Source organism: Ruegeria sp. AG7, from assembly GCF_056541545.1.
On record NZ_JBQFYP010000008.1, the window covers coordinates 111,668 to 168,744 of the forward strand.

Consider the following 57,077-nt stretch of genomic DNA (forward strand, 5'->3'; position numbering starts at 1 on the left):
CCAGCGCCACCTCTACCTATGACGCCTCCTCGATCGAGGTGCTCGAAGGGCTGGAACCGGTTCGCAAACGCCCCGGCATGTATATTGGCGGCACGGATGAGCGTGCGCTGCACCATATGTTGGCCGAGATCCTTGACAACTCGATGGACGAGGCTGTGGCAGGCTATGCCAACCGGATCGAGGTCGAGCTGCATTCCGACTACGCCCTGACCGTCCGTGACAACGGGCGCGGTATCCCGATCGACCCGCATCCGAAATTTCCGGGCAAGTCCGCGTTGGAGGTGATCCTGTGTACCCTGCACGCGGGTGGCAAGTTCTCGGGCAAGGCCTATCAGACCTCGGGCGGCTTGCACGGGGTTGGTGCGTCGGTGGTGAACGCGCTGTCTGATTCGATGGTCGTGCAGGTGGCGCGGGACAAAACTCTCTATGAACAACGTTTCTCGCGCGGTATCCCGCTTGGCCCGGTCGAAAAGGTTGGCGCGGCCCCGAACCGGCGCGGCACAACGGTGACCTTCCACGCCGACCCGGACATCTTTGGCCATCACAAGTTCAAACCCGCGCGACTGTTCAAATCCATCCGCTCCAAGGCCTATCTGTTCTCGGGCGTCGAAATCCGCTGGAAAACCGCCATCGATGACGGCGAAACCCCGCTTGAGGCCTCGTTCCACTTTCCCGGCGGCCTGTCGGATTACCTGAAAGAGACAATGAACGGCTCGTCCACCTATGCCGAGCAACCCTTTGCGGGCACCGTCGATTTCAACGAGAAATTCGGCACCCCCGGCAAAGTCGAATGGGCCATCAACTGGACACCGTCGCGTGACGGGTTCATCCAGTCCTATTGTAACACCGTTCCCACCCCCGAAGGTGGCACCCATGTGGCCGGTTTCTGGGCTGCGATCCTCAAGGGGATCAAGGCCTATGGCGAGTTGATCAACAACAAGAAAGCCGCGCAGATCACCCGCGACGACCTGCTGACCGGTGGCTGCGCGCTGGTGTCGTGCTTTATTTCTGAGCCGGAATTCGTGGGCCAGACCAAAGACCGTCTGGCTACGGTCGAGGCGCAGCGGCTGGTCGAAAACGCGGTCCGCGACCATTTCGACAATTGGCTGGCGGCTGGTACGAAATCCGCCGGCGCGATCCTCGACTTCCTCATCCTGCGGTCTGAGGAACGCCTGCGCCGTCGGGCCGAGAAGGAAACACAACGCAAGTCCGCCACTAAGAAACTTCGTCTTCCCGGCAAGCTGGTGGACTGTTCCAGTTCAACACGCGACGGCACGGAATTATTCATCGTCGAGGGCGATTCTGCGGGCGGCTCCGCCAAGATGGGCCGCGACCGCAAAACGCAAGCCCTGTTGCCCCTGCGCGGCAAGATCCTGAACGTGTTGGGCGCGGCCAGCTCGAAACTGGGCACCAATGCCGAGATCAGCGATCTGACACAGGCGCTGGGTGTCGGCCTTGGCACCAAGTTCAACGTCGACGACCTGCGCTATGACAAAATCATTATCATGACCGACGCGGATGTGGACGGGGCGCATATCGCCGCGCTGCTGATGACGTTCTTCTTTACTCAGATGCGCCCGATGATTGACGCGGGCCACCTGTACCTGGCCTGCCCGCCTTTGTACCGCCTGACGCAGGGTGCTAAACGCGTCTATTGTCTGGACGAAGCCGAGCGCGACGAATGGCTGAAAAAAGGTCTGGGCGGCAAGGGCAAGATCGACGTGTCCCGCTTTAAGGGTCTGGGCGAGATGGACGCCAAGGACCTGAAAGAGACCACGATGGACCCCAAATCCCGGAAATTGATCCGGGTCACCATTGACGAGGACGAACCCGGCGAGACCGGCGATCTGGTCGAGCGTCTGATGGGCAAGAAGCCCGAACTGCGGTTCCAGTACATTCAGGAGAACGCGCGGTTTGTGGAGGAGTTGGATGTTTGATTTTGCAATTGAAAAAAATTCCCACTCCAACGTTGGAAATTGATCAACACCGTCTGCCACATTTTGCATTTGTCGATGCTGACAATATGGAAAAAAAGCTTTGAGAAGAAGTTGACAGAGTTTGACGCAGCCTGCGAACAGATTCCAAAGTTTAGCTTTGTGAAACTTTTCCAGCTATTATCTCATGACAGGGTCTACTTTTACTCCGCGACAGAAGATCCGGAGAAACTACCTGATTGGTTGAAAGAGATACAAGCGCAGCGAGGTTTTGTTCTTAAGCTTGGCGTACTTACCCAAAAAGGAAGATCCAAGAAACAAGAAGGGGTGGATGTAAAGTTGGCGATAGATGCCACAAGGTTGGCTTTCACTTCGACAATGAAAACGTGCACACTATATGGTGCTGACGGAGATTTCATTCCATTAGTTGAAGCGCTAAGCGATGCAGGATGTATTGTTAACATAGTTTCGTTTAACGACCCCTCACAAGGTAGAGTTGCACCAAGATTGCAAGCTGAAGCAGACAGCTATACGCGGATAGATGGCCCGTGGCTCTACACTACAGGTGGGTTTAGTTTGCCAGTTGCGCAATCAGGACAAATAATACATGGGCAAATGGGTGGCGAAACCATCGATATTCATGGAGAACCTGTGATTATACAGGAACGAAATGGCAGGTTTCTCGCGTTAATCAATGAGCGACACGCGCCTTCTGTTTTTGCTTGTTCTGATCGTGATCAGCTCATCTTATGGCTCAAGATGCATACAGAAAAACTACCAATTTAGTGTACTTCAACTTCATTGCTCTTAACTTGGTCTTCGAACTAAGTCCGAGAGGTGCGCGTTCAACCTGCCTTGCATCAAGCATTGACGGGGCGGAGGACACCCACACCATACGCGCCCTCAAAAAACCAAAATCTACTGCAATTCAAACATCTTCGGTTTACTAATCAGATCAAGAACCGGCTTCCCCGTGACAAGCTGGCTTGGATTTAACGATTAAGGATTTGCAATGGCCCGCCTTTATGACAGTCGAAAACGTGTTCTCGTAACCGGTGGGGCCGGATTTCTGGGCTCGCATCTGTGCGACCGGCTTCTGGATCAGGGGCATGAGGTTTTGTGCGTCGACAACCTGTTCACCGGCACCAAGCGCAATATCGACCATCTGCACAACAACCCGCGGTTCGAGTTCATGCGCCACGATGTGACCTTCCCTCTGTTCGTGGAAGTGGACGAGATCTATAACCTCGCCTGCCCCGCCTCGCCCGTGCATTACCAGCACGACCCGGTGCAGACGACCAAGACCAGCGTGCATGGCGCGATCAACATGCTGGGACTGGCGAAACGTCTGAAATGCAAGATTTTTCAAGCCTCAACGTCTGAGGTTTACGGCGACCCGACGATCCATCCGCAGACCGAAGACTATTGGGGCAACGTCAACCCGGTTGGTCCGCGCTCCTGTTACGACGAGGGCAAGCGGTGTGCTGAGACGTTGTTCTTCGACTATCACCGTCAGATGGGGCTCGAGATCAAGGTCGCCCGCATCTTCAACACTTACGGGCCCCGAATGCACCCCGCCGACGGGCGCGTCGTGTCGAATTTCATCATGCAGGCCCTGACCGGCGAAGCGATCACGATCTTTGGCGACGGCACGCAGACCCGGTCATTCTGTTACGTGGATGATCTGATCGAAGGCTTCATCCGCCTGATGGATACCGGCAAGGAGGTCACCGGCCCGGTCAATCTGGGCAATCCCAACGAGTTCTCGATGAACGAGCTGGCCAGCGAAGTGCAGGCGCTTGTTGGCGCGGAAACCCCTATCAGTTTCAAAGAGTTGCCCGAGGACGACCCGAAACAACGTCAGCCCGATATCACGCTGGCGCGGACCCTGCTGAACTGGGAACCCACAGTGCAGCTGAAGGAAGGGTTGGACGCAACGATCCGGTATTTCCGGACGCTTCAGTCAGAAGGCGCAGCCGGATAACGCGTCTCACCGTGGCTCGAGGACCGGGTCAGACCGCCGTGCCGATCAGCGCGACGCCAATGGCCATGAGGACAGCGGCACCCAGGCGTCGCATCCAGTTGCCTTCCTTCAGGAAAATGAACCCGATCAGTGCCGCAAAGATGACCGAGGTTTCCCGCAGGGCCGAAACCGCCCCCAGCGGCGCAAAGTTCTTGGCGTAAAGCACCAGACCATACGCCGTCATCGAAACCAGCCCGCCCAGAAGGCCCGTCATCCATATTCTGGCAGGCAGGTCTTTCAGGGTGGCGCGTTTCCTGACCCCGATAAACCCTGCAATGAACAGGTGCAGAAAGGCCCCCCACGCCCAATAGCTGAGCGTATTGCCGGACAGCCGCACCCCGACCCCGTCAACAACCGAATAGATCGAAATGCAGAACCCGGTGCCCAGCGCAAATCCCAGCGCGCTGCGCCCGACGCCCGAACGCAGCGCGGCCCAGCTGCTCAGCTGAATGCCAACCGCGATCAGGGCGATCCCGCCCCAGGCCTGCCAGGGCAGAACTTCGCCCACCAGCACCATCGCCCAAAGCGAGACCAGTGCCGGAACAATCCCGCGTGCAATCGGGTAAACCACACTCAGGTCGCCATGCTGGTAGGCCTTGCTCAGCATGAAGTAATAGCCGAAATGCACGACGGTCGAGAGCAGGATATAGACAAAGCTCTGCGTGTTCGGCAGGGGCAGGACCATCACCATTACCGCCGCTGGCAAGACCTGACCCAACGCGACCAGACCCAGCATCGTGGTGCGGTCCGTCGCCGTTTTCACGATGGCGTTCCATACGGCATGCAGCAACGCCGCCGACAGAATAATCAGAGTGACGAACAGGGTCATGCCCGACCTTTCCCGCAGAATACGCGCAACAAGGGTCTTGGGCCCTATTCACTTGGGCGTGGTGTCTGCCAAAACCGGGATTTTTGTCAAGCCGGATTCCAGTGGTCAAAATACCGCCACCGTTGGGAATGTGTCCGCAAGCCGTTTCCGGTCTCGTCCTGCGCCTTTGTGCCCGGTAAGAAGTTACAACTGCACGTGATCCCGGTTGCAGGACGCGCATCAGGTTCTAAGATCGGGCACATGAGTTTTGTGACAGACAACCAATTGCCCCTGCTTATCCTGTTTTTTCTGTCAGGATCGATCGGCACCGCCTTTTTGTTCCGCAAACCAGCGGGGCACCGGGCGTGGAAACTGGCCGATCTGGTCTGGGTCGTGCTGGGTGGTATCGGCGCATTGGTGGCTGTTCTGGCAGGGCTTTATACGTCGGACAGTTCGCGACTGGATCGTCAGATTGATGTGGCCTACGCGGCAACATTGGCGTTCGACCGAGATGCCGCACGGTTTCGTCTGCGTTTCTGCGACCCTGCTTACGATCCTGACACGGCAGTGCTGTGCGACAAGGTTGAATTTCTGTCGGCTTCAACTGCCAGCAACTCGGAATTGCCCCTGTTCATCGCCGTTACCAACGAAGTAGCCCCCCTGCAGGGCCTGCACTTCCTGTTCGGAAGTCAGGCCAAGGATGATATGGACGAGCTACGGGATATGACGGCCAAAGCCGATGCTTTCGATATCGACCAGTTCCTCGTATTCACGTCCCTGGACGACAAAACTCAGGTAGCCATCGACAACATGCGCCGTAAGGTGCCCGCGATTGCAGGAGATTATCAGATCCTGGCACAAAGCTATGACGACCTGATCGAGCAGGTCGGCAAGTTGAAAAACGAATGGGAATACCTGCAGGCCAACGCCCATATTCTGGTGCTGCAAATCGTGGCGCTTTGTCTTGTTAGCTTTGCGGCCCCATTTCGATTGGGAAAATCTTTGGTCGAGTTACGTACGAAGCTCAACGCCGATAGCCCCGCGCCAACACCTGTGGATCAACCCCCAGAAAATAGCGCAGAAGTGTCCACAAGTTCCGCGTGCCCCGCCGAAACCAACCTGCCTGTTCGTAGCGCTCCGCGCTCGTAAAGGCGCGCGACTCGAGTATTGCGATCCGTGGCAATACGCGCACCAGCGCCACATCTTCCATCAAGGGTTGGTCCGGATACCCGCCAGCCGCCAGATAGACATTACGCTGAACCAGCAACCCCTGATCTCCGTACGGTAAACCGAACAGCCTGCTGCGCAAATTGGCCCATCCGGCCACCCAGGCTGGCGCAAGCCCACGCGCGCGAAAAGCCAACCGAAACGCCGCTGGTGCGTTGGATGGCAGGTGGGCGCTTACGCTCTTGGCCCATCCCTCTTGCAACACGGTGTCTGCATGAAGGATCAGAAGCCAGTCTCCATCAGCATGCGCGCACCCCCGGCGCAATTGACCGCCGCGCGATGGCTCACCTCTAATGACATGCGCGCCAACATCTTCTGCTATTCTCAACGTCTGGTCAGTTGAGCCTGCATCGCTGACGATCAGGTCCCGGATCAGCCCGGAATGCACCCCTTCCATCAGGGCCTCAAGGCACGCAGGCAAGGAACCGGCGGCATTCAAGGTTGGAATCACTACAGTGACGGGTGCGGGCACGTCCGATAACCTCTGGTCTTGGCTGCGAGACTTCCTATATCACGAGGCCAAAGGCAATGACGAGGACCAAGCCATGCCCACCCGCCGCATCCTGCGCCTGACCGGCTCGGACACCGAAAACTTTTTGCAGGGCCTTGTAACCAATGACGTTCAGGGATTGGGCAATGGGCTGGTCTATGCCGCACTGCTTACACCACAGGGCAAGTATCTGGCAGATTTCTTTCTGAAACGCGATGACGTTGGGGTGCTGCTGGACGTGGCCGAGCCACTTGCAGATGAACTGATCAAGCGCCTGAGCATGTACAAACTCCGCGCGGATGTGGTGATCGAAAGCACGGATCTGCATCTGCAGCGCGGCACAGGTCCAGCACCGGACACCGCCCTGCCCGACCCCCGTCACTCGGATATGGGTTGGCGTGACTATTCGACAGCCCCAGAAGGCGATGACGGAACCGACTGGGACGCGCTGCGTGTTCGACACTGCATCCCCGAGGCGGGCGCTGAACTGACGCCAGACAGCTATATCCTCGAATCCGGGTTCGAGACGCTGAATGGTGTGGATTTCAAAAAAGGTTGCTATGTCGGTCAGGAAGTGACTGCGCGCATGAAGCACAAGACCGAGTTGCGCAAAGGCTTGCGGCGGGTCTTTGTCGAAGGATCGGTTCCGGCGGGGACTGAGATTACCGCAAACGGCAAACCCGTCGGCACCCTGTTCACGCAATCAGGCGGCCAAGGAATCGCGTATCTGCGCTTTGACCGTGCGAGTGCTGACATGCTGGCCGAAGACGTCGTGGTTCGCCTGACGGACCAAGCGTAACTTGTTGCCAAATCGGCACGGCCTTATCCGCCGTATGTTTCATAAAGTTTGAACCCGTTACCCAGCCCTGCCAATGTGTCGGCACAGGGGCAACACGGATACCCGCATGTTTCAGCTTTATTCCGCGATTTGGCGCGCCAGCGCCGGGCGGCAGATTATCCTCATCCTGTTATCCATTGCCATTGCGGCGCTTGCCGCTGTTCCGCTTGAATTTCAGCGCGATATCGTCAACCACCTTACGTCCAATGATCTTCACGTCGAAAAGCTGGTTCTGCTGGGCATCGGCATGATGATTGTCATCCTGCTGAGCCTCGCCCTGAAATGGGTTCTGGGTTTTCGCGCAGGGATATTGGGCGAAGACATGATCCGGCTGATCCGGCAACGCTTGCTCTGGCGCGCGACCGACCTTAAGGAAACGGGTGAAAACCTGCGCAAGGGCACCATGACGACCGCCATCTCGGCCGAGGCTGAGGAGCTGGGCAAGTTTGCCGGGGGCGCATTCTCGGACCCGGTGGTTCAGGTCGGAACGCTGATCAGCGTGATCGGATACATATCCTCAACGCAGCCAGGCCTTGGCCTTATCGCGTTTTCCATGATTGTACCGCAGATCATTATCGTTCTGGTGTCACAACGCAAAGTGAACACGTTCGTTGCCGAACGCGTCCGCCTGTTGCGCAGCGCCACTGACCGGCTGACCACCGAAGATATTCAGGCCGTCGAGCAGGATATCAATGCCTTGTTCGACGACATCTATGACACACGACGGCGCATGTTTCTCTGGAAGCTTTCGGCCAAGTTCCTGTTGAGCGTGATCAATGGCGCCGGAACCGTCGGTATTCTGATGTTGGGCGGTTATCTGGTGCTGCACGGCAAGACCGATGTCGGCACAGTGGTGGCCGCGACCAGCGGGCTTGGCCGGATACAGGGCCCGACCGCGTTCCTGATCGCCTTTTACAGACAAGTCAGTGCCAACCGCATCAAATACGAACTTATGTTGGAACTATTCGGCCCGGACCCCGCGCATTACCGGTACCGCAACAGTGCATAAAAAAGACCGCGCAGCGGCTGTCTGCGCGGTCTGATATTAAAAGCGACGAAACGTCACGCGCGTTCGGAATATTCCATGGTTTCGGTGTTCACGATGATCATTTCATCCTGACCGATGAACGGCGGCACCATGACTTTCACGCCATTGTCCAGAATTGCAGGCTTGAACGAGTTCGCGGCGGTCTGACCTTTTACGACCGGCTCAGTTTCGACGATCTTGCAGGTCACTTTCTGCGGCAGCGTCGCGTTCAGCGCTTCACTTTCGTAGAATTCGACAACAATCGTCATGCCATCTTGAAGGAACGGACGACGCTCGCCCAGCAAATCCGCTGGCAATTCAATCTGTTCGTATGTTTCGGCATCCATGAAGACCAGCATGCCATCGGTTTCATACAGGAACTGCTGATCCTTCTGCTCAAGGCGCACACGCTCAACCTTGTCAGCTGAGCGGAACCGTTCGTTCAGTTTTGAACCATTGCGCAGGTTGCGCAGTTCGACCTGCGCGAAAGCGCCGCCCTTGCCGGGCTTCACATGGTCAACCTTGACCGCGGCCCAAAGGCCTTCGTTATGCTCAAGCACATTGCCGGGGCGAATTTCGTTCCCATTTATCTTGGGCATTACATAAATCCTTCACAAACGGTTGATGCGTCAGTTGCGCCTCCTATATCTGGCGGGAACATACCTGACAAGACAACCAAACCTAGTGCTGCAGGTGCAGCGAGATATGCAAGTGACGCAACGCAACTATGCATATTAGCTGTATCCGAATCGCACTTTATCGGTCATAAGGACCGTCACGCCGAAAATTGCAAGAGCAAGAAAAACAAGGAAGACGAGATGAGAGATTTCGTTGACGGCACTGCCTTTAACAACGAACAAGGCAATCGTGCTCGCAAACTTTTCGCGGCCGTTGTGTTGGCCGCACTCGATGACGCCATTGCCGATGACAAGAAATATGGCAATGGTCCGGAACAAATCGCCCGTTGGGCGCGCTCGCGCGATGGACGCGAAGTGCTGTCTTGCGCGGGAATCGACCCGAACGAACGGGTTGTCAGCGGACTGATGGAGTTCGTTGGCCGTGGCGTGCGGACCTCGGTCGCGCTGTCGCGTGAAGAAAGCGAGCGTCGCAACGCCGCTCAGCAGGCTGAAGCTGCCTGATCGAAGGCTGTTTCAACTCAGAAAAAACGCGCTCTGCCATCAGAGCGCGTTTTTCTATGCGTATACCGCCACAATCCCGATCCCGGGCGTCAAGGTGAGTTCGGGGCTTCCCCTGCCCGCCCAAATCAGGTCATCTGCGCTATGACAGGTAGGAGACAATCCATGGTTCGCGCCATCATGATTCAAGGCACCGGCAGCAATGTCGGAAAATCCGTTCTGGTGGCGGGGCTTGCGCGAGCTTTTACACGGAGAGGTCTTCGGGTTGCGCCCTTCAAGCCGCAGAACATGTCGAACAATGCTGCTGTTACGGAAAACGGTGGGGAAATCGGTCGCGCACAGGCCCTTCAGGCACGGGCGGCAAGGCGGGCGACGCATACGGATATGAACCCTGTATTGCTGAAACCTGAAACAGATACCGGCGCGCAGATCATCGTTCAGGGGCAGCGCGCGGGCACCATGAAGGCCGGTGATTATCGCAAGGATAAATCCAGGCTGTTAAGCGCCGCACTGGAAAGCTTTGACCGACTGTGCAGCGATGCGGATCTGGTTCTGATCGAAGGTGCGGGCAGCCCGGCCGAAACCAACCTGCGCAAGGGTGACATCGCCAATATGGGCTTTGCCTGCGCTGCGAATATACCTGTTATACTTGTCGGCGACATTCACCGCGGCGGTGTGATCGCACAGATCGTTGGCACTCAGGCGGTTCTGGATGAGGGTGATCTTGCGCGAATTCGGGGCTTCGCAGTCAATCGGTTCAAGGGGGATGTGTCCCTTTTTGACGAAGGGCGCGAGGATATCGCCTCTCGTACAGGGTGGCCTTGTCTGGGAGTTGTGCCATGGTTTCACGACGCCTGGAAGCTTCCGGCCGAAGATATGATGGACATCCGCTCTCACACAGGCGGCACATGCAAGGTTGTTGTGCCACAGCTTGAACGGATGGCGAATTTCGACGACCTTGACCCCTTGTCTGCCGAACCCGGAGTGAGCGTCGAGATCATTCCGGCCGGACGCCCATTGCCGGGCGATGCCGATCTGATTTTGCTACCGGGCAGCAAGTCCACCATCGGAGATCTGGCCTATTTCCGCGCACAAGGCTGGGACATCGACCTGTTTGGCCATGTCCGGCGCGGCGGGCATGTTCTGGGTCTCTGTGGCGGCTTTCAAATGCTGGGCAAGACCATCTCCGACCCCGATGGCGTGGACGGTCGACCGGGTAAGGTCGAAGGGTTGGGGTTTCTGGATGTAGACACGGTCATGGGAGGACAAAAGCAAGTTGTCCTGCGTAAGGCCCATGCCTTGCCGGACCGCGAGCCGGTCACCGGATACGAAATCCACATGGGCCATACAGACGGGCCGGATTGCGCCAATGCATGGCTTGAGGTCGAACGCCGCCCCGAGGGCGCGGCCAGCGCAAACGGGCGGATCAAGGGAAGCTATCTGCACGGTATCTTTTCGTCCGACGCATTCCGGGCGCGGTATTTGTCAGCGTTAGGCGTGACCTCGGACCTGTCCTATGAAGATGGCGTCGAGCAGGCGCTGGACGATCTGGCCGATCATCTGGAGCGCCACATGGACCTTGACCTGCTGCTCAGCCTCGCGCAGCCCCCGCACCGCAGCTGACCGTTACTCCAGATCCTGAGCCGCAAGAGCGCGGGCGATCTCTCGTCTGACCATCTTGCGCACATTTCTTGTAATTCGCTCGCCCATCGTTCCTTGCAGTTCGGTGCGGACAACCTCTGCGATCAGGGTGCGCAGAGCGTCCTCGTCCATGTCGATCGTCCTGACGTTTTCGTCGGAATCAGGTTCTTCGGCATCAGCATCAGACACAACAGCCCGAGACGACCGGATGAATTCCGCCTGATAAGGTGCACCTTCGTCCTGCTGAGCCGCCTCTGGTTCATCGCCTCCAGCAGCATCAATCGACATCGCAGCGGCAAATTCTTCTTCGACATCCCATGGCAGCGCATGTGACGGTGTGCCCGAATATGCATCCTGGCTGTCACCGTCCGGTTCCCACTGGTCTTCTGTTTGTGCAATGGCCGCTTCCAACGCTTCGATCTTTGCACTCAGGCTGATTGCAGCATCATCCGACGGGGCGTGTTTCGTCTCGGCTGCTTCTGGCTTGTCCTCGTCGGCGTTCGCGGGTTGACCCGTCTGAACGATGTCACAGGTTCGCAGCAACATCGGCTTGGCGGCATCTGTAACTTCGGCTTTGGATACAACTTTAGCGGGAATCACTCCCAACTGATCTGGTGTGCTGATCCGCAAAGCATCGGTAAGCACCAGCCGCCCCGGCTTGCGTGCCTTAGTCGTTTGATCCGAGACGGATTTATCACGACTGTCTTCACTGACCAGACGTTTGACCGAAGACAGAACGTCTTCGATCCCTGCTTTCACGACATTATCAGACATTGTTCTCTACCGCTCTATCCTTGGATCAAGTGTAGCCAAACAATCCGTGCCTCACAACAAATAGTATTGGCGATCAGTCCCGGCGCAACGCTTTGAGAACACGATCCAGATCCTTGCTTTGCTTGCTGACCTGTGCAGGTGCATTCTTGACCAGGTTGTAATACAAAGTCGGATCATAGATTTGCACCGCCAGCCCAAGACGCTCGGCTGTCAGAAGGCCCTGCGCCTGCAACAACTGATAGGCAGCCCGCGACCGTTCGGTGCGCGAAGCAACTTCCGCCAGCTGTGCATCCAGCAAATCCTGCTGTGCATTCAATACATCCAGAGTTGTTCGCGCGCCCAGAGTCGCCTCTTCCCGGATGCCATCAAATGCCACCTGCGAGGCGTTAACGCGCTCGGTTGACGCCCTCAAACTGGCGCTGGCCGCCTGAAACGCCGCATACCGGTCGGTCACACCCTGCGTGATGTTCTTTTGAACGTTCAGCAGATTCGCACGCGAGGCATCCCGGCTGGCCATTGCGCGGCGCACATTTGCCGCCAACCGGCCACCTGCGTAGATGGGTTGATTGAAGTTCAGCGACACGGTCGCGTCGTTCACATAGTCACTATTGTCATAGCGCTCGGACACGCCAGCGTCGGCATTCAGGCTGACATTCGGCCCAAGGTTGGCCCGCTGTTGCTGCACGACCAGATCGAACGCCCTGACCTGATGCTGTGCCGACAGAATGGCCGGGTGGTTGCGTTGCGCCAGGTTCACAGCTTCAGCTTCGGAACGCGGCAGATTGGGCAGGCTCGGCTGGCCAGCCGTTCGCCCCGGTGCCTTTCCGACCGCGTTCACGTATTCGGCCTGGGCAATGCTCAATTCACCGCGTGCCACAGCCAGATCCGCCTGAGAGCTTGCCAGCTGCGCTTCGGACAATGCGACGTCCGTCCGGGTTACTTCGCCCACTTCGAAGCGGTCATTCGACGCCCTAAGTTCCTCTGCCGACACATCCACGTTGTTCTGGCGGATCGCCACGGTCTCTTCCTGCAACAGGACGCCCAGATAGGCATTTGCTGCGCGGATAAGAACCTGTTGTTCGATATCGATCAGGGTTTGCCGGGTCGATAGCACCGTTTCCTGCGCCGACTGCTTGCCCAGCACCGACGCGCCGCCATCATACAAAAGCTGGCTCAGCGTCAGGCCCGAAAAGAACCGCGACGGCTCGTTTGTCGTCACGACGTTATTGACCCGCGAACGGGTGTAATCCTGGCTGACCTGCACGGTCCAGTTGATGATTGGCCGCAACGCAGAAAGCGCAATGGCCACATCTTCATCCGCCGCGCGCAGCAACGCCCGGTTCTGCTCAAGCAAACCACTGGTGTTATACGCGCCGATGAACGCATCCGTTATGTTGTCTGCCCACGCTGCACGCCCTGGCATCACGCTCATGGCAAGTCCTGCGGTCACAGCAAACGCCCTGACCAGCTTACCTGTCGCCGAACCACGCATACCAAAATCCTCTCAAACGAAATTACACTGCCCTACAGGCAGTTTGCGGCCTTCTTTTCAACTAATCAAGGCGATAGAAAAATCTATCGGCGGACTATAGCGAAAATGCACACTCTGCCGAAAAACCTTCCAGAACCGGCGCATGGGCATTGAACACATCACGCCAACTGACGCGACCACCGGTTTTTCGACCGATCCGCACGGTACCCAGGTTGCCGTTGACAAACAGACACACGATCCGACCGTGGTCCTTGAGCTGATCCAACAGGGCATCGGGCACCTGCTCGACACCGCCCTGCACCATGATCGCATCATAGGGGCCGTGTTCCGCCACACCCTGTTCCAACGCGCCGACGTGGATGATGGCGTTGTGCACGTCAGCTTCGGCCAAGAGGTTTTGCGCCTCGGCTGCAAGGGTTTCGTCGCATTCAACACCCACAACCAACTCAGCCATCCGTGCGGTGACAGCCGTGGAATATCCCATTGCCGGAGCGATATCGAGGACCATCTCGTCCTTGGATATGTTCAGCACGTCCAGCATTTTAGCCAGGGTCCGCGGCTCCAGCATGCTGCGCCCTCCACCCAGATCAATCAGGCCGTCCACATAGGCCGCCTCGCGTTGAGAATCGGGTACGAAGCTTTCCCGCGGAACACTCAGCATAGCCTCAATGATCGGGAACTTGGTGACGTCAGAGGGGCGGATCTGTGTATCAACCATTGTGCGGCGCCGGGCTGCGAAGTCAGTCATTGGATATCTCGTCTCATTCCCAAAGATGTCGGGCTTGTGCCATATCCTGAACCTTCCAGCAACGCCCCTGTTGCCGCAACCTGAATCGTGATCACCTTCTTGGGCATGGACTTCGGCAAATTTCAGTCTTGCCGGCAAATTCGCACGCAATCCACTGGACGCCCCCGAGGAAAGCTGTTAAAAACCCAGTTACACCACAGCAAGTATTTGATTTTACTTGAAAAGGCGAGTTGGCGGAGTGGTGACGCAGCGGATTGCAAATCCGTGTACACCGGTTCGATTCCGGTACTCGCCTCCAACAACATCCAAATCGCTGACTTAACCCCGCAGTACACGCGTGCGACGCTCGGTATTTCAAGACGTTCAAGGCCCGCGATTCTGTCGAATTGCGGGCCAGATATGGCGTGTTTTTCGGAACACCTGCCTACCCCTGCTCGTTCAAGGGGCGAGATTTTGTCTGGTATGTGCTTTACGTTCAGGCGCGCCCTTGTGGCACAACCTCGTATCCCGGCTCCTCCGGCTCATCATCCGTCATTTCGGCAGGGAAGCCCGGGGCGGTGATATCCAGGCCGGTTGCCTCTTCCAGCCGCTTGATAATATTTGGTGAAAGCTCGCGTTCGCCATAGCGTGCGATACCATCGTTAAAGATGTTGATCATCACCGGGTTTATTTCCAGCGGCACCCCGGCGCGGTCGGCGACCTCCTGAAACAGACCGATATCCTTCTTCACCAGATCCATGGTGAAGGAAATATCGCGCGACCCGTTCAAGATGACCTGACTTTCGGTTTCGTGCACGAAGGACGTGCCGGACGAGATTTTGATCGCCTCATAGGTCGTGTTCAGATCCATCCCCGCAGCCTTTGCCGTAACCAGTGCTTCGGCGCAGGTGATCAGGTTGGCGGTGGCAAGATAATTGGTCATCACTTTCAGCACCGAGGCCGAGCCCAGTTCGCCGGTGTGCAAAACCCGACGACCCATTGTCGTCAGGAACGGCAGAATTCGTTCAAACGTTTCCCGGTCACAGCCCGCAAAGATCGAGATATTGCCTGTCGCGGCACGGTGGCACCCGCCAGAAACCGGGCAATCGACGGCCGCACCGCCGCGCGATATGACTTCGGCACCCAGGCGTTTGACTTCGGCCTCGTCGGTGGTCGACATCTCCATCCAGATCTTACCGGGGCCCACTTCGGGCAACATCTCCTGCATGACTGCGTCCGATGCTGCCGGAGACGGCAGACAGGTGATCACCGCATCGCAATCGCGCATCAACTGGGCGGGCCCCTCAGCCGCCTTTGCACCTTTGGCGACAAACTCGGCCACCAGATCCGCGTTCAGGTCATGCACAGTCAGATCAATGCCGTTGCGCAAAAGGGATCCCGAAAGCTTGCCGCCTACGTTACCCAGACCGATAAATCCCACTTTCATATGACGCATCTCCAAGTTCGTCGTTTTCCCGTCATGCGACCACATACCGAACACATTCTTCATGCCGCCGAACGACGCCTACAGGTCGCTTTTTTCTCCTTGGCTTATTTGTTGCGCGCGAACCGCTTGACAAGCGGGTCAGCGGTGCCGCATGTCCCTGTCGTTGGTGTCGGCGACAGCCGATGAAAAGGGAATGCGTCAACGGTTCATCCGCCAAACGCAGCCGCCCCCGCGACCGTGACCGGAGAGGATGCCCAATGCCACTGGCCTGTGCCGGGAAGGCGGGACATCCGACAGAGCGACCGCTCTGGCATCCGCAAGCCGGGAGACCTGCCAACACCCGAAGTTGAAACCGGGCGGGGTGTTCCGGTGTCGGGTCCATGTGCAGACGTGGTGCCCGCATGAAACCCCGTCCCCCGCGAAGAGGATTTGGGGGGATGAGAGACATGACCGAGAACGAACCGGTAGAGCTACTGGTCTGCACGACTTGCCGCCGGGGTCTGCCCGTCGAGGATGACGCTGAGCGTCCCGGCACATTGTTGCACAAGGCCCTGGAACAGGCTGTCCTGCCGGATGGTATCACTCTGAAACAGGTCGAATGCCTTTCGAACTGTGATCAGGGCTGTTCCATCGTTCTTCGGGGCGGGCCGGATCGCTGGACCTTTGTTTACGAGAATCTGAACGAAATCGATCACGTCGATGTCATCATCGATGGCGCGACTAAGTATCTGGCCACAGGCGATGGTCTGGTGAAATGGCGCGACCGTCCTGAACATTTCCGCAAAAACTGCGCCTCGCGCATTCCCCCGATTGGAGCCTGAGATCATGTCGAACCTTGAAAAACTCCCCGTCACTGTGATCACCGGCTTTCTGGGCTCGGGCAAAACCACGCTGGTGCGCCATCTGATGCAGAACCCGCAGGGCAAGCGCCTTGCGATTGTTGTTAACGAGTTTGGCGATGTGGGTGTTGATGGCGACATCCTGAAGTCCTGCGCGATTCCGGAATGCCCTGCGGAAAACATCATGGAACTGGCAAACGGCTGCATCTGCTGCACCGTGGCCGACGATTTCATCCCGACCATCGAGGCGCTGATGGCGCTGGAACCGCGCCCGGATCACATTTTGATCGAAACATCCGGCCTTGCACTGCCCAAACCGCTGCTGAAAGCGTTTGAGTGGCCTGATATCCGTTCGAAAATTACCGTTGATGGCGTTATTGCGCTGGCCGATGCCGAGGCCGTGGCCGCCGGTCGCTTTGCTCCGAACGTTGAAGCGGTGGATGCCCAACGGCTGGCTGATGACTCGATCGACCACGAAACACCCTTGTCCGAGGTGTTCGAGGATCAGATCTCGTGCGCGGATATCATCCTGCTGACCAAGCCCGATCTGGCAGGTCCCGAAGGTGTCGCGAAAGCTAAACAGATCATCGCCGCTGAGGCGCCGCGCCCGCTTCCTGTCGTCGAGGTTGCCGAGGGTGTCGTCGACGTACGCGTCGTGCTTGGCCTTGAGGCTGCCGCCGAAGATGACATGGACGCGCGCCCGTCACATCACGATGGCCATCACGATCATGAGCATGACGATTTCGAAAGCATCATCGTCGAGTTGCCGGAACAGACCGACCCGGCGGAACTGGTTGCCAGGATTGAACGTCTGGCAACTGAGCTTAATATCCTGCGCGTCAAAGGCTATGCCGCCGTCACAGGCAAACCGATGCGCCTGCTGGTTCAGGCTGTCGGCGCACGGGTTCGTCACCAATACGACCGCCCGTGGGAACCCGGTGAGGTGCGCCGCTCGCGCCTGGTCGTCATTGCCGAACATGACGACATCAAAGAGGCTGAGATCCGTGATATCCTAGTGGGTGTGACCGAGGTTGCCGAGTAAGTCATGCACGTCGTCTTTCGCGAAAGCCACGGGCTCGAGGAAACCGAGACCCCAACCGATCTGGGCCAAAGCCCGGCCGATCTGGTTGTACTGTCCTTTTCCGACAGTGACCTGGGCGCTTTCGCGGAGGGCTGGCATCGCGGCGGCGGACCTGAGGGGCGGATGCCCACGATGCGGCTGGCCAATCTTGCTGCATTGAAACACCCCCTGTCCGTCGACACCTATGTTGAACAGACACTTGAAGGCGCAAAGGGCATCCTGATCCGTCTGATCGGCGGCGTGCCCTATTGGTCTTACGGGCTGCAACAGGTTCTGGCACTGGCGCAGGCCAAAGGCATCGCGCTGGCCGTTCTACCGGCGGATGGGCGAGAAGACACTCGGTTGGATGAGTATTCGACCCTGCCCCTCTCGACCCTGCGGCGGCTGGCACATCTGTGTGATACCGGCGGAGAAGTCGCCGCGCAGGCCGCATTGGCCCAGATGGCGTTAGCAGCAGGGCTTTATGCCGGCCCGGTGATGGGCGCGAAAACCCTGCCCGAATGCGGTGCGTGGTGCCCGGAACAGGGTGTCATCCCGGTGGATTCCGCGTTCGAGAACGATGCGAAACGCATTCTCGTAACCTTCTACCGTGCTTATCTGACATCAGCAGACACAGCTCCGGTCGCGGCCCTGATCCGCAGCCTGCGCGCCCGCGGGCTCCAGGCGGTGGGTTTGTTCGCCCCGTCGCTCAAGGCCCCGGCCGCTGCCGACTGGCTCAGGGAACAGGTCGTTGCCCTGAGACCATCGGCCATCATCAACGCCACTTCATTCTCAGGTAAGGGCGCGTCTGGCACGTCGCCTTTGGACGCAGCGGATGTGCCGGTGTTTCAGGTCGCCCTCGCCACCTCGCGACGCAAGGCTTGGGCCGAGGCCGAACGCGGCCTGTCACCCGCCGACCTCGCCATGCATGTGGTATTGCCCGAAGTGGACGGGCGAATATCGGCAGGCGTTGCCTCATTTAAAGAGCCGGGCAAGCGCGATCCGCATCTGGAATACTCGCGTTTTGCGCATCGGGCCGAGCCGGACCGGATCGAGGCAATCATCGACCGGGTATCGGGCTGGCTCGCCCTGAATAACAAACCCAAGGCGGACCAGATCCCCGCGTTGGTACTGTCCACATATCCAGGCAAAGACTGGCAGATGGCCCATGCGGTCGGTCTCGACGCGTTGGCCTCAGCCGAAGCGATGCTGTCTGATCTTCACGGTGAAGGCTACGACATCACGGCTGCCGAACCGATTGCCGACACACTCTTGGACGCCCGGGTATCGTGGCCGCTTGAGGATTATCTGAGTGCACTCGCTGAATTGCCCGAGACCCTGCGCACCGATCTGCACACCGTATGGGGCGATCCCGAGCAAGACCCAATTTTCGCTCATGACGCGTTTCACTTTACGGCTTTGCGACGCGGCAAGGCACTGGTCGCACTGCAACCAGAACGCGGAACACCCGAGCTGCGCGATGACGACTATCACGACCTTTCGCGCACCCCGCGCCATAGCTATGTCGCCTTCTATTTGTGGCTGCGCAAAGGTCTTGGAGCGGATGCGCTGATCCATATCGGTGCGCATGGCACGCTGGAATGGCTGCCCGGCAAATCAGTCGCCCTATCGGCAAACTGCTGGCCCGAGGCACTGATCCGTGACCTTCCGGTGATCTACCCGTTCATCGTCAACGACCCGGGCGAGGCCGCGCAGGCCAAACGCCGGATCGGCGCGGTGACTCTGGGCCACATCCCACCTCCCATGAAAGAAAGCGGAACGCCTGACCGGATGGTGCGGCTGGAAGCCCTGCTGGACGAGTTTTCAAACGCGGACGGTCTTGACCCCAGACGCCGTAACCGGTTGCAGGAAGATATCCGGGAAGAAGCACAGGCCATTGGACTGGAGAACGATCTGGGTCTGGATCAGGCCACCAGCACCGCCGAAGCTATCACGCGCATTGACCGCTTTGTCTGCGATATCAAAGAAAGTCAGTTTGGCGACGGGCTGCACGTCTATGGGCGTGTCCCGGACGTGACCGGCAGTTTCGACCCTGCCCCATCCGCCCATGCCGAGCGCAATGCTCTGATCAATGCGCTGGCCGGTAAGAGGATCGAGGCTGGCCCGTCCGGCTCGCCCTATCGGGGCCGCCTTGACGTGCTGCCGACCGGGCGAAACCTTTACACCACCGATCCGCGATCTGTGCCCACCCGCGCAGCTTACACGCAAGGCGTGAAACTGGCCGAGGAACTGGTACGGCGGCACTTGCAGGAGGAAGGTGATTACCCGAAAGGGCTGATTGTCGATCTGTGGGGATCGGCCACCATGCGCACTGCGGGCGAAGAATTCGCCATGGCCCTGCACCTTCTGGGTGTAAAGCCGGTTTGGGACAAGGGATCCGAGCGGGTTTCGGGTATCGAAGTTTTACCCATCACCGACCTGAGCCGCCCGCGTCTGGACGTCACCCTGCGGGTTTCGGGCTTGTTTCGCGATGTGTTCCCCACATTGTCAGCCCTTTATGGTCAGGCGGTTCGGGCTTTGTCAGAGCGTGATGAAGCGACCGACTGGAACCCCTATGCCGGTCACGCCCCGGCTACGCGGGTGTTTGGCCCGGCACCCGGCAGTTACGGCCTGAACATGACCCATCTGTCCGAGACCTATACGGACGAGGCGCGCGCCCAAGCCGGGGAAGCATGGCTTGAGGCCAGCTCGTACGCGCTGGAAGGTGAACACATTGCGCAAGACAAAGCGGGAATCACGGATCGTGTCGCCAATGCCGACAGTTTTGTTCACCTCCAGGATCTGACGGAAACTGACCTGCTGCTGGCCAACGACTATGCCACGCATGAAGCCGGTTTTGCCGCCGCCAAAAAGGTCGCTGGGGGCACCGCTCAGCTTTACCATTTGGACAACACCAACCCAGATAATCCGCGCGCCCGGACTCTGCCGGAAGAAATCAGCCGCGTCGTTCATGCCCGCGCAGCCAACCCCGGCTGGATTGCGGGGATGCAGCGCCATGGTTTTCGCGGCGCCGCCGAGATTGCTGCGACGCTGGATCACATGGCCTCTTTCGCGCATCTGTCCGGCACTGTCGCTCCGCATCTGTTTGATCTCTATCACGAAGCCACATTGGGTAATGAGGCCGTTGATACCTTTCTGCAAGAGACCAACCCGAAGGCCCATCAGGCCATGCAAGACAGGTTCCGTGCATTGCTGGAAGCGGGGCTTTGGAACACGCGCCGGAATTCGATCCGGGCCGATTTGGAGGGTTTGAGATGAGTGCACCTATCGTTCAAGGCTGGTGTCCCGGCGCGCATCGTCCGATGATGTCAGGCGACGGGCTGGTCGTGCGGGTCCGTCCGCGTCTGGCGCGACTGAATGCCAGGCAGGCTATTGGCTTGTGCGAACTGGCTGAACGGTTCGGCAACGGCACCATTGACCTGACCAATCGTGCCAACCTGCAACTGCGCGGCGTGGATGAGCGCGACCACCAGCCGTTGCTTGTGGAGCTTGCGGCGCTGGACTTGCTTGATGCGGAACCCGGCATCGAAGTACGCCGCAATATTCTGGTCACTCCGCTCTATCAGGCGGGCGATTTGACCGCGCGGCTGACGCAGGAATTGATCGATCGACTGGCGGAACTGCCTGCTCTGCCCGCTAAGTTCGGTTTTGCCATAGATACAGGCCCGACGCGCCTGTTGGCCTCGGATTCCGCAGATATTCGTCTGGAACTGTGTGCCGACGGTCTGATCCTGCGCGCCGACGGCTGCAAAACCGGGCGGTGTGTGGCCGAAGGCGACGCCATCGACCACGTGATCGCGCTGGCCCGTTGGTTTGCCCAGACCTATACGGCCGAGACACGCCGCATGGCGCGGGTCGCCCACGCGCTGCCACAGGATTGGCTGGGACTTGCCCCCGGTCCTATCGGTGAAAAACTGCAACCCGGCCCCTATGAACTGGGCGCTCTCTACGGCGCGGCATTCGGCTCGCTGCCTGCGCGCAAGCTTTGTGAACTGGTTGAAGCCAGCGGCGCTTCTGCCCTGCGTGTCACCCCGTGGCGGCTGATCCTGCTGGAAGGCGGGGCGGCGATACCCTCCCCGGATTTCGTCATGGACGGAGCCGATCCGATGATGACAACCGACGCCTGCCCCGGCGCGCCGTTCTGCCCGCAAGCGCAGGTGGAAACCCGCGACATCGCCCGTGCATTGGCCCGGCGCATCCCCGGTCGTCTGCATGTCTCGGGCTGCGCCAAGGGGTGCGCCCATATGGGCCCGGCCGAGATCACAGTGGTCGGCAACAACGGGCGATTTGATCTTGTCAAACAGGGCCGCGCAGGGGATGAGCCCTGCCAACGCGGGCTCGCCCCCGAAACACTCATGACCATGGACTTCACCTGATGCCCTATACATACGAAACCGATGGCGCGGCGATCTACAAGGAAAGCTTTGCCACCATCCGGTCCGAGGCTGATCTGGCCCGCTTTGATACCGATGAAGAGCAGGTCGCCGTTCGGATGATCCACGCCGCCGGCATGGTCGGGCTGGAGGAGTTTGTACATTTCTCACCCGGATTTGTGCAGGCCGCACGCACGGCGCTGGAAAACGGCGCGGCGATCCTGTGTGACGCGCGCATGGTCAGCGAAGGTGTGACCCGCTTCCGTCTGCCTGCCGACAACCAGGTGATCTGCACCCTCCATGACGAACGCGTGCGCCCTCTGGCCACCAAGATGAGCAACACCCGTTCTGCCGCTGCGCTGGAATTCTGGCGTCCGCATCTGGAAGGTGCTCTGGTCGCCATTGGAAACGCGCCCACCGCGCTGTTTCACTTGCTGAACATGCTGGAAGACCCGGATTGCCCGCGCCCTGCTGCGATCATCGGCTGCCCCGTCGGATTTGTCGGAGCGGTGGAATCCAAAGACGCGTTGTGGCAGGCGCAACCCGTCCCCTCCTGCATTGTCAAAGGCCGTCTGGGTGGCAGCGCCATCACCGTTGCAGCCATCAACGCCATCGCAAGCCGGGCGGAATGAAAATGGGTACCATATACGGCGTGGGCCTTGGCCCCGGTGACCCTGATCTGATGAGTGTCCGGGCCGATCGCCTTCTACGCAACGCCAAACACGTGGCATTCTTTCGCAAACCGGGTCGCAGCGGTCAGGCCCGCAAAATCGTCAACGGGATGATCCCCGAAGGCGCGATTGAATTCCCGATGGAATACCCGGTGACCACCGAAATCCCGGTCACTGATCCGCGTTATAACGAGTTGCTGGCCGCGTTCTATGAAGAGTGCACAGCACACCTGAAGACGCTGTCGGAACAGGGTGAGGATGTGGTGGTACTGTGTGAGGGCGATCCGTTTTTCTACGGCTCGTTCATGCATCTTTACAATCGGTTGCGTGACGAAGCTCCGGTCGAGGTTGTACCAGCCATCACCGGTATGTCCGGTGCATGGACGGCCACCGGCGATCCGATCACCTGGGGGGATGATGTGCTGACCGTTCTGGTCGGCACCCTGCCCGAGGAGGTTCTGGCTGAACGCATGGCGAAGACAGATGCTTTGGTCGTGATGAAGATCGGGCGGAACATCGACAAGGTGAAACGCGCACTGAAAACCTCCGGGTTGTACGACCGCGCATGGATTGTCGAATACGCGCAAATGCCGAACCAGACGGTGACAAAACTGTCTGAGGCCTGCGAGAAGATCACCCCGTATTTCTCGATCATCGTTGTTCATGGTCAGGGACGCCGACCATGAGCGGCTGGGTCAAGATCGCAGGCCTTGGTCCGGGCAACGAAGCGCTGGTCACCCCCGAAGTTACAGCGGCTTTGGCCGACGCCACTGATGTGGTGGGCTATATCCCTTATGTGGCCCGCGTGGCCGACCGCCCCGGCCTGACCCTGCACGCCAGTGACAACCGGGTTGAAATCGACCGCTCGCAACACGCGCTGCAAATGGCCGCCGACGGCAGGCGGGTGGTTGTTGTGTCCTCGGGCGATCCCGGTGTGTTTGCTATGGCTGCAGCTGTGTTCGAAGCGTTGGAGAATGGCCCAACAGAATGGCGTGACATTCAGATAGATGTGCTGCCGGGGATCACCGCGATGCTGGCCGCATCTGCCCGCGCAGGCGCTCCGATGGGGCATGATTTCTGCGCCATCAACCTTAGCGACAACCTAAAGCCCTGGTCGCTGATCGAAAAACGCCTGCGCTTGGCTGCGCAGGCCGATTTCTCGATGGCATTCTACAACCCCCGCTCGAAGTCTCGCCCGGAAGGTCTTGTAAAGACGTTGGAAATCCTGCGCGAAGAATGCGAGCCCGAGCGGGTGATCCTGTTTGCGCGCGCCGTGTCACGAGCGGATGAGGCGATCCGGATTTCCACACTGGCCGAGGCCACGCCCGAGATGGCGGATATGCAGACCGTGGTAATTGTCGGCTCCTCGCGCACTCGCGTCATCGAACGCAATGGCACGCCGATCGTCTATACGCCACGCTTCACCCCGGTCGAGGATCAGGGATGAGACAGCCAGTCCAGAACCTGTGCGACAGTCGAAAGCTCGGTCCGCTTGGGAAGCACCGGGCGGTCGATCATAAGCACTGGCAGACCCAGCGCCCGCGCTGCGTCCAGCTTGGCGCGCGCGCCCGAGCCGCCCGCGTTCTTGGACACCACAAGTTGCGTCCTATGTTGCTGCATCAGTGCGCGGTCATCGGCTTCTGCAAAAGGACCCCGGGCCACGACAATCTGCGCCAGAGGCAAGGGCAAGCTGTCGGGTTCGTCCACCAGACGCAGCAGGTAGTGGTGCTGGGGCTGGGCAGCAAAGTCTTCAAGATGCATACGTCCGACAGCCAGGAACACACGCTGAGGATCACCTGCAAGCGCATCGACGGCGGCAGGGATATCGGGCACGCGGTGCCAGACATCGCCGGGTTGCGGCTTCCACGCCGCGCGGGTCAAGGCGGCCAGTGGAACCTGAGTTGTGTGACACGCCTCAATCGCGTTCCGGCTCATCTGCGCCGCAAATGGATGGGTCGCATCCACGACATGGGTGATCGCGTTTTCACGGATGTAGTGGGCCAGACCTTCCGGGCCGCCAAACCCGCCAACTCGCACCGGCAACGGCTGCGGACGCGGGGTTTCCACCCGTCCCGCATAAGAATACACAGCCGTAATCCCTTGTTCCGCAACAGCTTTGGCCAAAGCGTTGGCCTCGGTCGTGCCGCCAAGAATCAGGAGGTTGGGCATGTCTGAGTCTCCGTGGCTGACCGTTTTGGGATTGGGCGAAGATGGGCTTGATGGCCTGTCGCCTGCAAGCCGTCAAGTGCTGGACCGGGCCGAAGTGATCATGGGGCCGCCTCGTCACCTGTCGCTGCTGCCGGAAAACGAGGCTGAACGGGTCGAATGGCCGGTGCCGTTCTCGGACGGATTGCCGATCCTGAAAGGCCTGCGCGGACGGCAGACGGTGGTTCTGGCGTCAGGTGATCCGTTCTGGTTTGGCGCAGGGTCCGTCATCGCGCGTAACTTCGATGCCAAAGAGTGGACCGCCCTGCCCGGCCAGTCCACGTTTTCGCTGGCCGCCGCGCGGCTGGGCTGGCCTTTGGAAAGCACGCCGACGTTCGGCCTGCACGCTGCGCCTTTGACCCGATTGCGGCCGCATCTGGCCCCGGATCTTCATGCCATTGTGCTTTTGCGTGACGGCAAGGCGGTTGCTGAACTGGCGACATATCTGAGCGAAACCGGTTTTGCCGACAGCGCGTTGCATGTGATGCAGGCCCTCGGCGGCCCGCGGGAAAGCATCCAGACAGTGAGCCTGACCGAAGCTCTGCTGGGAACCTTCGATCATCCTGTCTGCGTCGGGTTGGAAGTGACCGGCACTGGGCAGGGACTGTCCAAGGCCTCGGGCAAGCCGGATGATCTATTTGAAACCGACGGCCAGATCACCAAACGCCCGATCCGGGCACTGACCCTGTCCGCACTGGCACCGCAGCGGGGCGAACATCTGTGGGACATTGGCGGTGGCACCGGCTCGATCAGTATTGAATGGCTGATGTGCGACCCGACCCTGACCGCCGCCAGTATCGAACCCCGCGCCGACAGGGCCGAACGCATTCGCCGCAATGCCGACGCGCTGGGGCAGGATCGGTTACAGGTTGTCCACGGCACAGCACCCGAAGCGCTGGCCGGTTTGCCACTGCCGGATGTGGTTTTCATCGGCGGTGGGCTAAGCGCCAGCCTGCTGGCGTGGCTTCGCGACGCCCTGCCCGCTGGCACCCGGATGATCGCCAACGCGGTAACTCTGGAAAGCGAAGCCCTGTTGGCGCGATGGCACCAAGACCTGGGCGGAGACCTGTTGCGGATCGAACTGGCTCATTCTGCACCCCTCGGACCGCGGCGCGGCTGGAAATCTGCCTATCCGGTTGTCCAGTGGAGCGTGACGTTATGATCGTGGCAGGCTTGGGCTTTTCATCCGACGCGACGGCAGACAGTTTGCGCGCCGCCTATGACGCGGCAGCGGCCAGCCATGATGTCCAAGCTCTGGCGACGGTCGCTGACAAAAACGGCCACTCTGCGCTGGTGGCCTTTGCGGAAAGCCTTGCTCTTCCGCTGCACTTCGTGGCGGCTGCCGATTTGGCCGGACAACGCACCCTGACATGCTCGAACCGCAGCCGTGCCGCTTATGGCACCGGCAGCGTTGCCGAAGCATCGGCCCTTGCCGCCGCCGGGTCCGGCGCGCGACTGCTTTCACCCAGACATATTTCGGACGACCGGCTGGCCACCTGCGCCATCGCCATCGGAGGACAAACATGACCGTTCATTTCATCGGCGCCGGACCGGGCGCTGCAGACCTGTTGACATTGCGTGGGCGCGACATCATCGCCTCGTGCCCCGTGTGCCTTTATGCCGGGTCGCTGGTGCCAGCGGAAATTCTGAGCCACTGCCCCAAAGACGCAAAAATCATCAACACTGCGCCCATGGATCTGGACCAGATCATGGCCGAGATCGAAGTCGCGCATAAAGCGGGTCAGGATGTGGCGCGGCTGCATTCGGGCGATTTGTCAGTCTGGTCGGCGATGGGCGAACAGATCCGCCGCCTGAAAGACTTGGGCATTCCGGTCAGTGTGACCCCTGGCGTACCATCCTTTGCCGCCGCGGCAGCGGCCCTGGGCACCGAACTGACCCTGCCGGGACTAGCGCAGTCGGTGGTTCTGACCAGAACGCCGGGGCGCGCGTCATCCATGCCCGAAGGTGAAACCCTCGTTAATTTTGCCCGTACCGGCGCGACTTTGGCCATTCATCTGTCAATCGGCAATCTGGACAAGGTTATTGCAGACCTGACCCCGGCTTATGGCCCGGACTGCCCGGTGGCCGTTGTGTATCGCGCAAGCTGGCCGGATGAACAGATCATCCGGGCAACGTTGGAAACCCTGAAAGGGTCGCTGGATGAAAGTATCTCGCGCACGGCTTTGATCATGGTCGGCCCTGCGCTGGCCGGTGAGGGTTTTGACGAAAGCTGTCTTTATTCCAGAGATTACGACCGCCGCTATCGCCCGCAAAGTGCCGACAGCCCTTGGTCAAGCTGGAGCCATGGTGATGACTAACCCTCCGGGTATTCTGATTTCAGCACCCTCTTCGGGTACTGGCAAGACGACAGTCATGCTGGGCCTTTTGCGCGCGCTGGCCGAAGATGGCCTGACCGTGCAACCCTTTAAAAGCGGGCCGGATTATATCGATCCCGCCTTTCACCGGGCAGCTGCCGGGCGGGCTTCGTTCAATTTGGACAGCTGGGCGATGGCAGATCCCCTGCTCAGTGCAATTTCTGCTCAGGCCGAAGGCGCTGACATTGTGGTGGCCGAGGGCTCGATGGGTTTGTTCGACGGTGTCGCAAAGCCTGGCGAAGTCGGGCACGGTTCGAGCGCCGAGACCGCCCTGCGCATGGGCTGGCCCGTTGTGCTTGTGCTGGATGTGGGCGGGCAGGCACAATCAGCGGCGGCAACGGCGTTGGGGTTCAGGATGTACAATCCCGATCTGCCCTTTGCCGGAGTGATCCTGAATCGATGCGCCAGCCCCCGCCACGAACGCCTGACCCGTCTGGGAATGGAGCGCGCGGGCCTGCCTGTTCTGGGCGTGCTGCCCCGCCGTGGTGATTTGACCCTGCCAGAGCGGCATCTGGGACTTATTCAGGCTGTCGAACACCCCGATCTGGAAAGCGCCATTGTAGGCTATGCCGCGTTTTTACGAGAACATGTGGACCTTGACGCAATCAAGCGGGCAGCTTCCTCAGGCCCCAGCGGACCTTCGTCAGCCGCACTGCCGCAGCCCCCGGCCCAGCGGATCGCGCTGGCCCGTGATGCCGCCTTTTCCTTTACCTATCCCCACCTTTTGCAAGGGTGGCACGATGCGGGTGCCGAGATCTTGCCTTTTTCACCCTTGGCAAACGAACCTCCGGCGGCGGATGCCGATCTGGTCTGGCTGCCCGGCGGGTATCCCGAATTGCACGCCGGAACATTGGCAGCGGCCACCACCTTTCTGAGTGGTTTGCGTAAACACGCGGAAACAAAACCGGTGCACGGAGAATGCGGCGGCTACATGGCGCTTGGTCAGGCGCTGATCGACAAGGACGGCGTGCACCATGAAATGGCTGGTTTGCTGGGCCTTGTCACATCTTATCAGAAGCGCAAGTTCAACCTTGGTTATAGAAAGGCCGCCCTTCTGGCCCCTATGCCCGGCTTTGCCAAAGGATCGGCATTGCGCGGACACGAGTTCCATTATTCCTCGATCGTGGACCAACCGGACGCCCCATTGGCACGCGTGTTTGACGCCGAAGGGGAAGAAGGCCCGCAAACCGGATCACTGCGTGGCAATGTCACTGGCACGTTCTTTCACCTGATTGCGGAGGCGTCGGCATGAGTGGCTTTGTCTCTTTCATCGGCTCTGGCCCCGGTGATCCGGAACTGCTGACGCTCAAGGCGGTGGACCGGATGCAAAAGGCCGACGCGATCTTGTTCGACGATCTCAGCAGCGGCCCGATCCTGAGCCATGCGCGCGACGATGCGGATCTGGTTGGTGTCGGAAAGCGGGCCGGTCGTCCGTCACCCAAGCAGGACCATGTCAGCCGGTTGCTGGTGGATTACGCGCAATCCGGTCAGCATGTGGTGCGCCTGAAATCCGGAGACGGCGGTATGTTTGGACGGCTTGAGGAAGAGCTTGTCGCCCTGCGCGCAGCCGGAATCGCCTATGAAATCATTCCTGGCGTCCCCTCGGCAGTGGCAGCGGCAGCGGCCGCAGGCATTCCATTGACGCGCAGGCTCACGGCCCGGCGGGTCCAGTTCGTGACCGGCCATGACGTCAGTGGTGAATTGCCCGACGACCTGAACCTGAAAGCGCTGGCTGATCCGCAGGCCACGACCGTCGTTTTCATGGGCAAGCGCACCTTTCCCCTGCTGGTCGAAGCCCTGCACACGCAAGGATTGCCGTTGGATACTCCGGCGCTTATGGCCGAATCCGTCTCAACACCCGACCAAAAACTGCAACGCGCCACGATTGGCGCGCTGGCGGAACAGCTGAAAACCGAGATCGGCAAAGCACCTGCGCTGATCCTTTACGGCCCGCTGGCGGAGTTCGACGATGATTGATTTGAGCTTGATCGGCATCGGCACCGGCAATCCGGATCATGTAACGTTTCAGGGCGCGCAGGCGATCCGGGCGGCAGATTTGATCCTGATTCCGCGCAAAGGGGAAAACAAGGCTGATCTGGCCGGGCTGCGTGAAGCGATCATCGAGCGTGTCGCCGAAACACCGCCACAGGTCGCCTATTTCGATATTCCCCAACGTCGGGCCGACGATGGTTACCTGCGCGGTGTCGATGAATGGCACGACGCCATCGCCCTGCGCTGGCAAGCGGCCATTGCCGCTCATCCAGAGGCGCAGCATGTCGCGTTGCTGATCTGGGGAGATCCGTCCCTCTATGACAGCTCATTGCGCATCGCTGCCCGGTTGAACCCGCAACCCGATACCAAGGTTATCCCCGGCATCACCGCGTTGCAGGCGCTGACCGCTGCCCATGCGATTCCGATCAATGATCTGGGCGCGCCCTACGTTGTCACAACCGGTCGTCGTATCCGGGATGAAGGCTGGCCCGATGCGGCCTCGAACGTCGCGGTGATGCTGGACGGCGAATGCTCGTTCCAAACCCTTGATTTGGCAGATTATGACATTTGGTGGGGCGCCTATGTGGGTATGAAAGAAGAGGTTCTGATCAGTGGCCCGCTGGATGAGGTTGCGCAGAACATCCTTGAGACCCGGGCGAAGGCCCGCGCCGAACATGGCTGGATCATGGATATCTACCTGTTGAAGACGCGGCAGAAATAACGAACGGGCACGTGAACACGGGTTTGTGATGACGCGGATCGGTCAGGTCTGGCACACAGGTTGCACCTCAATACAGGAGACGTAACAATGAAAGCCCTCATTCCCTTGCTCTGCCTGATCACTTTACCCGTTTGGGCACAAGACGCCCCAACCGGTTGGGCCGTGTTTCCTGCGGACAAGACCTACTCGGAACTGGTCGATGCAACCAAGGCTGCGATCAAGGACAACGGGCTGATTGTGGTGACGCAGGCTGGACCCACCAAGGCTGCTGCGGCGCGCGGAATCACCATTCCGGGCAATCTGGTTATTGGCGCGTTCAACAACGATTACGCGGTAAGGGTGCTGGAGACCTCTACCAATGCGATGATCGAAGCACCGATCCGTTTCTATGTCACCGAGAACGAGGACGGAACCGCAACCCTGTCTTACAAGACCCCCAGTTTCGTGTTTGACCCTTACATGGCGGAAGGCGGACAAGCCTTGCAGGACATTGCTGCAGAACTTGATAAAACCTTTCAATCTGTCGCTGAAGACGCAGTCAAATAGTCACACTGACGTGATCCGCCTTGCGTCTGGTGGCGTCCTCCGCAATCTGCTTCGAAACGGTTATCTCGGAGCATGACTGATGCAGGACCCCACGCCGCGCGCCGCCGATCTTCTGGCCCAACGCCTGTATGAAGCGGGGTGCCGCCACGCCTTTGGAATGCCGGGGGGTGAGGTGCTGACACTGGTGGATGCGCTTGAAAAGGCGGGCATCACCTTTCATCTGACAAAACATGAAAACTCGGCCGGATTCATGGCCGAGGCCGTGCATCACCGCGACGGCGCACCTGCGATTCTGGTCGCCACTCTGGGTCCGGGCGCGATGAACGGCATCAATGTGGTGGCCAATGCCTTGCAGGACCGTGTTCCGATGATCGTTCTGACCGGTTGCGTCGATGCGGACGAGGCGCTGACCTATACTCATCAGGTTATGGACCACAGCCAGGTTTACCGTTCCATCACCAAGGGCACGTTCACACTGACGGCCAAGGGCGCGGATATCGTCGCAGACAAGGCGGTGTCGCTTGCCACACAGCCGCGACCGGGCCCGGTCCATATCGATGTTCCGATCTCGGTCGCCGATACGCCAGTGACGGGTGTGAAACGCCGCCGTCTGGCCAAGGTCGCGCCTGTCAGTCCCAATGGTGAATGCCTTGAAAAAGCCCGGCGCTGGGTGGCTGAGGCCGAGCGCCCAATCGCCATTATTGGTCTCGATGTCCTCTATGACGACTCGCGCAGTGTGGTGCAGGCGTTTTTGGAACATTTCGGAATTCCATTTGTGACCACCTACAAGGCCAAGGGTGTTGTTCCCGAAGATCACCCATTGTGTTTGGGCGGCGCTGGCCTGTCGCCTTTGGCAGACAAGCACCTTGTCCCATTGGTCGAACAAGCCGATCTGGTGCTGTGTCTGGGGTATGACCCGATCGAAATGCGCCCCGGCTGGCGCGAAATCTGGGACCCCGAAGAAAAGCGCGTCATCGACATATCAGCGGTGATCAATGACCACTACATGCATCAGGCGGGTCTTAATCTGGTGGCCGACACGGGCGAGACGCTTGAGGCCATTGCCAAGGGAAACCCCGCCCGCACGACATGGCCGGGTGGTGAGCCCGCGCAGGTCAAAACCGCACTGGCATTGGCCTTTCCCACCGATGAGGACTGGGGACCCGCCGCTGTCATCGCCGAAACGCGCACGACCCTGCCCCCCGAAACACTCGCAACCGCTGACAGCGGCGCGCATCGCATTCTGCTGAGCCAGATGTGGGAATGCAGCGAAGAACGTGGGCTGATCCAATCCTCGGCGCTCTGCACCATGGGCTGTGCTGTCCCAATGGCCATTGGTCTGAAACTGGCCGAGCCCGACCGCCCGGTGATCAGCTTTTCGGGTGATGCCGGGTTTCTGATGGTCGCCGGGGAATTGTCTACGGCGGCTCAAATGGGCGGCAATCCGATCTTTCTTGTCTTCGTAGATGCCAGCCTTGCCCTTATCGAGTTGAAACAACGGCAGCGGCAGATGGTCAATAATGGTGTGGATTTCGACCACCATGACTTCGCCGCCATGGCCCGTGCATTTGGTGGGAACGGCCACACTGTCCGCAACCGGGCAGAGTTGCGTGCAGCACTTGAAGCTGCTGTAAAGGCCGAGACATTTACCGTCATCGCCGCTGAAATCGACCGTGGAGGATACGATGGCCGCATCTGAGGGCCCGCTGAAGGGCGTCAAAGTTCTGGACCTCAGCCGTATTCTGGCCGGGCCAACCTGCACGCAGTTGCTGGGTGATCTGGGCGCAAGTGTCATCAAGATCGAGAACCCTGCCACCGGGGGCGACGACACGCGGCAATGGGGTCCGCCCTATGTCACCGATGCCGATGGCAACCGTTCGGACCTGAGCGCCTATTTCATGTCAGCGAACCGAAACAAGAAATCTGTGGCCCTGGATATCGCAACCGAGAAAGGTCAGGCGGAAGTACGGCGGCTGGCCTCACACGCGGATATTCTGATTGAGAATTTCAAACCCGGCGGTCTCGCGAAATACGGGCTGGACTATGCCACCCTGTCGCAGGAATTCCCTAGCCTCGTTTACTGCTCGATCTCGGGCTACGGCCAAACCGGGCCAAATGCCAGCAAACCCGGCTATGACCTGATGGCACAGGGCTATGGCGGGATCATGTCCCTGACCGGCGACCCGGAAGGCGCGCCGATGAAAGTGGGGGTCGGCATCGCTGATGTGATGTGCGGAATGTATGCAAGCGTTGGCATTCTGGCCGCGCTGCGCCACCGCGACCTGACCGGTGAAGGTCAGCAGGTCGATCTGGCACTTGTTGATTCTCAGATCGCATGGCTGATCAACGAGGGCGTCAATTACCTGACTTCTGGCAACGTTCCGCAGCGCCGTGGAAACGGGCACCCCAACATCGTGCCTTATGACGTTTACGAGACATCCGATGGGCATGTCATTCTGGCGGTTGGAAATGATGGCCAGTTCAGAAAGCTGTGCGGTTTCCTGGGACAACCCGAACTTGCCGACAACCCCAGATTCGTGACCAACCCGGCGCGACTGGAACACCGTGATGCGCTAAACGCCATTCTACGGCCCGCTGTCCAAGGTCTGGATACACGATCAGTAATTTCCGGTCTTGAAGCCGTGAAAGTGCCCGTAGGACCGGTCCAGACGCTGGATCAGGTTTTTGATACGGAACAGGTGGCAGCACGAAAAATGCAGATTTCGATGCAGGCCCAGCCCGGTATCGTGAACCTGATCGGGAATCCCCTGAACTTGTCACGCACGCCTGTAACATATCGCAGCGCGCCACCCACCTGCGGGGCCGATACTGACTGGGTGTTAAGCGCTGAAAACCCGTTCGACGATTGAAACACTTGCACAACTAGGCGGCAAGTTGCTGAAACATGCCTTTGAATCGGCGGATTTTTTCGACTTTCTTACACACGACATTTCACCAATTCGAGAGCGGGGTCGATACTGATACGCCGCTCTCGCACACTCTGTTACATCAAACAGTGTCAAATACCGCAATCAGATTGGACCCAAGTATGAAACAAGACGTTTTTGGACAGATGAACACCTTGGCGCAGCCGGAAGCTGTCGAAGCCTGGAATGGTGTTCTGCTTGGGTTTATGGCGCATGCCGCGGCTACACCCCAACATCTGGGCAAAGTGTTGGAGCTTGAGCCCGATTTTGCTTTGGGTCATGCCGTGAAAGGCCTGTTCATGGCCCTTCTCGGTCGGCGTGAGATGATGGCGGTTGCAGTCGAGGCTTTGGCGGCTGCCAATGCTGCGATGAGCCGGCAGCCCGTCTCGGCGCGCGAGCGGCTGTTTGTCGATGCATTGGGGCTGTATCTGGCGGGACACCTGACACAGGCGGTGCAAAAGTTCGAAGCGGTTCTGCGCGATCACCCACAGGATACGTTGGCGATGAAACTCAGCCATGCGACCCGTTTCGTTCTGGGGGATCCGGATGGAATGCGCCGTTCGATCGAACGGGTAATGCCAGCATATGAACCCGATCACCCCGGTCGCGGCTATCTGCTGGGCTGCCATTCCTTCGCGCTGGAAGAAACCGGAGCCTACGAAAAGGCCGAAATTGCAGGACGTCAGGCGCTTTGGATGGTGTCCGACGATGCCTGGGGTCTGCACGCGGTGGCCCATGTCCATGAAATGACCGGCAACGCGCAGCTGGGCCTTGACTGGCTGGCCGGACGCGAGGCGGCCTGGGCCCATTGCAACAACTTCCGCTATCACGTCTGGTGGCATAAGGCTCTGATGCATCTGGATCTGGGTCAGATTGATCAGGTGATGGATCTGTATGACAACCACGTCCGCAAGGACAAAACCGACGATTACCGCGACATCTCGAACGGAACTTCGCTGCTGATGCGGCTTGAACTTGAAGGCGTAAATGTCGGAAATCGCTGGGAAGAACTGGCTGACCTGAGTGCTGCGCGCACCGAAGACGGCTGCCTGATCTTCGCCGATCTGCACTATCTACTGGCGCTGACCGGTGACAACCGCGCCGACGCCACCGCCAAGATGCTGACCCGCATGAACAAGGATGCAGCGCGTGCCAATGACGACACCACCCGCCGTATGGCCGATCCCGGTGTCGCGGCCGCCATGGGCCTTGAAGCCTTTGGTGACGGCCATTATGGCACGGCATTTGATCACCTGTTGGCGGCGCGCGGTTCAATGCAACTGGCCGGTGGAAGCCACGCACAACGTGATGTATTTGAACGCATTACCATCGACTCGGGTCTGCGTGCCGGGCGTCTGGATGCCGTCGAACGTATTCTGGATGACCGCCGTGCTAAACGCGCCGGCGGTGAAGACAATTATGCCATTGCGCGCCGCGCCCTGATTGATGCGGCGCGCGACGGCGGAGACATGCAAAGCGTCCCCGCCGAGTAACAAGACGACCAAGAAGGACAGAGACCGTATGGCGACCATATCGCCCGCTGCTGATTTTGCACCCGTCGCGGCCTCGGCTGCGACCCCCGCCCGCACGCGTGACCCGCGACTGGATTTCTATCGCGGCATCGCGATGTTCATCATCCTGATTGCCCACATTCCCAATGATCCCTGGGCGAATTGGATCCCGGCGCGCTTTGGGTACTCAGATGCAACCGAGATCTTCGTGTTCTGTTCGGGCATGGCCTCGGCCATCGCCTTTGGCGGGGCGTTCCTGTACAAGGGCTGGTGGATGGGCACAGCCCGTGTGGCCTATCGCATCTGGCAGGTTTATTGGGCCCATATTGCCCTGTTCTTCTTTGTTGCCATGACAATGGCAGCGCTGGACCTGACCGGTGCGTTCGAGAAAACCTATGTCTCGTCGCTGAACCTTCAGCATTTCTTCGATGATCCCGCCCCGCAGATGGTGGGGCTCTTCACGCTGACTTATGTACCGAACTACTTTGACATCTTGCCGATGTATCTGGTGGTACTGGCGCTGATGCCGCTCTACATCGCGCTATACCGTATCAGTTTCTGGCTGATGGCTGCTGCATCTGTGGCGATCTGGTGTGTCACCCAGACCGGCGCGCTGGCCCTTCCGGCCGAGCCGTGGTCGGATCGGCAATGGTTTTTCAACCCGTTTGGCTGGCAATTGCTGTTCTTCACCGGATTTGCCTTGATGCGCGGCTGGATTCCCGCTCCACCGGTATCGAAATCTCTGGTCTGGGCGGCTGCCTTGTTCCTGATCCTGTCAGCTCCGTTTGGATCTTGGAAGGTCTTCCTCTGGGTCAATACCGCTGCGCCTGAGTTGGGCGCTGCGATCCGAAAGATCTGGCCACTGACTGACGAATTGCGCGACAAAACCGAGTTTGGCGCGCTGCGATATGTCCATTTTCTGTCATTGGCCTATCTGGGTTGGGCCGCGGCAGGCGAACATGGTCACCGCCTGATTGCGACGGGTCACAGCATGGGCGCGCGCGTCTGGCAGTTCCTGTTGACAGTCATCACCAAAGTCGGTCAGCAATCCCTTGCAGTCTTTGTATTTTCCATGGCGGCAGCACGACTTATCGGCGTTGCCCTTGATCAGACTGGGCGGGATGTTGCCACCGTCTTTGTCGCCAATATGATTGGCTTTGCCATGATCATTGGCGTGGCTTATCTGGCATCTTGGTTCAAGTCTCAACCCTGGAAATTGAAGAGATGAATTTAACCCGTCGCGCATTCCTCGTCTCGACGACAGCCTTGGCCTTTGCCCCATCGGCATATGCATCCGGGGGCGCAGTCCCCTTTGACCGCGACCACGTGGTCGAATTGGCCCGCGACCTGGCCATCCGCCCTTATGCGGAACGTGAAATGGTTCCTCAGGAATGGCAGGATCTGACTTACGAACAGTATCGCTCGATCCGATTCCGACTGGACCGGGCTTTGTGGTACGAGACCGAAACACCATTCAACGTCGATTTCTTCACACCGGGCCTGTATTTCCCCCGGACCGTCAAGGTGGAAACGGTCGAAAATGGCATGACCACACCGGTCGTTTTCGATCTGGGGATGTTCGAGAAATCTGAAGATGTGCCACAATTGCCCATCGACGAGACTCTGGGCTTTTCAGGCCTGCGCCTTCGGACCGAGATGCACCGCCCCGGCAAGACGGATGAATTCTGCGTCTGGCAGGGTGCCAGCTATTTCCGCGCTATCGGTCTGGACGAGGTCTACGGTTTGTCAGCACGCGGTCTGGCCCTGAAAACAGGCGAACCGGATGGTGAGGAATTTCCTGAATTCATCCGTTTCTGGCTGGAACGCCCCAAACCCGGCCATCGCAATATGGTCGTCCATGCGTTGATGGACAGTCCGAGCGTGACTGGCGCCTATCGCTTCAATGTCACGGCGGGGGCAGATTGCGTTATCGATGTCGAGGCCACGCTTTTTCCCCGCGAAGACCTGCCTCATGTGGGTATCGCGCCGGGCACCTCGATGTTCCTGTTCGACCAGACCAACCACAGCCGGTTTGACGATTTCCGCCCTGCCGTCCATGACAGCGACGGGCTGTTGATCCGCAATGGCGCGGGCGAGGTGTTGTGGCGTCCGCTGGCCAACCCGACCCGCCTGCAAATATCTTCCTTCGTTGACGAGAACCCGCGCGGCTTCGGGCTGATGCAGCGCAAGCGCGAGTTTTCGGACTATGCCGACCTTGAGGCGAATTATCACAAACGCCCGGGCCTGTGGGTCGAGCCTCAGAATGACTGGGGCAAAGGCACCGTTACTTTGGTCGAAATACCGGCAGATCAGGAAATCTACGACAACATCGTCGCCTATTGGCGCCCGGCAGAACCCTATGCAGCAGGCAGTCGGGTTGACCTGTCCTATCGTCTGATCTGGGGTGAGGAGCCTCAGCGCACTCCGATGCCACGGGTGACCAACACTGCCATGGGCGAGAACACCTTCGGTGAAGGGCGTTTGGCTGTCATCGATTTCGAAGGCAGCGATTTGTTCGATGATATCGAGGCGATCAGTGTCTTCGTGGATTCCCCTCATGCAGAAACCTCGGACGGTGTTCTGCAACGCAACCCGGATACGGGTGGATTGCGTCTTGCGTTTTCATTCCAGCCAGATGGGCGCGATCATGTCGAGTTGCGCGCGCAACTGCTGAAAGACAAACAGCCTGCCTCTGAGGTGTGGCTTTACCGATGGACCATATGAACCGCGATTTGCATATCATGCCGCCCGAGGCACCTCTGGCGATGCCCGCGCAGAATTTCAGCGTTGGGTTCCACGATGCCGATGCCCCATCGGGCACAGACACGGGCGCGACTGGATTTTGGCGCGCGCTTGCGTTTTCACCGGCGATGGTAGCGACATTGGGCCTGCTGTGGATCATGAGCGACTGGTTCAGCGCCCAGGGGATCAATCTGATCGAGGGCATCCTGTTGGCGCTTATCTCGTTCAACTTCTTCTGGATTTCGTTCACGGTCTGCACCGTTCTGCTGGGTATGGTTTCGCTGTCGAGACAAGATCGTCCGCAGCGCAAACGCACAGCACAGCCCCTGCGCGTTGCCCTTTTGACACCGGTATACAACGAAGTGCCATGGAACGTGCTGGGCAACGCCCGCACCATGCTCGAAGATTTGCAGGCACGCGGTGGGCAGCATCACTATGCCATGTTTATCCTGTCCGACACGCGCGATCCTGAAATCGCGGCACAGGAACAGGCCAGCGTCGAAGCCCTGCGCACCACGCTCGCCCCAGGACTGGAGTTGTATTACCGCCGTCGCGAGCAAAACACCGACCGCAAGGTGGGAAACATCGCCGACTGGGTCAGTCGCTGGGGCGCAGACTGGGACGCGATGCTGGTTCTGGATGCGGACAGCCTGATGACCGGCCGCGCTATACACCGGCTGACCGATGCGCTGGCGCGTGATCCCGGTGCCGGGCTGATTCAGAGCTATCCGCAACTGATCGGCGCGCAATCGGTTTTTGCCCGAATGCAACAATTTGCCAATGGAGTCTATGGCATCGCCTTTGCCGAAGGGTTGGCGCGTTGGTGCGGGCAAGAGGGTAATTATTGGGGCCACAACGCAATTATCCGCACCAAGGCTTTCGCTACCAGTGCCGGACTGCCCAAGATGCGTGCGCTCAACGGTCAGGATAAGCTGATCATGAGCCACGATTTCGTCGAGGCTGGATTGCTGCGCCGTGCCGGATGGGCGGTGCGGTTCCTGCCGCGCATTCGGGGATCTTACGAGGAAACGCCCCCCACACTGATCGATCATGCGTTGCGGGATCGGCGTTGGTGCCAGGGCAATCTGCAACACCTGAAACTGTTGGGCTCAACTGGATTCCGGGCCGTCTCGCGTTTTCACATGTTCCACGGTGCCGTTGGCTATTTGATGTCACCTTTGTGGTTTGCGCTGCTTTTGATGTGGGCACTGATCGGTCAGGGCAAAGACGCTTCTGTCCTGCATTACTTCAGCCCCGATAATCCGCTGTTCCCGCAATGGCCGGAAATGTCGGAAACCCGGCACGTTCTGATCATTCTTGTGATGTATGCAATGCTGCTGGCACCCAAGGTGCTGGGAGTTCTGGCTTTGCCGCTAAGCGGTGTACGCTATTCCGAATTCGGAGGCGGCCTCAAGTTCCTGACCTCGTTTCTGGCCGAGGTCATTCTGTCGATCCTGTATGCGCCGATCCTGATGGTGCAACAGATGATCGCCGTTTTCCGGACGGCGCTTGGCATTCAGCGGGGCTGGTCGCCGCAAGCACGCGACGGTGGCAGTTACGGATTACGCACACTGCTTCTGTGTCATGCATTGGAAACAGTCAGTGGCATCGCCTTGAGTGTTGGTATCCTGTCCGGGCTGGTCTCGATCTGGTTGGCTCCGATTGCCATCAGTCTCGCCCTGGCCATCCCGCTATCGGCACTCAGCGGTGTTTCGGCCGGTGCCGCACGCCGGATGGTCGGGATGCGCGAGGATTTCCGCGAACCTGCCATCACCCGGTCGGCCCGCCGTTACCGGGCCGAGCTGAAGCAACTGGTTGAAGGCAAGATCAAGATGACCCCGGCAGAGTGATCAACTGCCGGGAAGCCCTTCGTACCAATCCACGACCATATCGGCCCAACCGGCTGGAACTGTATGACCGCCCGGGAACAAGGCGAACTCCAGCGCACTGCCTTTGGCACAGGTGGTCCAGCGGCGGCGCATGAAATTCTCCGTTGTGCTAAAGCCGGCCGGTTTGTGATCGACGCAGCCATTTGCCGCGCGCCAGATTTCGAGCCCGGCATAGATATCGCCCTGCTGAAACCGGCCACCGCCCAGTACGCGCCCCTCAAGCGGAACTACGTTGTCCGTCCAGCCATGGGTATGTAACATCCGGATTGGACCCTTGCAGGTTTCTGGGTGTGGCCGCCAGAATCCTCCGGACACCGGAACATATGCTGAAAATGTCTCGGGCGCCTTGCAGGCGAGATAGTTGACCATAAAGCCACCAGCCGAAAACCCGCCCAGCATGACCCGGTCCACATTGATTCCGAACCGGTTTTCCGCGTCCTGAACCACTTCGGACAGAAAGGCGGTTTCATCCCGTTCGCCAAATCCAGGGATAAAATTCCAGCTTTTTCTGCCGCCCCGGTTGGGCCTTTCCGAACCTTCAGGCGCCATCACTGCATAACCGCGCGCCAACAGAGGTTCGACCATCCCGCGATTTCGCATCGTTCCCGATCCACTGCCGCCATATCCGTGCAGAAACACCACCAATGGCGGGTTTTCCGCATCGGGCAGTTCGATATGGTACGCGCCCAAGGAGGTTTCGCAAATATCCCCCTGATCAGCGCAACCCGCCAGGGCCAACTGCGCGGTGAAGGCAAATACTGCTGCCAAGCCGATTTCCCTGATCATCCCGCATCCTCATTGTATTTGCGAACCGGTAAACCGGCTCTTACCCATCCCGGCCCGGCCGCCGAGCCCAACATACCCTCGGGTACGTCGATGATATTTGTGAATCCGGCTTCAATCAAACGATTGCTGAGGCGCGCGGACCGCACCCCTCGGGCGCAAATCAGCGCCACGGGCGCAGCCTGATCACCGCCGGTCATTTGTGTCAGAACGTCGACGAAATCCTCGCGGCGCAAGTCCAGCGGTACCGCGCCCTCGCCAATTCCCGAGGCGCGCCACTCGCGCGGTGTGCGGATATCAACCAGCAGAACGCGCCCGTCCACTGCCTGCTCATGAGCGTCGGCCACACTGATCCGGCCACCGCTGTGATCTTCGGGGATCAGCCTGTATTGCCTAATCGCAAACCCGGCAGCAATCGCGGCACCGACGCCAATCACTACCCACCGTCGGGATCGGTTCATTTTTTCGGCCACACCTCAGCCTCCTGTTCGCTGGTGCTGTTTCTATCACAACCAAACAGCAGGTTGCGCGGTGAAAGACAGCTCGCAGATCAAGATCGCGTCATTAATGCGCTGCGCCGCCAATACCTTGGTGATCCATTTCAGCTCGTTAAAAAGTTGCCATCTCTGGACAGTCGGCAAAATATCCTTACAAAATTGACCTCACCCTGACCGCCCAGACCGGAGTATCGCACTTGTCCCTATTCCTTATCGCGGCCCTTCCCTTCCTTGGTGCTGTATTTCCCGCACTGCTGATCCGCGCGGGCCGAAACGCTGCCGCATCCGCAGCCGGGTTGACCACATTTCTGGCCCTGATGGGGCTGCTGATCCACATCCCTTCGGTCATGCGCGGAGACGTCGTGACTGCCCGGTTTGACTGGATACCGAGGTTGGGCCTGAACGCGAATTTCATGCTGGACGGGCTGGGATTTCTTTTCGCCTTGCTGATCCTCGGCATTGGATTGCTCATCATTCTCTACGCACGGTTTTACCTGTCGCGCGAAGACCCGATGGGGCAGTTCTATACCTACCTGCTGCTATTTCAGGGGGCGATGGTTGGTATTGTCCTGTCCGACAATATCCTACTTTTGATTGTTTTCTGGGAACTTACATCGCTCAGCTCATTCCTGCTAATCGGCTATTGGAAACATCTGCCCGATGGCCGACAGGGCGCGCGCATGGCTTTGGCCGTCACCGGCTCGGGTGGGTTGGCGATGATCGCCGGGATGCTGATCCTCGGCAATATCGTTGGGTCCTATGACCTGAGTGTCATTTTGCAGAGCAAGGAACTGATTCAGGCGTCCCCCTACTACCTGCCGGCGTTGATCCTGATCCTGTTGGGCGCTTTCACCAAGTCGGCACAGTTCCCGTTTCACTTCTGGCTGCCGCATGCGATGGCCGCACCGACACCGGTTTCCGCCTATTTGCACTCGGCCACCATGGTGAAAGCCGGTCTGTTCCTGATGGCGCGGATGTGGCCGGTTCTGGCAGGAACAGATGCCTGGTTCTACATCGTGGCCACGACTGGTCTGATCACCATGCTGCTGGGTGCGGTCATCGCGCTGTTCAAGGATGATCTAAAGGCGCTGCTGGCCTTTTCGACCGTATCCCATCTGGGCCTGATCACCATGCTGCTGGGCTTTGGCACCAAAATTGCCGCCGTGGCCGCCATTTTCCACATCATCAACCATGCGACCTTTAAGGCCGCCTTGTTCATGACCGCCGGGATCGTGGATCACGAGACCGGTACGCGGAACCTGAAACGGTTGGGCGGTCTGCGCCACCTGATGCCGATCACCTTTACCATCGGCACCATCGCGGCCCTGTCCATGGCGGGTCTGCCGCCGCTGAACGGCTTTTTGTCGAAAGAGATGATGCTGGAAGAGACCGTCCATACCACCTGGTTGCATTCACATTATCTGGTTCCGGGACTGGCACTTTTGGCAGCGCTGTTTTCGGCCGCTTATTCTTTCCGATTCGTCAGCCATGTTTTCCTTGGACCCCAGCGAGACGATTATCCCGCCCATCCGCATGACCCGCCTGTCGGGCTGTGGCTGGCGCCCGCACTGCTGGTTGTACTGGTCGTCCTGATCGGTCTGAATTCCGCCGCGATCGTTGGCCCCCTGATCGCCGTGGTTTCCAGCGCGGTGATAGGCGGCGAGAAGCTGCCGTATTACTCGCTCAAACTGTGGCATGGCTTCACGCCCGCACTTTACATGTCGGTTGTTGCGACATTGGGCGGCCTTTTCCTGCTGGCGCTGCACAAACGCGGCGAGCAGGTCTGGAATGCCCTGCCCCGGCCCGAGGCCAAGGTAATCTTTGAGGCTATCATCGACGCGCTGACCAGATTAAGCCGCTGGATCACCGATGAAATGCATAACGGTGTTCTCAGCCGCTATGCGATCATCTTCGTCGCTTTCACCGTGGGCCTTGGTTATTACGCCTATTCGACAGGAACCATCGGCTTGGAAACCCGCGTTCCGCTGCCAGCGCAGATCATTCCGATGATCGGCTGGATTTGTCTGGTGGGCGCAACGCTTGGTATCATGTGGTTCCACCGGAACCGCCTGTTGTCGCTGGTGTTGATCGGCGTCGTGGGCCTGATCGTTTCCATCGCGTTCAACTATCTTTCCGCTCCGGACCTTGCCCTGACGCAAATCTCGGTCGAGGTGGTAACGATGATCTTGTTGCTGCTGTCGCTGAACTTCCTGCCGACCGAGACGCCATGGGACAGCAGCGCAGCGCGGCGATGGCGGGATGCCGCGATTTCCGTCGTTGCCGGTCTTGGCACCGGCGCGCTGGTCTACGCGATGATGATGCGCGATTTTGCATTTCCAACGATTTCAGAGTTCCATCTGGCCAATTCCTATAAGGGCGGTGGCGGCACCAATGTGGTCAACGTGATCCTGGTCGACTTCCGGGGTTTTGATACGTTTGGAGAGATCATCGTGCTGGGCATTGCCGCGCTGATTATCTTTGCGCTGACGGAATCCGTGCTAAGCACCAATGTCCGCAGTTACCTGCTGAATCGCAAACCGCACTGGCCGCAGTCTGGTGATTCACACCCGCTGATGATGGTTGTGGCGACCCGCGTGATGATGCCGATTGCGCTGATGGTCGGAGCCTATATTTTCTTCCGTGGGCACAACCAGCCCGGCGGCGGATTTATCGCTGGGCTGATCGTCGCCATCGCCTATCTGATGCAATACATGGCCAGCGGCTATACTTGGGCGATTGAGCGGCAGCGGTTTTATTACCACGGCACCATTGGCTGGGGCGTGCTGATCGCCGCTGCCACGGGGCTGGGGGCCTGGTTCAATGAACGCCCCTTCCTGACCAGTGATTTTGGCTATCTCCACTGGCCCCCGCTTGAGGAATTCGAATGGGCCACCGCCATGCTGTTTGACACGGGCGTGTTCCTTGCGGTTCTGGGTGCGGTCATGCTGGCACTCGACAGCCTGTCCCGCTTTGCGTGGCAGCCCGGAATGGCACAGGAATTCCCGATGGATATCAATCCCCTGCGGGACTCTCCACCGGAACAAGAACAAGAGAAGGAGCAGGCCTGATGGAAGCGCTCGTAGCCTCTGCCGTCGGTATATTGACCGCTGCCGGAATATTCCTGATCCTGCGCCGCCGGACGTTTCCGGTCATTCTGGGCCTGTCGCTGATCACTTACGCGGTCAACGTGTTCCTGTTCGCGACCGGGCGTCTTGCGCTGAACGCCCCCCCGGTTCTGAACAAATACAAGGACGTCGCTTACACCGATCCTCTGCCACAGGCGCTGGTGCTGACCGCAATTGTGATTTCCTTTGGAATGACCGCGGTGATCGTGATGATCTCGCTCAGCGCGTACCTGTCCTCCAAGGATGACCATATCGACATGACAGCGCAGGACAGCGTGGACGCAGCAGGAGAAGACGCATGAACCACTGGATCGTTGCGCCGATCGTCCTGCCCGCGATCCTGGCTCCGTTTAGCATCATGGTCCTGCGATACCATCTGGATCTGCAGCGCATCTTTTCGGTCGCCGGTGTTGTGGCCTTGCTTGGGATTGCGCTGACAATCACAGCGCAGGCTTCGGGCGGAGATATTCAGGTTTACGAGCTTGGAAACTGGCCCGCCCCGTTTGGCATTGTCATGGTGCTGGATCGAATGTCAGCTATGATGGTTTTGCTGACAGCTCTGCTTGCCTTGCCGATTGTGCTTTATGCCATTGCAACAGGCTGGGATGATCGGGGCAAACACTTCCACGCCCTGTTCCATTTTCAGCTTATGGGTGTCTGCGGCGCATTCCTGACCGGAGATGCCTTTAACCTTTTCGTGTTTTTCGAAGTTCTGCTGATCGCCTCTTATGGCCTGATGACCCATGGTGGCGGTGCGGTGCGATTGAAGGCGGGTGTGCAATATGTGGCTTACAACCTGTTGGGATCGACTTTGTTCCTGTTTGCGTTGGGCACGATCTATGGCGTGACCGGGACACTGAACATGGCGGATATCGCCATAAGGGTTGCCGAAATCCCGACCGAGGATACGGCATTGTTGCGGGTTGGCGCAGTCCTTTTGTTGCTGGTCTTTTGCATCAAGGCCGCCGTTCTGCCCCTGCATTTCTGGCTACCTGCCAGCTATGCCAATGCGCCAATGCCCGTCGCGGCCCTGTTTGCAATCATGACCAAGGTCGGGGCTTACTCGATTCTGCGGATGTTCACATTGGCCTTTGGCCCCGATGTCGCAGCGACAGAAGGTCTGGTGGGTGAGTGGTTGCAACCTGCTGCACTTGTCACTTTGGCTGTCGGGGCTATCGGCATTCTGGGGTCAAAACATATCGCCCGCATGGTGGCGTTCTGCGCGATTGCATCCATGGGCACCCTGTTGATCGCGATCTCGCAATTTACGCCTGATGCGACAGCCGCGGCGCTGTACTATGTGTTCCATTCGACGCTGGCGACAGCCCTGCTGTTCCTGGTTGCCGATCTGGTGATGGCGCGGCGCGGCGGGGCCATCGCACCAACGCCACCCATGCCGCAAAGCGGGCTGGTGTCTGCACTGTTCTTCGTGGGGGCGATTGCGATGGCGGGAATGCCGCCCTTGTCCGGCTTTATAGGCAAGCTGCTTGTGCTGGACGCCTCGCGCGATGCTTCGGATGCCACGGCGGTCTGGGCCGTGATTCTGATCAGCTCATTCGTCACAATAATTGGCTTGGCCCGAGCCGGAACTTTGATTTTCTGGAAAAGCTACGACACTCAGGCTGTTCCGATAGCTGAACCAGCGGAAAATGAAGCTGCCCCCGCACCGGTCGCACCTGAACCAAAACCCGGTCTGGCCTTTACTGCCGTGTTTGGCGCCGTAGCCGGCCTGATCCTGCTGACATTGTTCGCGGGCCCAGCGCTGGAATATACAAGCCAAACCGCAGACCAGCTGTTTACGCCTGCAAACTACATCTCTGCTGTATTGGGAGGGGCCGAGTGATGAAACTACTGCACCGGATATTTCCGCACCCACACCTGACCATTCTATTAACGATCGTCTGGATCCTGCTGGCGAACAAGCCGTCACTGAATTCTCTGGTCTTTGGCCTGATCCTTGGAATCATCATTCCCTTCGTCACACAACCTTACTGGCCCGACAGGCCCAAGCTGCGCAACTGGCCCATGGTCGCCGAATACATGATCGTGGTGCTGTGGGATATTGTCGTTGCAAATATGACGGTGGCCCGGATCGTCCTCTTCAAACGCAATGAAGACCGGCGGCCCAACTGGGTTAGCATTCCGCTGGAGCTTCGGACACCCGAGGCCATAACCGTGCTGGCCGGAACCATCACGATGACGCCCGGCACCGTCAGTTGCGACCTGTCGGCACAGGGGCACAATCTGCTGGTTCATTGCCTGGACGCGCCGAACCCGGATCAGGTGCGCGACGAAATCAAGCAACGCTATGAACGTCGCCTGAAGGAGATTTTCGAATGATCGAATACGCAATCTACTTTGCATTTGCCTGTTTCGGCGCGGCGATCATGATGTGTCTGTGGCGGATCATTACCGCGGACGGCGTTGGGACACGGGTTCTGGCTCTGGATACGATGGTCATCAATACGATTGCCCTGATGATCCTTTATGGCCTGTCGAAAGGGACCGAGATTTTCTTCGAAGCGGCGATGATCATCGCGATGCTGGGTTTTGTCTCAACCGTGGCTTATGCGCGCTTCATGCTGCGCGGCAACATCATCGAATGAGGGCGATATGACATTCCTTGCAGAGCTGCTGATCGCCGTTTTCCTGATAGTCTCGGGTATCTTCGGGTTTGTCGGGTCCTTCGGCATGATCAAGTTGAATGACCCTATGTCGCGCCTTCACGCGCCGACCAAAGCGACAACTTTGGGTGTGGGCGGGGTGTTGCTTGCTTCGATCACCCATTCCGTTCTGCTGGAAGGCAAACTGTCGCTACACGAGCTTCTGATCACGCTGTTTCTATTCCTGACGGCTCCGATCACGGCCCTGTTCATTGCAAAATGGCACATTCACCGTCATGAACTGCCCAGCGACCTGCCCGATGCTGGCGAGGATGAGCTCTGGGCCACCCACGCGGTCGAGCAGGTCGAGGATGTTCCGGACCACAGCGCGAATTAACACAAATGCACACATCTCCGCTGCCCCTGACCCGTGATCTGGTTTTTATTGGCGGCGGCCACACCCATGCCCTGCTGCTGCGCAAATGGGGAATGAACCCGTTGCCCGGCGCGCGGGTAACCGTGATCAACCCCGGCCCCACTGCCCCCTACTCAGGAATGTTGCCCGGATATGTCGCCGGTCATTACGACCGGTGGGAGCTGGATATCGATCTTGTCAGACTGGCCCGTTTCGCAGGTGCACGTGTGATCTTGGGTGCGGTCAGAGGCATCGACACCGAAACACATGAAGTGCACGTCCCCGGGCATCCTCCGGTAGGCTTCGATGTGGCTTCGATCAATGTAGGGATCACATCGGACATGCCCGCCCTGCCGGGCTTTGCGGAACATGCAGTGCCAGCCAAACCGTTGGGACCCTTTGCCGCAAAATGGGCCGAGTATCTAAAGGGTCAAGGGCCGGCCTCGGTCGCTGTGATCGGCGGTGGCGTCGCGGGCGTCGAACTGGTCATGGCGATGGCGCACGCGTTAAAGGCCAGGGGGCGGGCGGCACAGATTACCCTGATCGATAGTGCCTCGGCCCTGACTGCAACCAAACCCAAGGCGGCGGCAACAATCCGGATTGCAATGCATGATCTTGGCGTGGAGGTGATCGAAAACACGGTGATCACCCGGATCGGGCAGGATCACGTGGAACTACAGGACGGGCGCACAATTCCGGCTGGTTTCGTGACCGGTGCCGCCGGAGCCCGCGCCTATGACTGGATCGCAAATACAGGGCTTGACCTTCAGGACGGATACATCCGCGTGAACAGCTACCTGCAATCCAGTGATCCGGCTGTGTTTGCCGCCGGGGATTGCGCCCATCTTTCGGAAAACCCCAGACCGAAGGCTGGCGTCTATGCGGTGCGCGAAGCGCCGGTTTTGTTCGATAATCTGCGCGCAGCGCTCGGCGCGGGACGGATGCGAAAATACACACCGCAAAAAGACTATCTCAAACTGATCTCACTAGGTGGCAAGTCTGCACTGGCCGAGCGTTTGGGAACATCGTTCAGCGGCCCGTTGATGTGGGCCTGGAAGAACCATATCGACCAGAGTTTCATGAAAAAGTTTCGCGACCTGCCGCGAATGACACCGCCCGCCCTGCCACGCGACCGGGCCGCTGGGCTTGATGGGGTTTTGGGTGAAAAGCCCATGTGCGGAGGATGTGGAGCAAAGATCGGGCGCGACGCATTGCAAATCGCCCTGAAATCCCTCCCCGCCCCTACTCGTACCGACGTCACTACCTTGCCCGGCGACGATGCCGCGCTATTGCAAACGGGCGGGGCGCAGCAAGTCATGACGTCCGACCATCTGCGGGCTTTCACCAACGATCCCGCACTGATGACGCGTGTTGCCGCGGTTCACGCCCTAGGGGATATCTGGGCCATGGGGGCCGCGCCTCAGGCGGCCACGGCAACGATCATCCTGCCGCGCATGTCCGCCCCCCTGCAAAGCCGCACAATGTCCGAAGTCATGTCAGTCGCGAGTGACGTCATGCGCGCTGCGGGCGCAGAAATCGTGGGCGGGCACAGTTCAATGGGCGATGAGATGACTGTTGGTTTCACGCTGACTGGCCTGTGTGAGGCTACCCCGATTACATTGGCGGGCGGGCAGCCGGGAGATCGCCTGATCCTGACCAAACCCTTGGGAAGCGGAGTTCTGATGGCAGCGGAAATGGCCGGTCTTGCCGAAGGGGCCTGGGTCGCGGCAGCCTACAAACATATGACACAGCCGCAGGGCGATGCAGCCCGCATTTTGGCCAACGCCCATGCGATGACCGACGTGACCGGGTTTGGTCTGGCCGGGCATCTGCAAGGCATCTGCGACGCATCGCATTGCGGCGCCATGCTTGATCTGAACGCTGTAAAGGTGATGGACGGTGCTCTTGCGCTGACGGATCAGGGGGTCCGGTCAACGATTTTTGCTGACAACAGCGCGATTGCGCCCAATCTTCCGTCCGGGGGCAAGGCGGCGCTGCTTTTTGATCCGCAATCAGCCGGGGGCCTGCTGGCCGCCGTGAATGCGAAGGACGCCGATACTCTTCTGCAAGATCTTCTGGACGCGGGATATCCGGCAATGATCATTGGCCAACTGACCAGCACACCCGGCTTGCGCATTCACAGCTGATCCAGCAGGATTTCAATTTGCGCGGCCGCGTTGCTCAGCCCCGCATTGTCCAAAGTTGCGATATTGAGATTGGCCAACACCTGTACCGGGCGGGATTGCCGGGACTTGGTGTATGCGGGATCATAATGCTGTTCCATCAACGCCTGTGTCAGCGCCTGTTTTTCATCCGCATCAATCAAGCGCAGCCACCCGTCCACGACCTCATGCCCGCGATGGAACCGCAGCGGTGATAACCGGTCCCGCAATCGGTCACTGTCAGACAGAATGTCGTCATAAGCCCGCACCAGATAGGCCGAACGTGCTTCAATCGAAGCCGTAATGCTCACGCGCGGAGCCTTACACAACGCGTTCCAAAGGCTGGGTGGCAGAATCAAGCTGCCAATTTTGGAGGATTCCGCTTCGACCACGACTGGACGCGCCGGGTTCATTGCGCACAGCGCAGCGGACAGAGCAGATTCAAACCCCTTTTGGCTGGGCTGCCCCCCAGGCCTTTCGCCCAGCAAGGACCCGCGATGGTTGGCCAGCGCTTCAAGGTCCAGAACCTGTACACCTCGTGCGTGCAACAGAGCCAAAAGATCGGTTTTTGCGGTGCCCGTGTAGCCATCCAGCGCGATCAGCCGATGTGGCAAGGGATCATCGTACAAATAAGCGTTCACCAATCGACGGTAGGTACGATAGCCGCCCTCAACAACTTCCGCGCGCCAACCGATTTGCTGCAACATCCATGTGAATGATCCGGAACGCTGTCCACCGCGCCAGCAATAGACCAAGGGGCGCCACGCTCCGTCATGATGGCTGAGGTGGTGTTCGATGTGATTAGCTGCATTGCGGAACACCAAAGCAGCGCCCAGCTTGCGCGCCAGAAAGGGGCTGTCCTGTACATAAATGGTTCCGACCCGGGCGCGTTCCTCGTTGTTCAGCACAGGCAGGTTTATTGCACCCGGTAGATGATCTTCGGCAAACTCGGCAGGGCTGCGAACGTCGATCACGGTATCATACCCGTGCGCGTAAAGTTGGGTCAGGTCAGGAAATTTCAGAGCCATGCCGAAGGTTTAGCTTGCTGCGTTTCTAAAGAAAAGGTCACGCGTCATAAGGTTCGATCAGCTCTGGCCCGCTGGCCCGGTTCGAGTTCACCACAGGACTGACCCGGTGGAAGGTCAGCACATCCTCGTGCCCCGGCTGCATCAGCCGCGCGGCCCCTTTTCCGGCTTCACCCAACCACAATGGCCAGTCTTCGGGTTCTACGATCAAGGGCATTCGCTGATGAATGACCTCAAGCCTTTTGTTGGCAGCCGTCGTCACGATTGCACAGGTGCCCTGCCGTTCACCTTCAGGACCCCAGTCCTGCCAGACCCCGGCAAAAGCAATCGGAGCTTTGTCCTGACGGTGGATATACCAGGGCAGGCGCGTTCCCTGTTTCGTTTTTGTCCATTCATAGAACCCGGTCGCTAAGATCAGACAGCGGCGTGTCCGGCAAGCATCGCGAAAGGCGGGCTTGTCCGCCAGGGTCTCGGCCCGGGCGTTGATCAGCAACGGCCCCGCTGTTTCGGTCTTGTACCAATGCGGCAGGAATCCCCACCGCAGCGCGTCCAGATGGCGCCCTGTTTCGCCACTACGCACGACATGTACCTGATTTGTCGGACAAACATTGAAATTCGGCACCGCAGGCAGAGCGTTTGCCGGGCGAGCCGAAAACAGCTGCGCCATTGCGTCGTTGGGAAGAGTTATTGCAAACCGTCCGCACATGGGTAATGAACCACCGATACATTCTTGATACAGGCACAGGATTTCACGGGGTCACATGGAAAACCAGACAACGCAATCCCTTAAGAGCAAAGCACTGGCCCTTCTGGAAGCAGGCAAGCTGCCGCAAGCTTTGAAAAAGGCCCAGTTGGGTGTCAAGAAATTCCCAAAAGACTCAGATTATCATGCCATCGCCGGCTTTGTCTTGACCGAGATGAAGCAATACAAGAAATCAATTCCGCATTTTGTTGAAGCCTCGCGGATGAAACCGGACGACCTGCAGTTTGTCGAAAACCTGGCGAATGCATTGATGCAGACCGGGCAAATTCCCAAGGCCCTGGAATATACCGAACAAAAGCTGGAGCAATTCCCCAACAACCAGGAATTGAACCGCGTGCTGGATGAAATTCACCTCAAAGGCACCAACTGGCGCATGATGATCGAACATGCGAGCAGGAAGCTGGAGAGCGATCCAGACAATGTGGACCTTCTTGCTAAACGTGCCAGAGCTTACGCCAATATCGGCTTTGACGATGAAAACTCGCGGGATGTCGCCCGCGCCTACGAGCTGGACCCCGAGAACACAAAAATTGCCCTTATAAAATCTGTAGACCTTCACCAAACCGGCGAAAAGAACGAGTCCAAAGCAATACTGAGGCGCATTCTTCAAAACGAACCCGAGCATGTGTCGGCTTTGCTGCAATTATCGGCAATGGCAACTACAGAGGAAGCTCCGGAGCTGCTGGAAGCCGTAAATAAAGCCATCTCCGAAAAGGGAGATGATAAGCTGGAACTCCAGTTCGCCAAGGCGCATTTGATTTCAAAGTTAGACGGTTTGAATGCCGCCATGCCGTATTACGCGCGGGCCAATGATATTCAGCACCAAGGCAACCCTTATGTCTCGGCCGATGAAGAGGAAAAACTGTTCCGGATCACCAGCTTGTTCCCCGTCGATTCAGATGCACCAGAGTCCGGCTTTGCCGAGGGGCCAACACCAATCTTTGTACTGGGTCAGCCCCGCTCGGGCACGACATTGATGGAAATGATGTTGAGTTCAGCCCCCGGAATATCCGGTTGCGGTGAACTGACTTTGGGGGCCGACCTGTCGCGTGAATATGAGAAAAAAGGCATGAAGTACGACGTTGCCAAAGCGTCTGAACTCGCGCGGGAATTCCTCGAATTGATGCCGCCAATTCCAGGCGACTCTGTCGCCTTTGTCGACAAGATGCCGCACAATTATCAACGTATCGGCTTCCTGCTGTCTGCCTTCCCAAAGGCAAAGATTATTAATATGCTGCGCGATCCGCGTGATGTTGGATTGTCCAAATGGATCAGGTGTTTTCCTGCCGGTGGAATGCGCTATGCCTCGAATATGCAGGCCATCGCCCATTCGGCAAATATGTATCGTCGCTACATGGCACATTGGGATGCCGTGTTCGGCAATCGTATTCTGACGGTGCCTTACGAAGAACTGGTGGCAGACCCGAAAACTTACAGCCAGCAGGTCGCCGCGTTCTGCGATTTGGAGTGGAACGAAACGATGATGCACCCTGAAAAGAACACGAAACAGGTGCGCACGGCCAGCATTGATCAGGTGCGCAGCAAGATCTCGACCAAGTCTATCGGAGGTTGGCGCGGGGTTGTCGAGCATATCAAGCCGATGCTCGACGGGATCGACCCCGAACTCTGGCCGGAATACGATTTCAGCTGATCGGTTCCCCAAAAAGCCGCATCACGAGGATGCGGCTTTTTTCTTTGTCGTAAACCCAGTTATTTCTGCTTGATACGCCCGTCGACATAGGGCTGATAGGGCGCATTTTCCGCCAGGTATTCTGCGGTTACATCCGCAAGGTCCGGGCCGAAGTCATAGGCGTTCTTGTCGTCGCCTTCGAACATCTTGTACCCGTCACCGCCGTTGCGAACAAAGTTGTTGGTGACGACAAGGTAAGTCTTGTTCGGGTCGATCGGTATAAAACCGTCACCGTCGGCAACCATCACCTCGCTGACGCGTCCTTCGTTCGGTGCAACGCTTGGGTCCCAGGTAAAGCTAAGACCAGCGACCTGCGGGAAACGACCTTTCACTTCTTCCACCTGACTAACGCCATTCTCCAGCGCGTCAATGACACCCTGTCCGCTGATTTCGAAGGTCGACAATGTGTTCTGGAAAGGTAGTACAGCCAGAACTTCGCCCATGGTTACATCGCCAGGGTCGATGGACGCCCGCAACCCACCCGAGTTGGCAATGGCGATCTGAACGCCCTGATCCGCCACGCGCGCCAGCATCGCATCGGCGACCAGGTTGCCCATCTGGCATTCCTGCACACGGCAAATAGAGCGATCCCCTTCAACAGCTTCCGCAGCGCTTGCAACGACCTTGTTACGGATTTCATCCAAAGGCACCGCCAGTTCCGCAATCCTGTCCAGCGCGGCCTGATCCTCGGTTACTGCGTTGTCCATGATCAAAGGCTCGCCAACTGCCTCGACCACTTTGCCGTCGTCATCGAAAGTGACGTTCAACTCGCCCAGAAACTTGCCATAGGCATAGGCCTGAACGATCTGTACGCCGTTTACCACCGTTGGGTACGGACCTGCCGCCTTATCCGACACATTCGAAAGATACGTATTTGAATGTCCGCCGACGATCACATCAACGCCGGTCGTTTCTTGCGCGACGCGCTGATCGACGCCATAGCCGGAGTGGCTGAGAACGATGATCTTGTTAACGCCCTCACCCGTCAGTTTATCGACTTCGGCCTGCACGGCTGGCACCGGGTCCGAGAACGTGACGTTGGGGCCGGGCGAGGCAAGCTCATCCGTGTCGATTGGGGTCAGACCGATCAGGCCGATCTTTTCGCCGCCCACCTCGATAACAGTCGATTTCTTGATCCTGTCCGTCAAAAGCTCTTCGTCGCGAATATCAGCGTTGGACATCAGGACCGGGAAGTCGACCGAGTCGATGAACCCCCGCAACACTTCGGGGCCGTCATCAAACTCGTGGTTGCCAACGGTCATGGCGTTATAGCCCAGCTTGTTCATGAACTCGGCCGCGACCTTGCCCTTGTAGTAGGTATAGAAAAGGGACCCCTGGAACTGGTCACCTCCATCCACCAGAATCGAGTTTTCTGCGCGCTCGCGCGCATCGGCAACTGCCGTAACAAGGCGCGCCGAGCCGCCAAAGCACTTACCTTCCGCATTGTCTTCCGCACCGCATCCGCTGTCGTATTTGTTGATCGGCTCAAAGCGCGAATGGAAATCGTTGGTGTGCAGAATTGTCAGCTTGTAGTCGGCTGCCGCGACGCCCGCAGTCAGGCCCACCACCGCAACCGAAGTTAAAAATCGGGTCAACATCTTGGAACTCCCTATTATTATTGCCGGGGATCGTGCGCTTATGTCGACTGAGAGTCAAAGGAGAAATCCAGCTTGATTCCAAGCGCCGTGCGGGGCATCAGGTCATCATGCTGATCTACAAGATTTTCCGAACCGACGAATGGGCTGAACTGCAAAGTCTGGGCGCCACAGACGGAGCACCCATTGACGTGTCAGACGGGTTTGTTCACTTTTCCACCGCTGAACAAGCGGCTGAAACCGCCGCCAAGCATTTTGCCGGCGTTGAAGGGCTTACACTGTTGGCATGTGATGCCGACGCCATGGGCGATGACCTGAAATGGGAAGTGTCGCGAGGAAACGCCCTGTTTCCGCATCTGTATCGTCAGATCAGGTTAAGCGATGTTGTCTGGGCGCGTCCGCTGCCTTTTGTCGGTACGGCACATCGGTTTCCCGAGGACATGGCATGACATCCTATGTCGATCCGGATCGCGCCCAGTTCGAGGCGTTCAAGGCCCTGGACCGCGACCGGCCGATCGAGATGCTCAATCTAGTGAAGTTCCGCGCCGAGGCGCAGTATCCCAGTTCGCATGAATTGGCCGGCGCAGGGCTGACCGGGGCGCAGGCCTATCAGAAATACGGGACTGAAACCGCCGCAATCATTGGCCGTATCGGGGCAAGCATCCTGTGGCGGGGTGTATTTGAAACGACTCTGATCGGACCGGCTGATGAGGTATGGGATGCCGTCTTTATCGCACGCTATCCGACTGCATATGCGTTTCTGGAAATGGTGACTGACCCGGTGTACCGGGCAGCGGTGGTCCATCGGCAGGCTGCGGTAGAAACCTCGCGCCTGATCCGGTGCGGATCAAGCAAAAGCGGGAAAGCGTTTGGATGAAACTGACCGAGAAGTTCGGGCTTGCGGCCCTGCATTGCATGGACCCCGAGACCGCCCACGGAATGTCGATCAGGGCTTTGAAGGCGGGGCTTGCGCCTGCGCCGGGGCCGGTGGCAACGCCGCGCCTGAAAACCAGCCTTGCAGGTTTGGACCTGCCTAACCCGGTAGGATTGGCCGCGGGCTTCGACAAGAACGGTGAGGTTCTGACGCCGCTGTCACGCGCAGGATTCGGCTTCATCGAAGTCGGCGCCGTCACACCGCGCCCCCAACCGGGAAACCCCAAACCCCGCCTGTTTCGCCTGACCGAGGACAAAGCGGCGATCAACCGTTTTGGCTTCAACAACGAAGGCATGGAGGTGATGGCAAAACGGCTTGCTGATCGCCCCAAGAATGGGGTGATCGGCCTGAATCTGGGCGCCAACAAGGACAGCGAGGATCGCGCAGGTGATTTCGTCAAGGTGCTGGCGCATTGTGCCGCGCATCTGGATTTTGCCACGGTCAACGTGTCATCCCCGAATACGGAAAAGCTGCGGGATTTGCAGGGCAAAGCAGCGCTGAGCGCACTTTTGAACAGTGTGATTGAAACCCGGGATGCGCTGCCTCGCCCGCTGCCCATCTTCCTGAAAATCGCGCCGGACCTGACCGATGCCGAGTTGCAGAACATTGCCGAGGTTGCGCGCGAGACCCGTGTGGATGCCGTGATCGCCACCAACACCACCCTGTCACGCGACGGGCTGCGCAGTTCGCACAAAGGTGAAACCGGCGGGCTGTCCGGCGCACCGCTGTTCGAGAAATCAACACGTGTTCTGGCGCGGCTCAGCCAGTTGACCGGGGGTGACATTCCCCTGATCGGCGTCGGTGGCATCAGCAATGCGGAACAGGCCTATGCCAAGATCTGCGCCGGGGCATCTGCTGTGCAGTTCTATACGGCGATGGTGTATGGCGGCATTTCTCTGGCGGCGGACATTGCGAACGGGCTGGATGAACTACTGGCCCGCGACGGCTTTGAGAATGTAGCCCAAGCCGTCGGCAGCAAACGAGAGGACTGGCTATGATCGAATATTGGCACAACCCGCGCTGTTCAAAATCCCGCGCGGGTCTTGCATTACTGGAAAAGAATGGCGCACGGGTCACGGTGCGCAAATATCTTGAGGATGCACCATCAATCGATGAGCTGCGAGCGGCACAATCCGCCTTGGGGCTTTCGCCCGTTGAGATGATTCGTACCGGAGAATCTCGGTTCAAGGAACTGGGGCTGACAAAGGCTTCGCCAGACGACGCCCTGATCCGGGCCATGGCTGAAAACCCGATCCTGATTGAGCGTCCGCTTGCAATTGCGGGGGATAAGGCCGCCATAGGGCGTCCGCCGGAAAACCTTCTTGCGCTGCTCTAGGCCACCTGCGCCTCGAGCTTGGGATAGCGCCATCCCAAAGTCACGCCACGTGCTATATTAAGCACCATCAACGCGGCCCACAGGCCGTGGTTTCCGAAACTTGGCACCAGAATGAACAGCGCAACCAGATAGATAGCGACCGATTGGAACATCGCGCTACGCATGGCGCGGGTCCATGTAGCACCTATGTAGATGCCGTCAAACATCCAGCTTGCCACGCCTATAACGGGTGCCAACGCGGCCCAGATAAGAAACTCGCGCCCGGCCTCGCGCACCTGCGGCGATGTTGACATGAGGTCGATCAACGCCGGTCCGGCGACAAAGAAAACCACACCCAGTAACAGGGCACCGCCAACACCCCATTGCGAAGTCATGACGGACGCGCGGCGCACCTGATACCTGTCTCTGGCACCCACCGCGCTTCCGACTAGCGCCTCGGCGGAAAAGGCAAACCCGTCCAGCGCAAAAGCTGTGATTTCTAGAAACTGAAGCAAGACCTGATTGGCCGCCAGATTGACATCACCCAGATCGGAACCGACGAAAAGAAAGGTCGTGAAGGATCCGGTTAGCAAAACCGACCGGATCATGATATCGCCGTTGACCTGCAACATCCGGTGCAGCCGAACGGCATCAAATATGCGGGCCCAGTCACGCCAGGTTCCGTCTTCGAACCCATCCCGACACAGCCAAAGGCCCAGCGCCAGACCTGTCCA

General features: G+C 58.7%; 53 protein-coding genes, 1 tRNA gene and 1 riboswitch (2 of these 55 running past the window's edge). Of the genes, 40 read left to right on the forward strand and 14 right to left on the reverse strand.

Features of this window, described 5'->3' with window-relative positions; all coding sequences use genetic code 11:
* The 3 genes from parE to ACR0BF_RS12670 all read left to right on the forward strand — a co-directional run.
* A protein-coding gene (parE, locus tag ACR0BF_RS12660) for a DNA topoisomerase IV subunit B (RefSeq protein WP_480553834.1) crosses the window boundary here: on the forward strand, positions 1-1,937 show its 3' portion. It extends 22 nt beyond the left edge of the window; the window shows 1,937 of its 1,959 coding nt (coding positions 23-1,959); its start codon lies beyond the left edge, outside the window; it ends in the stop codon at positions 1,935-1,937.
* Between the two features lie 111 nt (positions 1,938-2,048).
* A complete protein-coding gene (locus tag ACR0BF_RS12665; protein WP_480625028.1) occupies positions 2,049-2,720 on the forward strand; it encodes an NYN domain-containing protein in 672 nt (223 codons plus the stop codon).
* A gap of 226 nt (positions 2,721-2,946) precedes the next feature.
* Positions 2,947-3,918, forward strand: coding sequence for a UDP-glucuronic acid decarboxylase family protein (locus tag ACR0BF_RS12670; protein WP_480625029.1), 972 nt, complete (start codon positions 2,947-2,949; stop codon positions 3,916-3,918).
* A 28-nt stretch (positions 3,919-3,946) separates the two neighbouring features.
* On the opposite strand, the gene ACR0BF_RS12675 is transcribed toward ACR0BF_RS12670, so the two are convergent.
* Together ACR0BF_RS12675 and ACR0BF_RS12680 are read right to left on the reverse strand one after the other, a co-directional pair.
* Positions 3,947-4,786, reverse strand: coding sequence for an EamA family transporter (locus ACR0BF_RS12675; protein ID WP_480622012.1), 840 nt, complete (start codon positions 4,784-4,786; stop codon positions 3,947-3,949).
* Positions 4,787-5,789: 1,003 nt separating this feature from the next.
* Positions 5,790-6,464: a TIGR04283 family arsenosugar biosynthesis glycosyltransferase gene (locus ACR0BF_RS12680; RefSeq protein ID WP_480625030.1), complete on the reverse strand. Its 675-nt coding sequence runs from the start codon at positions 6,462-6,464 to the stop codon at positions 5,790-5,792.
* A gap of 73 nt (positions 6,465-6,537) precedes the next feature.
* Here ACR0BF_RS12680 and ygfZ point away from each other — a divergent pair, with 73 nt between their 5' ends.
* Both ygfZ and ACR0BF_RS12690 read left to right on the forward strand, forming a co-directional pair.
* Complete coding sequence (gene ygfZ / locus ACR0BF_RS12685; RefSeq protein WP_480625031.1) at positions 6,538-7,281, forward strand: CAF17-like 4Fe-4S cluster assembly/insertion protein YgfZ; 744 nt, start codon at positions 6,538-6,540, stop codon at positions 7,279-7,281.
* 106 nt (positions 7,282-7,387) lie between these two features.
* Entirely contained in the window at positions 7,388-8,329 is a 942-nt protein-coding gene (locus ACR0BF_RS12690; RefSeq protein ID WP_480473481.1) for an ABC transporter transmembrane domain-containing protein, read from the forward strand.
* 53 nt (positions 8,330-8,382) lie between these two features.
* Here the strand turns inward: ACR0BF_RS12690 and efp are convergent, their stop codons facing one another.
* The gene (efp, locus tag ACR0BF_RS12695) at positions 8,383-8,946 is read right to left on the reverse strand and encodes an elongation factor P (RefSeq protein WP_480473482.1); all 564 of its coding nucleotides are present in this window, start codon (positions 8,944-8,946) and stop codon (positions 8,383-8,385) included.
* Between the two features lie 219 nt (positions 8,947-9,165).
* On the opposite strand from efp, the gene ACR0BF_RS12700 reads away from it, so the two are divergent.
* Both ACR0BF_RS12700 and ACR0BF_RS12705 read left to right on the forward strand, forming a co-directional pair.
* Positions 9,166-9,486, forward strand: coding sequence for a DUF6280 family protein (locus ACR0BF_RS12700; protein ID WP_037310273.1), 321 nt, complete (start codon positions 9,166-9,168; stop codon positions 9,484-9,486).
* A gap of 162 nt (positions 9,487-9,648) precedes the next feature.
* Positions 9,649-11,106, forward strand: coding sequence for a cobyric acid synthase (locus tag ACR0BF_RS12705; protein ID WP_480625032.1), 1,458 nt, complete (start codon positions 9,649-9,651; stop codon positions 11,104-11,106).
* Positions 11,107-11,109: 3 nt separating this feature from the next.
* Here ACR0BF_RS12705 and ACR0BF_RS12710 read toward each other — a convergent pair whose 3' ends face one another.
* The 3 genes from ACR0BF_RS12710 to ACR0BF_RS12720 form a co-directional block, all read right to left on the reverse strand.
* Positions 11,110-11,898, reverse strand: a complete 789-nt coding sequence (locus tag ACR0BF_RS12710; RefSeq protein ID WP_480625033.1) for a hypothetical protein — start codon at positions 11,896-11,898, stop codon at positions 11,110-11,112.
* Between the two features lie 73 nt (positions 11,899-11,971).
* A complete protein-coding gene (locus ACR0BF_RS12715) occupies positions 11,972-13,390 on the reverse strand; it encodes a TolC family outer membrane protein (RefSeq protein WP_480625034.1) in 1,419 nt (472 codons plus the stop codon).
* 94 nt (positions 13,391-13,484) lie between these two features.
* Positions 13,485-14,138: a protein-L-isoaspartate O-methyltransferase family protein gene (locus ACR0BF_RS12720; protein WP_480517618.1), complete on the reverse strand. Its 654-nt coding sequence runs from the start codon at positions 14,136-14,138 to the stop codon at positions 13,485-13,487.
* Positions 14,139-14,362: 224 nt separating this feature from the next.
* Here ACR0BF_RS12720 and ACR0BF_RS12725 point away from each other — a divergent pair.
* A tRNA-Cys gene (locus tag ACR0BF_RS12725) sits at positions 14,363-14,436 on the forward strand.
* Positions 14,437-14,613: 177 nt separating this feature from the next.
* On the opposite strand, the gene ACR0BF_RS12730 is transcribed toward ACR0BF_RS12725, so the two are convergent.
* Entirely contained in the window at positions 14,614-15,609 is a 996-nt protein-coding gene (locus ACR0BF_RS12730; protein WP_480517776.1) for an NAD(P)-dependent oxidoreductase, read from the reverse strand.
* Positions 15,610-15,711: 102 nt separating this feature from the next.
* A riboswitch (cobalamin riboswitch) is annotated at positions 15,712-15,916 on the forward strand.
* Positions 15,917-16,010: 94 nt separating this feature from the next.
* Here ACR0BF_RS12730 and ACR0BF_RS12735 point away from each other — a divergent pair.
* The 7 genes from ACR0BF_RS12735 to cobJ are packed head-to-tail and all read left to right on the forward strand — an operon-like array spanning position 16,011 to position 23,975.
* Entirely contained in the window at positions 16,011-16,385 is a 375-nt protein-coding gene (locus ACR0BF_RS12735) for a DUF1636 family protein (protein ID WP_480625035.1), read from the forward strand.
* A 4-nt stretch (positions 16,386-16,389) separates the two neighbouring features.
* Positions 16,390-17,445 (forward strand): cobalamin biosynthesis protein CobW, encoded by a 1,056-nt coding sequence (cobW, locus tag ACR0BF_RS12740; RefSeq protein ID WP_480625036.1) that lies wholly within the window; start codon positions 16,390-16,392, stop codon positions 17,443-17,445.
* 3 nt (positions 17,446-17,448) lie between these two features.
* Entirely contained in the window at positions 17,449-20,742 is a 3,294-nt protein-coding gene (gene cobN, locus ACR0BF_RS12745; RefSeq protein ID WP_480625037.1) for a cobaltochelatase subunit CobN, read from the forward strand.
* Positions 20,739-21,860 (forward strand): cobalamin biosynthesis protein CobG, encoded by a 1,122-nt coding sequence (locus ACR0BF_RS12750; protein WP_480625038.1) that lies wholly within the window; start codon positions 20,739-20,741, stop codon positions 21,858-21,860. The genes cobN and ACR0BF_RS12750 overlap by 4 nt, the downstream gene beginning before the upstream one ends.
* Entirely contained in the window at positions 21,860-22,489 is a 630-nt protein-coding gene (locus tag ACR0BF_RS12755; RefSeq protein WP_480473498.1) for a precorrin-8X methylmutase, read from the forward strand. Before ACR0BF_RS12750 ends, ACR0BF_RS12755 begins: the two co-directional genes overlap by 1 nt.
* Positions 22,486-23,214, forward strand: a complete 729-nt coding sequence (locus tag ACR0BF_RS12760; RefSeq protein WP_480473500.1) for a precorrin-2 C(20)-methyltransferase — start codon at positions 22,486-22,488, stop codon at positions 23,212-23,214. Before ACR0BF_RS12755 ends, ACR0BF_RS12760 begins: the two co-directional genes overlap by 4 nt.
* Positions 23,211-23,975: a precorrin-3B C(17)-methyltransferase gene (gene cobJ, locus ACR0BF_RS12765; protein ID WP_480553846.1), complete on the forward strand. Its 765-nt coding sequence runs from the start codon at positions 23,211-23,213 to the stop codon at positions 23,973-23,975. The genes ACR0BF_RS12760 and cobJ overlap by 4 nt, the downstream gene beginning before the upstream one ends.
* On the opposite strand, the gene ACR0BF_RS12770 is transcribed toward cobJ, so the two are convergent.
* Complete coding sequence (locus ACR0BF_RS12770; RefSeq protein ID WP_480625039.1) at positions 23,966-24,697, reverse strand: cobalt-precorrin-6A reductase; 732 nt, start codon at positions 24,695-24,697, stop codon at positions 23,966-23,968. The genes cobJ and ACR0BF_RS12770 overlap by 10 nt on opposite strands.
* Between ACR0BF_RS12770 and cbiE the strand changes: the two genes are divergently transcribed.
* The 13 genes from cbiE (at position 24,696) to mdoH (ending at position 39,397) form a co-directional block, all read left to right on the forward strand.
* On the forward strand, positions 24,696-25,895 hold the full coding sequence (gene cbiE, locus ACR0BF_RS12775) for a precorrin-6y C5,15-methyltransferase (decarboxylating) subunit CbiE (protein ID WP_480625040.1): 1,200 nt from the start codon (positions 24,696-24,698) through the stop codon (positions 25,893-25,895). The genes ACR0BF_RS12770 and cbiE overlap by 2 nt on opposite strands.
* Complete coding sequence (locus ACR0BF_RS12780) at positions 25,892-26,260, forward strand: cobalamin biosynthesis protein (RefSeq protein ID WP_480476793.1); 369 nt, start codon at positions 25,892-25,894, stop codon at positions 26,258-26,260. Before cbiE ends, ACR0BF_RS12780 begins: the two co-directional genes overlap by 4 nt.
* Positions 26,257-27,051, forward strand: a complete 795-nt coding sequence (gene cobM, locus ACR0BF_RS12785; RefSeq protein WP_480625041.1) for a precorrin-4 C(11)-methyltransferase — start codon at positions 26,257-26,259, stop codon at positions 27,049-27,051. Before ACR0BF_RS12780 ends, cobM begins: the two co-directional genes overlap by 4 nt.
* Entirely contained in the window at positions 27,038-28,360 is a 1,323-nt protein-coding gene (locus ACR0BF_RS12790) for a cobyrinic acid a,c-diamide synthase CobB (protein ID WP_480625042.1), read from the forward strand. The genes cobM and ACR0BF_RS12790 overlap by 14 nt, the downstream gene beginning before the upstream one ends.
* Positions 28,357-29,085 (forward strand): uroporphyrinogen-III C-methyltransferase, encoded by a 729-nt coding sequence (cobA, locus tag ACR0BF_RS12795; protein WP_267363673.1) that lies wholly within the window; start codon positions 28,357-28,359, stop codon positions 29,083-29,085. The genes ACR0BF_RS12790 and cobA overlap by 4 nt, the downstream gene beginning before the upstream one ends.
* Positions 29,078-29,821: a precorrin-6A synthase (deacetylating) gene (gene cobF, locus ACR0BF_RS12800; protein WP_480625043.1), complete on the forward strand. Its 744-nt coding sequence runs from the start codon at positions 29,078-29,080 to the stop codon at positions 29,819-29,821. Before cobA ends, cobF begins: the two co-directional genes overlap by 8 nt.
* A gap of 87 nt (positions 29,822-29,908) precedes the next feature.
* Positions 29,909-30,367, forward strand: a complete 459-nt coding sequence (locus tag ACR0BF_RS12805; RefSeq protein ID WP_480517640.1) for a DUF302 domain-containing protein — start codon at positions 29,909-29,911, stop codon at positions 30,365-30,367.
* Between the two features lie 79 nt (positions 30,368-30,446).
* The gene (locus ACR0BF_RS12810; protein WP_480603096.1) at positions 30,447-32,066 is read left to right on the forward strand and encodes a thiamine pyrophosphate-binding protein; all 1,620 of its coding nucleotides are present in this window, start codon (positions 30,447-30,449) and stop codon (positions 32,064-32,066) included.
* Positions 32,053-33,237: a CaiB/BaiF CoA transferase family protein gene (locus ACR0BF_RS12815; RefSeq protein ID WP_480517644.1), complete on the forward strand. Its 1,185-nt coding sequence runs from the start codon at positions 32,053-32,055 to the stop codon at positions 33,235-33,237. Before ACR0BF_RS12810 ends, ACR0BF_RS12815 begins: the two co-directional genes overlap by 14 nt.
* Positions 33,238-33,416: 179 nt before the next feature.
* Positions 33,417-34,787 (forward strand): tetratricopeptide repeat protein, encoded by a 1,371-nt coding sequence (locus ACR0BF_RS12820; RefSeq protein ID WP_480517646.1) that lies wholly within the window; start codon positions 33,417-33,419, stop codon positions 34,785-34,787.
* Between the two features lie 28 nt (positions 34,788-34,815).
* On the forward strand, positions 34,816-36,033 hold the full coding sequence (locus tag ACR0BF_RS12825) for an OpgC family protein (protein ID WP_480517648.1): 1,218 nt from the start codon (positions 34,816-34,818) through the stop codon (positions 36,031-36,033).
* The gene (locus ACR0BF_RS12830; protein ID WP_480625044.1) at positions 36,030-37,529 is read left to right on the forward strand and encodes an OpgD/OpgG family glucan biosynthesis protein; all 1,500 of its coding nucleotides are present in this window, start codon (positions 36,030-36,032) and stop codon (positions 37,527-37,529) included. The genes ACR0BF_RS12825 and ACR0BF_RS12830 overlap by 4 nt, the downstream gene beginning before the upstream one ends.
* Positions 37,526-39,397 (forward strand): glucans biosynthesis glucosyltransferase MdoH, encoded by a 1,872-nt coding sequence (mdoH, locus tag ACR0BF_RS12835; protein ID WP_480625045.1) that lies wholly within the window; start codon positions 37,526-37,528, stop codon positions 39,395-39,397. The genes ACR0BF_RS12830 and mdoH overlap by 4 nt, the downstream gene beginning before the upstream one ends.
* Here the strand turns inward: mdoH and ACR0BF_RS12840 are convergent, their stop codons facing one another.
* A complete protein-coding gene (locus ACR0BF_RS12840) occupies positions 39,398-40,222 on the reverse strand; it encodes a CE1 family esterase (protein ID WP_480625046.1) in 825 nt (274 codons plus the stop codon).
* Positions 40,219-40,680 (reverse strand): rhodanese-like domain-containing protein, encoded by a 462-nt coding sequence (locus ACR0BF_RS12845; protein WP_480553894.1) that lies wholly within the window; start codon positions 40,678-40,680, stop codon positions 40,219-40,221. The genes ACR0BF_RS12840 and ACR0BF_RS12845 overlap by 4 nt, the downstream gene beginning before the upstream one ends.
* Before the next feature lie 233 nt (positions 40,681-40,913).
* Between ACR0BF_RS12845 and ACR0BF_RS12850 the strand changes: the two genes are divergently transcribed.
* From ACR0BF_RS12850 to selD, 7 genes are read left to right on the forward strand one after another with little or no spacing between them, the layout of a single operon-like run.
* Complete coding sequence (locus ACR0BF_RS12850; protein ID WP_480625047.1) at positions 40,914-43,784, forward strand: monovalent cation/H+ antiporter subunit A; 2,871 nt, start codon at positions 40,914-40,916, stop codon at positions 43,782-43,784.
* On the forward strand, positions 43,784-44,143 hold the full coding sequence (locus tag ACR0BF_RS12855) for a Na+/H+ antiporter subunit C (protein ID WP_209503290.1): 360 nt from the start codon (positions 43,784-43,786) through the stop codon (positions 44,141-44,143). Before ACR0BF_RS12850 ends, ACR0BF_RS12855 begins: the two co-directional genes overlap by 1 nt.
* Positions 44,140-45,684 carry a monovalent cation/H+ antiporter subunit D gene (locus ACR0BF_RS12860; protein WP_480485183.1) on the forward strand — a complete coding sequence of 515 codons (1,545 nt, stop codon included), beginning with the start codon at positions 44,140-44,142 and terminating at the stop codon, positions 45,682-45,684. The genes ACR0BF_RS12855 and ACR0BF_RS12860 overlap by 4 nt, the downstream gene beginning before the upstream one ends.
* Entirely contained in the window at positions 45,684-46,181 is a 498-nt protein-coding gene (locus ACR0BF_RS12865; protein ID WP_480625048.1) for a Na+/H+ antiporter subunit E, read from the forward strand. Before ACR0BF_RS12860 ends, ACR0BF_RS12865 begins: the two co-directional genes overlap by 1 nt.
* Positions 46,178-46,447: a K+/H+ antiporter subunit F gene (locus ACR0BF_RS12870; RefSeq protein WP_209503286.1), complete on the forward strand. Its 270-nt coding sequence runs from the start codon at positions 46,178-46,180 to the stop codon at positions 46,445-46,447. The genes ACR0BF_RS12865 and ACR0BF_RS12870 overlap by 4 nt, the downstream gene beginning before the upstream one ends.
* A 7-nt stretch (positions 46,448-46,454) precedes the next feature.
* Complete coding sequence (locus ACR0BF_RS12875; protein ID WP_480473524.1) at positions 46,455-46,841, forward strand: Na+/H+ antiporter subunit G; 387 nt, start codon at positions 46,455-46,457, stop codon at positions 46,839-46,841.
* Between the two features lie 5 nt (positions 46,842-46,846).
* Complete coding sequence (selD, locus tag ACR0BF_RS12880; protein WP_480625049.1) at positions 46,847-49,006, forward strand: selenide, water dikinase SelD; 2,160 nt, start codon at positions 46,847-46,849, stop codon at positions 49,004-49,006.
* Here the strand turns inward: selD and mnmH are convergent.
* Together mnmH and ACR0BF_RS12890 are read right to left on the reverse strand one after the other, a co-directional pair.
* Entirely contained in the window at positions 48,997-50,049 is a 1,053-nt protein-coding gene (mnmH, locus tag ACR0BF_RS12885; RefSeq protein ID WP_480625050.1) for a tRNA 2-selenouridine(34) synthase MnmH, read from the reverse strand. The two genes, selD and mnmH, sit on opposite strands and share 10 nt — an antisense overlap.
* Before the next feature lie 37 nt (positions 50,050-50,086).
* Complete coding sequence (locus ACR0BF_RS12890; protein ID WP_480517665.1) at positions 50,087-50,752, reverse strand: SOS response-associated peptidase; 666 nt, start codon at positions 50,750-50,752, stop codon at positions 50,087-50,089.
* 55 nt (positions 50,753-50,807) lie between these two features.
* On the opposite strand from ACR0BF_RS12890, the gene ACR0BF_RS12895 reads away from it, so the two are divergent.
* Positions 50,808-52,460: a tetratricopeptide repeat-containing sulfotransferase family protein gene (locus ACR0BF_RS12895; protein ID WP_480603082.1), complete on the forward strand. Its 1,653-nt coding sequence runs from the start codon at positions 50,808-50,810 to the stop codon at positions 52,458-52,460.
* A 59-nt stretch (positions 52,461-52,519) separates the two neighbouring features.
* Here the strand turns inward: ACR0BF_RS12895 and ACR0BF_RS12900 are convergent, their stop codons facing one another.
* Positions 52,520-54,097 (reverse strand): bifunctional metallophosphatase/5'-nucleotidase, encoded by a 1,578-nt coding sequence (locus ACR0BF_RS12900; RefSeq protein WP_480517669.1) that lies wholly within the window; start codon positions 54,095-54,097, stop codon positions 52,520-52,522.
* 107 nt (positions 54,098-54,204) lie between these two features.
* On the opposite strand from ACR0BF_RS12900, the gene ACR0BF_RS12905 reads away from it, so the two are divergent.
* Genes ACR0BF_RS12905 through arsC form a run of 4 tightly spaced genes read left to right on the forward strand, consistent with a single transcriptional unit; the run spans position 54,205 to position 56,364 of the window.
* Positions 54,205-54,543, forward strand: a complete 339-nt coding sequence (locus ACR0BF_RS12905; protein ID WP_480473530.1) for a DUF952 domain-containing protein — start codon at positions 54,205-54,207, stop codon at positions 54,541-54,543.
* Positions 54,540-54,971, forward strand: coding sequence for a DUF1330 domain-containing protein (locus ACR0BF_RS12910; RefSeq protein WP_480603080.1), 432 nt, complete (start codon positions 54,540-54,542; stop codon positions 54,969-54,971). The genes ACR0BF_RS12905 and ACR0BF_RS12910 overlap by 4 nt, the downstream gene beginning before the upstream one ends.
* The gene (locus ACR0BF_RS12915; protein WP_480603078.1) at positions 54,968-56,026 is read left to right on the forward strand and encodes a quinone-dependent dihydroorotate dehydrogenase; all 1,059 of its coding nucleotides are present in this window, start codon (positions 54,968-54,970) and stop codon (positions 56,024-56,026) included. The genes ACR0BF_RS12910 and ACR0BF_RS12915 overlap by 4 nt, the downstream gene beginning before the upstream one ends.
* Positions 56,023-56,364, forward strand: coding sequence for an arsenate reductase (glutaredoxin) (gene arsC / locus ACR0BF_RS12920; RefSeq protein WP_480603076.1), 342 nt, complete (start codon positions 56,023-56,025; stop codon positions 56,362-56,364). Before ACR0BF_RS12915 ends, arsC begins: the two co-directional genes overlap by 4 nt.
* Here arsC and ACR0BF_RS12925 read toward each other — a convergent pair.
* A protein-coding gene (locus tag ACR0BF_RS12925; protein WP_480625051.1) for an MATE family efflux transporter crosses the window boundary here: on the reverse strand, positions 56,361-57,077 show its 3' portion. It continues 600 nt past the right edge of the window; only the last 717 of its 1,317 coding nucleotides appear in the window; the start codon falls outside the window, past its right edge — the gene reads right to left on this strand; its stop codon occupies positions 56,361-56,363. The genes arsC and ACR0BF_RS12925 overlap by 4 nt on opposite strands.

Bases quoted from the DNA above. Each gene is read 5' to 3' on its own strand.
- ACR0BF_RS12760 (WP_480473500.1), top strand. From the start codon at position 22,486: ATGAAAATGGGTACCATATACGGCGTGGGCCTTGGCCCCGGTGACCCT.
- ACR0BF_RS12875 (WP_480473524.1), top strand. From the start codon at position 46,455: ATGACATTCCTTGCAGAGCTGCTGATCGCCGTTTTCCTGATAGTCTCG.
- ACR0BF_RS12855 (WP_209503290.1), top strand. From the start codon at position 43,784: ATGGAAGCGCTCGTAGCCTCTGCCGTCGGTATATTGACCGCTGCCGGA.
- mdoH (WP_480625045.1), top strand. From the start codon at position 37,526: ATGAACCGCGATTTGCATATCATGCCGCCCGAGGCACCTCTGGCGATG.
- cobN (WP_480625037.1), top strand. From the start codon at position 17,449: ATGCACGTCGTCTTTCGCGAAAGCCACGGGCTCGAGGAAACCGAGACC.
- ACR0BF_RS12770 (WP_480625039.1), bottom strand. From the start codon at position 24,697: ATGCCCAACCTCCTGATTCTTGGCGGCACGACCGAGGCCAACGCTTTG.
- ACR0BF_RS12895 (WP_480603082.1), top strand. From the start codon at position 50,808: ATGGAAAACCAGACAACGCAATCCCTTAAGAGCAAAGCACTGGCCCTT.
- ACR0BF_RS12910 (WP_480603080.1), top strand. From the start codon at position 54,540: ATGACATCCTATGTCGATCCGGATCGCGCCCAGTTCGAGGCGTTCAAG.
- ACR0BF_RS12810 (WP_480603096.1), top strand. From the start codon at position 30,447: ATGCAGGACCCCACGCCGCGCGCCGCCGATCTTCTGGCCCAACGCCTG.
- cobJ (WP_480553846.1), top strand. From the start codon at position 23,211: ATGAGCGGCTGGGTCAAGATCGCAGGCCTTGGTCCGGGCAACGAAGCG.
- ACR0BF_RS12840 (WP_480625046.1), bottom strand. From the start codon at position 40,222: ATGATCAGGGAAATCGGCTTGGCAGCAGTATTTGCCTTCACCGCGCAG.
- ACR0BF_RS12815 (WP_480517644.1), top strand. From the start codon at position 32,053: ATGGCCGCATCTGAGGGCCCGCTGAAGGGCGTCAAAGTTCTGGACCTC.
- ygfZ (WP_480625031.1), top strand. From the start codon at position 6,538: ATGCCCACCCGCCGCATCCTGCGCCTGACCGGCTCGGACACCGAAAAC.
- cbiE (WP_480625040.1), top strand. From the start codon at position 24,696: ATGTCTGAGTCTCCGTGGCTGACCGTTTTGGGATTGGGCGAAGATGGG.
- ACR0BF_RS12675 (WP_480622012.1), bottom strand. From the start codon at position 4,786: ATGACCCTGTTCGTCACTCTGATTATTCTGTCGGCGGCGTTGCTGCAT.
- arsC (WP_480603076.1), top strand. From the start codon at position 56,023: ATGATCGAATATTGGCACAACCCGCGCTGTTCAAAATCCCGCGCGGGT.
- ACR0BF_RS12805 (WP_480517640.1), top strand. From the start codon at position 29,909: ATGAAAGCCCTCATTCCCTTGCTCTGCCTGATCACTTTACCCGTTTGG.
- ACR0BF_RS12710 (WP_480625033.1), bottom strand. From the start codon at position 11,898: ATGTCTGATAATGTCGTGAAAGCAGGGATCGAAGACGTTCTGTCTTCG.
- ACR0BF_RS12860 (WP_480485183.1), top strand. From the start codon at position 44,140: ATGAACCACTGGATCGTTGCGCCGATCGTCCTGCCCGCGATCCTGGCT.
- ACR0BF_RS12790 (WP_480625042.1), top strand. From the start codon at position 27,038: ATGGTGATGACTAACCCTCCGGGTATTCTGATTTCAGCACCCTCTTCG.
- ACR0BF_RS12735 (WP_480625035.1), top strand. From the start codon at position 16,011: ATGACCGAGAACGAACCGGTAGAGCTACTGGTCTGCACGACTTGCCGC.
- ACR0BF_RS12915 (WP_480603078.1), top strand. From the start codon at position 54,968: ATGAAACTGACCGAGAAGTTCGGGCTTGCGGCCCTGCATTGCATGGAC.
- ACR0BF_RS12825 (WP_480517648.1), top strand. From the start codon at position 34,816: ATGGCGACCATATCGCCCGCTGCTGATTTTGCACCCGTCGCGGCCTCG.
- ACR0BF_RS12890 (WP_480517665.1), bottom strand. From the start codon at position 50,752: ATGTGCGGACGGTTTGCAATAACTCTTCCCAACGACGCAATGGCGCAG.
- ACR0BF_RS12670 (WP_480625029.1), top strand. From the start codon at position 2,947: ATGGCCCGCCTTTATGACAGTCGAAAACGTGTTCTCGTAACCGGTGGG.
- cobF (WP_480625043.1), top strand. From the start codon at position 29,078: ATGATTGATTTGAGCTTGATCGGCATCGGCACCGGCAATCCGGATCAT.
- ACR0BF_RS12870 (WP_209503286.1), top strand. From the start codon at position 46,178: ATGATCGAATACGCAATCTACTTTGCATTTGCCTGTTTCGGCGCGGCG.
- ACR0BF_RS12905 (WP_480473530.1), top strand. From the start codon at position 54,205: ATGCTGATCTACAAGATTTTCCGAACCGACGAATGGGCTGAACTGCAA.
- ACR0BF_RS12730 (WP_480517776.1), bottom strand. From the start codon at position 15,609: ATGTGGTCGCATGACGGGAAAACGACGAACTTGGAGATGCGTCATATG.
- ACR0BF_RS12700 (WP_037310273.1), top strand. From the start codon at position 9,166: ATGAGAGATTTCGTTGACGGCACTGCCTTTAACAACGAACAAGGCAAT.
- cobM (WP_480625041.1), top strand. From the start codon at position 26,257: ATGACCGTTCATTTCATCGGCGCCGGACCGGGCGCTGCAGACCTGTTG.
- ACR0BF_RS12750 (WP_480625038.1), top strand. From the start codon at position 20,739: ATGAGTGCACCTATCGTTCAAGGCTGGTGTCCCGGCGCGCATCGTCCG.
- efp (WP_480473482.1), bottom strand. From the start codon at position 8,946: ATGCCCAAGATAAATGGGAACGAAATTCGCCCCGGCAATGTGCTTGAG.
- ACR0BF_RS12845 (WP_480553894.1), bottom strand. From the start codon at position 40,680: ATGAACCGATCCCGACGGTGGGTAGTGATTGGCGTCGGTGCCGCGATT.
- ACR0BF_RS12780 (WP_480476793.1), top strand. From the start codon at position 25,892: ATGATCGTGGCAGGCTTGGGCTTTTCATCCGACGCGACGGCAGACAGT.
- ACR0BF_RS12705 (WP_480625032.1), top strand. From the start codon at position 9,649: ATGGTTCGCGCCATCATGATTCAAGGCACCGGCAGCAATGTCGGAAAA.
- mnmH (WP_480625050.1), bottom strand. From the start codon at position 50,049: ATGGCTCTGAAATTTCCTGACCTGACCCAACTTTACGCGCACGGGTAT.
- ACR0BF_RS12865 (WP_480625048.1), top strand. From the start codon at position 45,684: ATGAAACTACTGCACCGGATATTTCCGCACCCACACCTGACCATTCTA.
- cobA (WP_267363673.1), top strand. From the start codon at position 28,357: ATGAGTGGCTTTGTCTCTTTCATCGGCTCTGGCCCCGGTGATCCGGAA.
- ACR0BF_RS12690 (WP_480473481.1), top strand. From the start codon at position 7,388: ATGTTTCAGCTTTATTCCGCGATTTGGCGCGCCAGCGCCGGGCGGCAG.
- ACR0BF_RS12900 (WP_480517669.1), bottom strand. From the start codon at position 54,097: ATGTTGACCCGATTTTTAACTTCGGTTGCGGTGGTGGGCCTGACTGCG.
- ACR0BF_RS12755 (WP_480473498.1), top strand. From the start codon at position 21,860: ATGCCCTATACATACGAAACCGATGGCGCGGCGATCTACAAGGAAAGC.
- ACR0BF_RS12830 (WP_480625044.1), top strand. From the start codon at position 36,030: ATGAATTTAACCCGTCGCGCATTCCTCGTCTCGACGACAGCCTTGGCC.
- cobW (WP_480625036.1), top strand. From the start codon at position 16,390: ATGTCGAACCTTGAAAAACTCCCCGTCACTGTGATCACCGGCTTTCTG.
- ACR0BF_RS12720 (WP_480517618.1), bottom strand. From the start codon at position 14,138: ATGACTGACTTCGCAGCCCGGCGCCGCACAATGGTTGATACACAGATC.
- selD (WP_480625049.1), top strand. From the start codon at position 46,847: ATGCACACATCTCCGCTGCCCCTGACCCGTGATCTGGTTTTTATTGGC.
- ACR0BF_RS12820 (WP_480517646.1), top strand. From the start codon at position 33,417: ATGAAACAAGACGTTTTTGGACAGATGAACACCTTGGCGCAGCCGGAA.
- ACR0BF_RS12715 (WP_480625034.1), bottom strand. From the start codon at position 13,390: ATGCGTGGTTCGGCGACAGGTAAGCTGGTCAGGGCGTTTGCTGTGACC.